Source organism: Phyllobacterium calauticae (assembly GCF_019991125.1).
Lineage (GTDB): Bacteria > Pseudomonadota > Alphaproteobacteria > Rhizobiales > Rhizobiaceae > Phyllobacterium > Phyllobacterium calauticae.
This window is the reverse complement of sequence record NZ_JAGENB010000004.1, coordinates 115343-173013: the sequence shown is the minus strand read 5'-3', so window position 1 is coordinate 173013 and position 57671 is coordinate 115343. Positions and strand designations below refer to the sequence as shown.

Below are 57671 nucleotides of genomic sequence, written 5' to 3'. Positions count from 1 at the left end.
GGGCAGCGCAATCGGCAGGATGACCAGCAGTGAAATCGTCTCGCGCCCGAAGAACCGGGTCTGGCTGACCGCGGCGGCGCAGAGCGTGCCAAGCAGCAATGCGACGGCCGTGGCGATCGAGGCGACGCGGACCGAGAGGCTCAGCGCCTGCCACACATCCGGTCGGTTCCAGGTCACCGCGAACCATTGCAGTGTCAGGCCGGGTGGCGGGAATTGGTAACTCTTTTCTTCCGTGGTGAAGGCATAGAGGAAAATCAGCAGGATCGGCAGATGCAGGAAGAGCAGCCCGCCGGCGGCGGCAATCTTCAGGGCCAGCGGAGCAGAGGCGGAACGATCAGAGCGCATCGAAAGCTCCCATTCTGCGGGCGGCCCAGAGATAGAGCCCCATAATGACGATGGGCACGACGGTGAAAGCGGCAGCAAGCGGGATGTTGCCCGCCGTGCCCTGCTGCGCATAGACGGCCTGGCCGATGAACAGACGCGAAGAACCGATGATCTGCGGAATGATGTAGTCACCCAGCGTCAGCGAAAAGGTGAAGATCGATCCGGCAACGATGCCGGGCAGAGCCAGCGGAAACAGCACATGGCGGAAGGTCTGCTGCGGGGTGCTGCCAAGATCGGAGGAGGCCTCGATCAGATTGACCGGTACGCGTTCCAGCGATGCCTGGATCGGCAGGATCATGAAGGGCATCCAGACATAGACAAACACGATGAAGGTGCCGGTATAGCTGACCGAGAGGGAATTGCCGCCGATCACCGGGAGTGACAGCCACGCATCCAGCAGCCAGAGCAGGTTCAGCTTGGTCAGGAGCCAGGTCAGGATACCTTCCTTTGCAAGGATCAGTTTCCACGCGTAAATCTTGACAAGATAGCTCGACCACAGCGGCAGCATTACCCCGAGATAGAACAGCGCCTTCCATTTTCCCCTGGCATAGCGCGCCGCATAGTAAGCGATCGGAAAGGCGATCAGTGCGGAAAACAGGGTCACGATCGCCGCCATGCACACGGTGCGGATGATGATGTCGAGATTGGTCTCGTTCAGCAACTGCCCGTAGGTGGCAAGCGTGAACTCGTAATTCACCAGGCCCGAATAATCATCGATGGAAAAGAAGCTCTGCAACAGGAGCGCGAGCAACGAACCCAAATAGATGATGCCGAGCCACAGCAGCGGCGGAGCCAGCATCACTGCCAGGAAAACATGCGGATGTTTCCAGAAGAAATCCGATATGCGGCCAGCAAGACCGGACCTTTGCGTTGATATGGCCTGTTCGCCGGTGATGGCGCTCATCACACCGCCTCCATGAGATGAAGATCGGCCGGGGCAAAACTCAATGTGACCTTGCTGCCTTCTTCCGGAACAGGACTTGCCGCCGGGCTGGTCACATGAAGTTTGGTCCCGCTGACATCGACGGTGATACGGTTCGATGCACCAAGGAAGCTGCGCGACAGGACAATGCCGGACAGCGAAAGCTGGCCGTCCTTTTTGCCGGTAAGCTCTATGGCTTCGGGACGCAGGCTGGCGAGTTGCCGGCCCGCGCCAAGCTGGGTGACAAATTCCGGTTGCAGGATATTGGACGAGCCGACGAAATCGGCGACAAACCGCGTCTTCGGTCGCTTGTAGACATCTTCCGGCGTACCAAGTTGCTGGATCCTGCCTTCGTTGAACACGGCGATGCGGTCGGCCATGGACAGGGCTTCGCCTTGATCATGAGTGACAAAGACAAAGGTGATGCCGAGCGATTTCTGCAGGGTCTTCAATTCCTCCTGCATCTGTTCACGCAGCTTGAGGTCAAGCGCACCCAGTGGCTCGTCCAGCAGAAGGACTTTAGGCTTGTTGACGAGGGCGCGCGCAAGCGCAACGCGCTGGCGCTGGCCGCCGGAAAGCTGACCGGGCCGCCGCGTGCCGTACCCAGGCAGCTTGACCATGGCAAGCGCATCTTCCGCAGCCTTGCGCCGTTCTTCCCGCGCCACGCCCTTGACCATCAGGCCGTAGGCGACATTGTCGAGGATACTCAGATGCGGAAACAATGCGTAATCCTGAAACACCGTATTGACGTTGCGCCGGTACGGCGGCACGCCCTCCGCCGTCTCGCCGAAAATCTCGATATGGCCGCCGGTCGGCTGTTCGAACCCCGCCATCAGGCGCAGGCAGGTGGTCTTGCCCGAGCCGGAGGGGCCAAGCATGGCAAAGAATTCGCCTTCGGCAACAGCAAGATCAACCGCATCGACGGCGCGGACCGCTCCGAAATGGCGCGATACGTTTTCAAACAGGACAGCAGCTGTCATGTCTCACTCCATGTTTCAGGCATGCTTGCGGGGCGAACCAGGCACCGCAGCGTGACATCGGGGATCAGCGGCCGCCAATGACACCGATATAATCGGACACCCAGCGGTGATACGGTACGCATTCGCTCTGGCTTTCGCACTTGGCAACCGGCGTCCTCCAGAATTTGATCTTGTCAAAATCATTGTAACCGTTGGTGGCGCAGCCTTCGTCCGTGAGGAGTTCATTGCCTTTGCAGGCTGCACCGACGGATGGATTGGCGCCGAACCACGCGGAAACATCGCCTTGCACCTTTGTGGAAAGGCTGTGTTCCATCCACATATAGGCGCAGTTCGGATGGGTGCTTTCCGCATGCAGCATGGTCGTATCAGCCCAGCCGGTCGTGCCTTCTTCCGGGAAATTCGAAGCAACGGGTTGCTTTTCCGACTTCAGCAAATTGACCTGAAACGGCCACGAACCGGAAGCGACAACGCCTTCATTCTTGAAGTCATCGACCTGGATCATCGCATCGTGCCAGTAACGGCCGGCAAGCTTGCGCTGTCCGCGCAACAGCTCAAGCGCTGCCTTGTACTGGTCTTCGTTCAACTCATAGGGGCTTTTGATGCCAAGTTCCGGCTTGTGGAACATCAGGTAGTTGGCGGCGTCGGCTATATGGATCGGACCGTCATAGGCCTGCACGCGGCCCTTGTTGGACTTGCCGTCCGGCAGGGTCATTTCCTCAAAGACAACGTTCCAGCTCTTTGGCGGCTTACCTTTGAAGACTTCGGTATTGTACATCAGGACGTTCGGACCCCAGACATAGGGTACGCCATAATGCACGCCCTTGACCGTGTACCAAGGAGCATCCTGCAGGCGTTTGTCGATTGTCTTCCAGCTTGGGATAAGATCAGTGTTGATGGGCTGGACGCGTTTGCCGGCCACGAGGCGCAGCGAGGCGTCACCGGAGGCGGTTACGAGATCGAAGCCGCCTTCGTTCATCAGCGCCACCATCTCGTCCGATGTGGCGGCTGTTTTGACGCTGACCTTGCAGCCGGTTTCCTTCTCGAAGCCGGTAACCCAGTCATAGGCCTTGTCGGTGTCGCCGCGCTCGATATAGCCGGCCCAGGCAACGATGGAGAGTTCGCCTTCGCCCTTGCCCAATTGCGTTAAGGCTTCCTGAGCCATGACCTGCGTGCAGAAGGCAAGCGAAAGGGTCAGCGCCGTGCAGGATTTCAGAATCTGCTTCATCTCGAAATCTCCCGATTTTGGTGCCGCCTTTGCGGCGTGTGTTCCCGGGAGAAAAAGTGCCTCTCTTTCGCCACTTTCGCAAATTCATTAATCAGAAGGGCGCTATCGGTTTTTCCGATATCATCGCGTACGGCCGCTGCGCAGCGCTTCGGCGATGCCGACAAAGTCACGCGCCGCCTGCGGCAGGCTGGATCCCTTGCGCCAGACCATGCCTACCTGCACCACCGGGAGCGCGCCGGAAACGTCACGGCTTTCGATGCGGTCGCCTTCCAGCGACCAGGGGCGGTAGACCAGATCGGGCAATAGCGCGATGCCCGCGCCAGTTGCCACGAGGCTGCGGACGGCTTCAACGGACCGGGTACGGAAAGCGACGTGCGGACGGGCGCCCAGTGCTGTCAGCAGCTTGCCGGTGTTTTCCTCGATTTCATCGACCGTCAGCATGATCAGCGGTTCCTTGGCGATGTCATTGATGGAAATGATATCGGCGCTGACCAGGGGATGGCCAAGCGGCAGCCAGAGCCGGTAGGGCGAGGTCTCGATGATTTCCGCCTGCAGGGCCATGCGGTCGCGCAGGTTGGAAATGACCATGACGGCGACATCCAGTTCGCCGCCGATCAGCAGGTGTTCGAGATAAGAGCCATTGTCCTCGATGGCGCTGACCTCCACTCCCGGACAGGCACGGCGATAGCGGGCGAGCAGATCGGACAGGACATAACCGGCGACGAGCGAGGTGACACCCAATTGCAGCTTGCCGGCATCGGTTGGCCTGTCCTCGGAGAAGGAGCGGCGTGCGTCGGAAACGTCGGCCAGTATCTTGGTGGCATGGCGCAGGAACTGATGGCCGTTATAGGTGATGTGCAAGCCGCGCGGGTGGCGTTCGAACAGCTCGACGCCCAGATCGGTTTCAAGTTCCTTGATGGCTTCGGTGATGGATGACTGCGAAATCGACAGGTTCTGCGCGGCGCGGGTGATCGAGCCCTGTTCCGCGACCGCGACGAAATATTGCAACTGCCGGAGTGTGAATGCCATGCACGGATTAATACCGGCAAAGCGGAACATGGCAAGCGGTCTGACGCGGGACGACCCATCCGCGCCAGACCGCCCGTTTCTATCAAACGAGCTTTATGATGTGCGGCAGTCGGGCGCCCGTCATCACATTGCCATCGGCGGCAAAAAGATGGGCCTTGGCCGGATCAAAAAAGGCCTCCAGCGTTTCTCCAACTGCCACCTGTCCATCGAGAACAACCGTAATGGTTTGTCCGTTCGCTGCTGTCGCGTAGACCACGGTTTGACCGCCCAGGCTCTCGACCAGCACAACTTTCAACGGACCGAGCGCGGCACCGGTATTGGGGTCGATGGTGATATGTTCAGGGCGGATACCCAGTGTCATCGGGATGTCCGGCCGCCGGCCCGCTGCTGATCCAGTTGCGTCAGCATCGACCTCGATCTCTGCGGCGGAGATCTGCAGGAAGTTCATTTTCGGCGAGCCGATGAAGCCGGCGACAAACAGGTTGCGCGGATGATTGTACAGATCAAGGGGTGCACCGACCTGTTCGATCCTGCCATCGCGCAAGACAACGATCTTGTCCGCCATGGTCATTGCCTCGACCTGGTCATGCGTGACGTAGATCGTCGTGTTGCCCAATCGCTGCTGGAGTTTGGCGATCTCCACGCGCATCTGAACCCGCAGTTCCGCGTCCAGGTTTGAGAGAGGTTCGTCGAACAGGAAGATTTTCGGTTCGCGCACAATGGCGCGGCCAATGGCAACACGCTGACGCTGCCCGCCGGAGAGCTGCTTCGGCTTGCGGTTCAACAGCGGTTCAATTTGCAGAATCTCAGCGGCCCGCAGAACCCGTTTTGCTATTTCAGCCCGCGGCAGCCGCGCGGTTTCGAGACCAAAAGCAAGGTTCTTGTAGACGCTCATATGGGGGTAAAGCGCGTATGACTGAAAAACCATCGCAATTCCCCGCTCTGACGGCGTGACAGCATTCATGCGCTCGCCGTCAATCAGCAGGTCCCCGTCGCTGATGGCTTCAAGACCTGCAATCATCCGCAGCAATGTCGACTTGCCGCAACCGGACGGACCGACGAAGACGGTGAATTCGCCGGGATCGATCGTCAGGTTGACGCCGTGGATGACCTGAAGATTACCGTAGCTCTTTACAACATTCTGGAGCTCAACTGCGGTTGCCATGCGGGACCTCATCAGTCTGACGGAATGCGGCGGGAACCCAGCTTTCATAGTTCGGGTGGTCGTTCGGAATTGGCAACTCCACATCCTGGTGCGTCAGTGATGAATAGTAGAATGCGGTGACCAGTTCGAGTGCCCTGCGTGAATCGGCGCTTGTCACCGGAAGCGCGCTATCATTTTCAAGCGCATCGAAGAACCGCGCCATTTGTGTCTGGAAGCGCGACGGAACATGCTTCCAGTCTTTGAGCAGGGCGTCGATCTTGTCCTTCGTTGCCTGATCCCGTGGCAGGATAACCCAGGGTTTTGCGCCGGGGTTATAGGCCTCGTGGTCACTTTCGAACGTCACGTGCTCGAAGGTGAGACGGATACGGGTGATTTCATCGGCAGAGCCCAGGGTGGCGGTGAAGCTGGCAAGCGCGCCATTGGTCAGTTCGATCGAGGCGGTGACGCAGTCTTCCACCTCGATCTTGTTGACCCTGGTGGCGACCCGGCCAAACAGACGTTTGATGTCGCCCATCAGATAATTGAACAGATCGTGCTGGTGAATGGCGTGCGTCATCAACACACCGCCGAGTTCCGTTGCCCATTTGCCGCGCCATGGCACCTCGTAGTAGTCCGGTCCGCGCGTCCAGAATGTTTCGACGGAACCGATGAAGGGTTTTCCGGCGATGCCGGCGTCGATAATGGCCTTTGCCTGCTCGATCCCATCACCAAAGCGGTACTGGAACACTGGCATCAGGCGGCCCTTGGACAATTTCTCCTGGGCGATAACCTGATCCACCTCGGATAGCGACCCGACGAGTGGCTTCTCGCAGATGACGTGTTTTCCTGCCTTCAGCGCCTTCATGACCATCGGGAAGTGCAGTTTCGGTGGCGTGCAGATATCGATGATATCCAGATCGTCCATGGTCAGCAGGTCGTCGAAATCAGTGATCCGGCGCTCGACGGAGAATTCATCCGCAAGCGCGTGCATTTTTTCCTCGTCTATGTCGCAGATGGCGAGGAGTCTGAATTTGTCGGCATTGGGGACATAGCCCTCGACAATATGGCTTCTGCCGATACCGCATCCGACGACGGCGACTGTTCTGAGGCGTGTCATTGTTTCCACTCCGTACCGCGCTCGGCCAGTTGCTGAGCGGTCAAGGCAAGTTTCATGGCGTTGAAGCATCGTTCCTGCGGCATGGCCGTTTCGGTCCGGTTGCGCACGTCTTCAAGGAATTGCCGGCCAAAAGGCAGGTCGACGGCCGTACAGTCCACGTGCTGGATACCATCCGCATTGACCAGGAAAAGGTGGTCTGTTCCAGGACGTCCATTGATGTCGATATATTTGCGAAGCTCGATATATCCTTCCGTGCCGAGAATGGTCAGGCGACCGTCGCCCCAGGTGGGAAGTCCCTGCGGCGTGAACCAGTCAACGCGGACATAGCCGGATGTGCGTTCTGTCTTCATGTGGACGTCGCCGATGTCCTGCAGGCCGGGTTGACCTGCATTGGCCCGGTTGGCAACGGTGGCCGAAATGATCTCTCCGTCAATCGCATTGGAAAAGAACAGAAACTGTTCAAACTGGTGGCTGGCGATATCGCAGAGAATTCCACCGTATTGTGCTCTGTCAAAGAACCAGTCAGGCCGGTGGTTGTTGCGGATGGCGTGGGGCCCGAGACCGACGGTGTTGATAACCTCGCCAATCGCTCCTTGAGCGACAAGGCTGCCCGCCTTGACCGTGGCCGGCACCTCAAAATGCTCGGAATACAGGACGCTGTATATTCGCCCGGTGGCCTTCTGGACCGCGCGAATGTCCGACAGCTGTTCAAAGCTTGTCATTCCCGGCTTGTCCGAGAGGACATCCTTGCCGTGCTGCATCGCGGTAATCGATATCGCGGCGCGCTCGGCGGGAATTGCGGCTGTCGTTATGATCTGGATGGATGGATCGTTGAAAATCGTGCGCGGATCGGCAACGCGTATGGCTTCCGGAAATTTGCTGGAAAATGCGGCGGCAAGATCATCTTCCCGTGCATGGAAGGAGACGAGCCGTGCACCTGCTCGTTTCAGGCACTCGACCTGGCCATAGATATGGCTGTGATTGATGCCAATGGCTGCAAAATTCAGATGGGACATGGCTTATCGTTTCATTCCTGTGGTTGCTATGCCTTCGATCAGAAGGCGCTGGAAGAAGAGGAAAAAGGCGAAGATCGGCACAAGGGACAGAACCGACATCGCAAAGAGGCTGCCGTAGTCGGAAACGCCGGTTGAGTCCGTGAAGGTGCGAAGCCCCAGCATCACGGTGTATTGCCGCATATCGCTGAGATAGATCAGGGGGCCGACGAAATCGTCCCAGGTCCAGATGAAGGTGAAGATTGCTGCGGTCGCCAGCACCGGCGTTGAAAGCGGCAGGATAATCTTCCAGTAAATCCGCCAGGGCGAACAGCCATCCATCATGGCGGCCTCGTCCAACTCCTTCGGCAGCCCGCGGAAGAACTGCACCATCAGGAAGATGAAGAATGCATCGGCCGCGAGAAACTTCGGGACAACCAGCGGCAGGATGGTGTTCACCCAGTCGAGGTGCCGGAACAGCACATATTGCGGGATGAGAGTGACCTGATAGGGCAGCATCATCGTCATCAGCATGAGGGCGAACCAGAAGCTGCGCCCCCGGAATTCCAACCGGGCAAAGGCATAAGCCGCCATGGAGCAACTGAGCACGTTGCCCGCCACTGACAAGAGCGCAATAACGAGTGAGTTCTTGAAGAAGGTCTCGAAACCGACCTTCAGTCCGTTCCATCCGCGGACGTAGGCATCAAAATGACAGGATGACGGCCAGATGCTGACCGATGTGAAGATCTCCTGTTCAGGACGGCACGAGGCCGCCAGCATCCACAGAAGCGGATAGAGCATCACCACGCAGGCGATGATCAGGACGATATGCGTTGCGCCCAATGTTAGATATTTTCGCGCGTTCTGTGACGTCTCTGCCGATACAGCCGGTTGCTTTGCGGTATCAGTCATAGTGCACCCAATACTTCGCTGTGAGGAAGGCAAAGGCGGTGAAGATCGCCACGAGCGCAAGAAGAACCCAGGCAAGCGCCGAGGCGTAGCCCATGCGGAAGAAGCCGAATGCCTCCTGATAGAGGTAAAGCGTATAGAACAGGGTCGAGTTGATGGGATTGCCGGTGCCGCCGGAGATAATGAAGGCCGGAGTAAAGTTCTTGAATGCTTCTATGGTCTGAATGATCGCGTTGAAGAAAACCACCGGGGACAGCAGGGGCAGGGTGATCTTTATGAACTGCCGCCAGCGTCCGGCACCATCAAGGCTGGCAGCCTCATACACATCCGCAGGAATTTGCCGCAGGCCGGCGAGAAAAATGATCATCGGTGAGCCAAACTGCCAAACCGACAGGATGATAAGCGTCCAGAGCGAATAGGAGGGATTGGATATCCAGCTTGGCCCGGCGATTCCGAAGAGCGCCAGAAATTTGTTGACCAGCCCGTTCCCCGCAAAAATCTGCCGCCACAGTATGGCGATTGCCACGCTGGCTCCTAGAAGCGACGGCAGGTAGAACAGGGCGCGGTAGATCGGCAAGCCTTTCATGCCGCGGTTGAGCAGCAGGGCTACGGTCAGAGCCGCGATCAGTTTCAAGGGCACGGACAGGACGACAAAGAACAGCGTGACACGCATGGACGTCATGAATTTCGGATCGGTCGTGAACATGCGGATATAATTGCTGGCGCCGACCCATTTGGGATCGGTCAACAGGTCGAAGTTTGTGAATGACAGATAGAAGGACCAGATCATCGGCCCGACCGACAGGCCGAAGAAACCGATGAACCAGGGAGCCAGGAACAGATAACCGTAGCGCTCCCTGGAGCCAAAACCGCGTGAGAGCTCTCCTGTCGCTGCCCGCCGGTTTGCGCGGGCAGCTGGATTAGAGGCGGTGATATCCATGATCAGCCCCTGCTCAGCAGATCATTGGCAAGCGCGACAAATTCAGGTCCGGCATTTTCGGGTGTCTTGGTCCCGAATGCGACTTCCTGGCTGAGGGTTCTGAGGACAGAGAGTTCGATTTCTCCAGCAGCTTTGGGCGGTGACGGAGGAATTGGTCCAAGCAGGTCACCGAGATTGGTGACGAAGTCGAGTGCCATCCGGCTGTTTTCGTTGAGGGTGGACGCAATGGCCTCTCGTGCGGCAGCCGAACAGGGGATACCGCGCTCTGTACCGAGCAGCTTGGCGGCATCGGGGTCGCTGACGAAAAAGCTGATGAACTTGGCCGCTGCCGCCTTTTGCTTGGATGAACCGGCGACGGAGAACAGCATGGCGGGCTTCCGGTAGTGGCCGCCGCCCGTGGTTGCCGCGACGCGCGGATAACCACACAGTGCGAGCTTGTCTTTGACGAGCGCCTGCAGGGCGACAAGCTGGTTGGAATTTGCAGGAAACATCGCAGCCTTGCCGGTCACAAGCATCGAGGTCTCGAGCGAGCCCGTGTCGAGCGCCTGGTCTTCCGCGGTCACGCAAATTCCGGCCTCGCGTAGATCGGTCCACAGTTTGAACCACTGAACGATATCGTTGGCATCGAATGCAAGTTTACCGTCTGCGGTGTAGAGCGCCTTGCCACGCTGCCGCAGCCAATTCTCGAGAACTGGTTCCAGTCCGGATGTATCCGCAATCGCCCTGATACCGCCGCGTATATTGGCTTTCTTGAACGCCGCGCCAATGTCGCGAAGACTGTCATAGGTGAGGGTGTTTGTCGGGACTGCAATGCCTGCTTCCTTGAAAGCATCCGTATTGATCATTGTGGCGCATGAATTGGCACCCAGACTGATGCCATACAATTTTCCGCCGACCGAGCCACCCGCAAGCTGATCCTTGTCGAACTGACCGAGATTGAGTGCGTTGCCGATGAACTCGTCGAGCGGCGCAATCGCTTGACGCGCGGCGTACTCGACGATGTAGCGGTAATCCATCTGCAGCACATCCGGCGCGTTGCCGCCGGCGGTTTGCGTGGCCAGTTTTGGCCAGTAGTCGTTCCATGACAGGAACTCGCTTTGAATGCTGCCCCCCTCTCTCTTTCCGTAAAGGTCGGCGGCTGCGTTGGTGACTTGGGCTCGCGTCTGACTTCCCCAGAAAATAAGACGCAGATTGCTGCCTTCTGCAAAGGCCATCCGGCTTCCCATGGCTCCCATTGCCAGCAGTGCGCTTGTCGCCTTGAGAAAATGACGCCTGTCGATTTGTCCGTTCATAGTGCCTCCCACTGAAACGAGCCGGCATCGGTCTCCTCACCGGATGACGGCATGCAACAGTAACAGTTCAACAGACTATGGAAAAATACGAAATTGACATCGTATTATAGATAAAATCTATATCGTGAAGTAGAGTCATCGCCGCGTTGACGCCGGAAGCAAACGAGCCGGCAGCCATCTGCCAGGCTTTGTAGGAGAGCAAATGTCATGGACAAGGTACTCCAGCAGTTTCTTGCTATTGCGGAAGCCGGTACCATCAGCGGGGCGGCAACCACATTGTTCGTGACCCAGCCCACGCTGACGTTCAACATGAAAAAGCTGGAAGATAGCCTTGGCGTGCCGCTGTTTGTGCGCACATCACGCGGCATTACCCTCACCAGCTACGGCGAGACGTTGTACGAGAACACCCGCGTCATGCGCCGCCTCTACGACAATACGATTGCGTCCATCGAGGAGCAGCGCGCACGCCGCGAACAGGGTCTGAATATCGGCACCGGCTATTCCTGGTGGTCACTTTTTCTCAAGGACCTCATCCTCGATTATCGCCAGAAAAATCCAAATGCGCCGATTTACGTGAGCATCGGCAATCAATTGCGCTGCATGGATCAACTGCTCTCCGGCGATACCTCACTCTTCATCGGCCATGAGGTGAAGGGCATGGCGCGGGATACGGGGACGACCTTCCTCCCGCTGACACAGGTGCATAATGGCTATTTTGTCCGGGCGGATCATCCTTTGCTCGGCAAACCGCGAAAACTGGCCGAATTGGAGGAATATCCGGCTGTGGTGAGCAGCTCTCCGGAAACAAGGCACCTGAGGCTCTTTGGCTATAATGTCAGGGAACGGGCGGACATCGCTTCCAATGCCTACAAGTTTGCGTTCGCCTCCAACTCACTGGCGGCTTGCCTTGATTACATCAAGGAGACCGATGCTGTCTTCCGTCACTCGGCAGTGATGTCACACACGTTCAGGCAACGGGACGTCTATCCCGTCATTATCGAAGACGAGAATGTGCTCGAGCGGTTCAATGTGGGAATTTATGTCCTTCACGAGCGGATGGAGGACATGTTTGTCAGCCGGTTGATCGACGATATAAAAGTTGCAGCCGCTCGGGTAGTACCGGCGGGTTGACGGTACAGTGCCTTCGTCCATCAAAGCGGTGAGCGCAGCCTTGATCGGTGCTGCGCTCCACCACCATGGATTACCGTTCGATCTTGCGGTTCCAGCGGTTGTTCCATTCGGGCCGGTTCTTGTTTATTGCGTCCCAATCCACAACCTTAGCGTTGCTCATGTAAGTCTGAAAGGCAGTCAGCTTTTCTTCGCCCCCAGCCGTTCCTGCTTGGGTTTTGACGTTTGAAGGGACGATGTTCCCCTTGTCCAGCGCCTTGGCTTGCGCCTCGGCAGAGAGAAGATATTGGGCCAGTTTCTGGCTGAGTTCCGGTTCGCTGTTGTTTGCGATCACACATTCGGAGACCGTCAGCACAACTGATCCTTCCTTTGGCTGGGCATATTCAACCGGAATGCCCTTCTCCTTCAGATTGTTGACGGCAGTCGGCGTGAGCGGAAAGATCGCAGCATCGCCGGTCTGGACCATTTCCGAAATTTTTGCCGAACTGGAGATATATTCCAGGACATTCTTGCCAACCGTATCCGCGAATTTCTCGAATCCCGGTTCGACATTGTTCTCATCGCCGCCCTGGATGCGGTTGAACATCAGAAACGCATGGAGACCAAACGTCGAGACGGAAGCCGACTGGAAGACCACCTTGCCCTTGAATTTTGGATCGGCAAGGTCCATCCATGATGTGGGTGCGCTCCAGCCATTCTGGTCAAACATTTGCTTGTTGTAGGCAAGGCCCGTCATGCCCATGTCGATGCCGACAGCCATGTCGTCCTTCATGCGTGCCCCGGGCGTGACGTCGTCTAGAACCGGTGACGGCCGCAGTTTCTGGCAAAGTCCGGTACCGATTGCCCGAACCATGACGCCGTCGTCCAGAAACATGACATGCATCTGCGGGTTATCTTTCGCCGCCGTCGCCTTAGCGAGAATATCGGCGGATGTTCCGGGCACGACGACGATCTTGACGTCATTGGCCTTTTCGAATTCAGGAAAAACGTCCTGGGTGAATGTGCGTTCGTAATTTCCGCCATTCATTCCCACGTAGAGCGTTTTCGTTTCAGCCTGAGCGTGCGAGGCGGTTAATCCTGCGACTGTCAGAGCGATCGTGGATACCAGGCAATTATTCAACTGTTTCATTGTGAGTTCCCTTTTTCTCGTTGTGTTGTGAAGACATGTTTCTGAAGCGTTCGATCGAAAAGGCGTCGATTGGCGTTACTGTTTCGCCTGATGTGACGAGGTCACACAGGACGGCACCAACCGCCGGTGCCACCTGAAAACCGGCGCCACAAAAGCCGAATGCATGGAAAAGGCCCGGTGTCGTGCCGCTTGGGCCAATGACAGGATTGTTGTCGGGAAGTTGGCCTTCCGTACCCGACCAGAAACGGATCACATGCGCGCCGGCAAGGTGCGGGAAAAGTGCGGTGGCCCGTTTCATGACGGATTGCGCAGCCGTGGTGGACGGACGGGAAAAATCAGGATCGGCAAGGGCATAGCCACGCCCGCCGCCCATGATATAGTTTCCGCGTGTCACCTGCCGGCAGTAGAAACCGCCGCCTTCCTCTCCGAGGCTGACGGGCAACCGCGGTGCAAGCGGCTCGGTCACGACCATTGAGGGATATATGCGAGAGAGCGGCGCGGGCTCGGCGAAGTCGGCGGCAATTTTGTTGGCCCATGCCCCGGCACTGTTGATGAGGAAGCGGCAGGTTATTTCGCAGTCCGCGCCCGCCTGAAGGGCAAACCCGTCATTTGCGCGCACCGCCGCATGGACAGCGTTCTGTTCAAGGACAATCGCCCCGGCATCCCGTGCTGCCTTGGCGAAGGCTGGCGATACCAGCCGGGGATTGGCCTGTCCGTCGTCCGGACACAGCGAAGCGCCGGCGATGTTTCCGGACAGCCATGGAAAACGGGCTTTTGCCATCGCGCCAGTGTACAGCTCGAGATCAAGACCAAAGGATTTTACGGTTTCCGCATAGTGTTCGAGCTTTGCGAAGTCCTCCGGCGTGCGTGCGAGTTTCAGATGCCCGCTGCGCTGGTATTCTCCATCGATCCCGATCAACTCCTTCAATCTCGGCCAGATCTGGTGGGCGCGTTGTGAGAGCGGGAGCTGAGCTGCGGAGCGGCCTTGACGCCGCACGCCACCATAGTTGACGCCGCTTGCCTGCGCCCCGCAAAAGCCCTTGTCGATGAGGATGACCGACAAGCCGGCCCTGCGCAGCGCAAGCGCGGCAGAACTGCCGACCAGGCCGCCGCCTATCACGGCAACGTCTGCAGAGAGACGCCGGGTCATGCGCCGCCCTCATGCAGAGACAGCGGTAGTGGCTTGACCGGCGCCTGCGCCCGCAAGCGGCCGATTTCCGTTAGAGTGAGCTTTTGCGTGGATGAAAGAACTTCCGCCAAAGCCGCGCTGCACATGCGGCCCTGACAGCGGCCCATACCCGCGCGGCTGAGCGCTTTCAGCCGGTTGAGCTCACGAAGGTCATTTCCATGCAGCGTGTCGACAACGGAGGAAACGGTGATTTCCTCGCAACGGCAGAGTTTAGTCTCGCCCGGAACCTGTTCAAACCAGTTTTCCGGGAACGGGAATGCTTTTTCGAGAGCATCCCTCAGTTTGGCTTTCCGCCGGCGCGCTCCCGCAAGCACAGACATTCGCCCGGGATCAGCCACCGCTCCGGAATCCTGAATCAGGGCGAGGGCGGCGAGTTCGCCTGAAATCTCCGCGGCATCGGCACCGGCAATGCCGCTGCCATCACCGGCGAGGTAAACGCCCTTGCGGTTCGTGCGGCCAGTCTCATCCGTTACCGGCAACCACGTACGATCCCTGTCATCAAAGCGGAATGAACAGCCCGCAAGGTCTGCCAATTGTGTTTCGGGACGAAGCGCGAAACCGTATGCAACAGCGTCACACGCTATGGAATGTGTCTTTGCTCCGGATTTAAAACTCAGCCCCTCGACATGTTGAGAGCCGTCCACACCCGTTGGACGAACGTTGTAGCGAAGCTTTACGCCGCGGCGAACGAGCCTTGCCGCGTAGGACATCCCGATGAGCACGAGACGCGGATCGAACCGGAATGCGGAGAGAAGATTGAGCTTGGCGGTGAACGGAGCTGTGTCGAGTACAGCGGCCACGCTGGCGCCGGCCTTCAGATATTGCCAGGCAACAAGGTAGAGAAGCGGGCCTGATCCGAGAAAGACGACCTTTCTGCCGATGGTGCAGCCCTGTGCTTTCAGTGCGGTCTGGGCTGCGCCCAACGTATAGACGCCCGGCAAAGTCCAGCCGGGAAAGGGCAGCACGCGGTCGGTGGCGCCAGTCGAAAGGATCAGATTTTGAAAGCTGATCTGCTGATGATCTCCATTGGCCATAAGGTGGAGCTGATTGTCCGCAATATTCCAGACCAGTGTCTGCGGCCGGTAATCGATGGACGGGAGCAGGGCATCGAATTCACGGTGCAGTCTGGTGGCCTTGGCCGCTTCCGAGCCATAGAGATCTGTGGCACTACGACCGTCATCGAGGAAGGGACGGCGATAGATCTGACCACCGGCACGCAAACCTTCATCGATCACGATCGGGCGCAACCCTGCGGCGACAAGCGTTTTTGCGGCGCAGATTCCTGCGGGCCCGGCTCCGACAACCACCGCGGGTGACGTATCATTCATTGCCGGATTCTCTTGTTATGAATGCCATCTGCGCCTCGAGAGGCGTGGTGCACGCCCGCACCCGCATTCCGCAGGCAAGGGTCACGAAGCAATCCTGACACGCTCCGATAAGACAGAACCCTGCACGCGGTTCACTGGTGAACTCGCTCTGGCGCAGGCGGTCTGTTACGGACATGATGGCCACGAGAACCGTGTCGCCGCGCCGTCCGGAATATGCAATGCCATCGATCGTGAATGGGATGGGCGCTTCATCGCGTCTGAAGTGACGCTGAAACTGCGACCGGGAATGATGTGCCGCCATCAGCCTTTTCCAACCAGCAGTTGATCAAGCCCGAACAACCTGTCGAGAATGATCATGGTGATGCCCGTCAGGGCGATCATCAGGGTCGAGACGGCAGCCATCATTGGATCAATCGATTCGCTCGCATACATGTACATGCGCACCGGCAGGGTGATGGTTGATGGTGCAGTCACGAAGATCGACATGGTCAGTTCGTCAAAGCTGTTGATGAAGGCGAGCAGCCATCCGCCACTGATGCCGGGCAGGAGCATCGGAAAGGTAATCCGCCGGAACACGGTCCACTCACCGGCGCCAAGCGTACGCGCCGCCATTTCAGCGCTGAGGTCCATGCCGTTCAGGGCGGCCAATATCAGGCGGAGGGCATAGGGCATGATCACCATCACATGGGCAGCCACGAGCCAGCCGAAAGAACCGGTTGCGCCGATGAACGAAAAGAGCCGCAGGAAGGCCACGCCAATCACCAGATGCGGAATGATGAGCGGCGACAGAAACAGGGCATTGAGTGCGTCCCGGCCTTTGAATGAATATCGGGTGATGGCGAGCGCTGACGGTACTGCGAGTGTCGTGGAGATGGTTGCCGAGAATAAAGCCAGACGTGCACTGTTCCAAAATGAGGCGACGAAGTCGGGATGATGGAAGACCGCCGAAAACCACCGCAGAGACACGCCATCCCATGGCAGGGAAAGCGTGTTCTGGGGCGTGAAGGCGACGAGGCAGACCACAATCAGGGGTGCCAGCACGAAGAGGACAATCAGGCTGTGGAATGCGAGGGCAAAGAGACCGTTCTTCTGCATGGCGTTATCCGAGCCTCCGCTTTGCCTGACGCTCCACCATGCGGTTGTAAGCCAGCATGATCGCAAGATTTGCCAACAGCACGATGATCGCAATCGCCGCTCCGAGCGGCCAGTTCAGCTCGATCAGATATTCATCGTAGACCACCGTTGCAGCCATTTTGAGCCGCCGTCCACCCAGCAAGCCAGGGATGGCGAAGGCACTGGCCGAAAGCCCGAAAACGATCAGGCTGCCGGAGAGAATGCCGAGTGTTGCCTGAGGAAAAACAATGCGGCGCAAGGCGGTAAACCGTGAAGCGCCCAGCGATAGTGCGGCGGCTTCAACCGTCGGATCAAGCTTCTGTAAAGCCGTCCACACGGGAATGACCATGAAGGGCAGCATGATGTGAACGAGAGCGATGACGATGGCCGTTTCCGTATAAAGCAGCTGTACCGGCTCGAGGCGGAGCATGGCCAGGGCGTGGTTGACGAGGCCATCGTGGCCAAGCAGCATGCTCCAGCCAAAGGTCCTGACAACGACGGACACCAAAAGCGGCCCGATGATGACAAGCAGGAAGATCGAGCGCCAAGGCTTGCCCATGCGCGTGAGAATATAGGCCTCCGGTGTTCCCAAGAGGACCGTGATCACCGTGGTGAGCAAGGCAAGACGCAACGTCCGCCAGAATATGGCGAGGTAATAGGGATCCTGGAGAACGGTCAGATAGTTTGCCGTTGTGTACCGGTTCTGAACGCCGCTGCTGTAGTCATAGACATTGAATGACAGAACGGCCGTCAATGCGAGGGGTAAGAGAATAAGCCCGATGAACAGCAGTGTGGCCGGTGCTGCGAGAAAGAATGGTGCCGGCAGGCGCGGCGAGGGTCTGATCGCTGCGCCTGTCATGATTGCAGAATGCCTTCCTGCTCAGCGGCCAGTATCCGGCATTCTTCTATGTTCCATGCGAGCCCCGTGACCTTTCCTTCAGATGGCGGCGGAGCGCCCAGATTGGCCACCGAGACGGATATTTCGCCCGCTGGCGTCGCGACACTGAGAAGCCATTGGTTTCCGAGAAAATAACGGCTCGATACCGATCCACGCAGCATACCGCCGGCGGGATCCGTCAAGCGGATCTTTTCCGGCCTGACCGACAGGCAAAGTTCGCCGCCCGGATAGTTTCCCGTTGCCGGTATTTTCAGATCCGTGTTGTCAACGAGCAGCGATACACCAGCAGTTTCTTTCACCGCGCGGGCGGCCAGAAAATTCGACTTGCCGACGAACGAGGAAATAAAATTGTTCTTCGGGTGTTCGTACAGGCTGTAGGGATGATCGACCTGCGTGATCCTTCCACCTTCCATCACCACGACGCGATCGCTGATGGACAGGGCTTCCGCCTGATCGTGGGTCACCATGATCGTGGTAATGCCGACGACGCGTTGAATGCGGCGCAATTCGAATTGCATTTCTTCGCGCAGCTTGGCGTCGAGATTTGAGAGAGGTTCATCGAGAAGCAATACGGGCGGCTTGATCACGAGCGCCCTGGCAATTGCCACCCGCTGGCGCTGACCACCGGACATTTCGCGCGGATAACGATCGGCGAGGGTGGTCAGCTGGACCAGCGAAAGGATTTCCGCAACTTGTCTGTCACGCTCGGCCTTTGCAATTTTCCGCATTTCCAGCCCGAAGGCGACATTCTGCGCGACGGTCATGTGCGGAAAGAGCGCATAGCTCTGGAAGACCACGCCAAGCCCGCGTCTGGCCGGTTTCTCCCGCGTGATGTCCCGGCCGTCGAGGGTAATTCTGCCGTTTGTCGGCGCCACCAGTCCGGCGATCATCTGAAGGGTTGTTGTCTTGCCGCAACCGGACGGCCCCAGCAGCGAAATGAACTCGCCTTGTTCGATTTCCAGATCGAAATCACGAACGGCAGCAAACTCTCCGTAAAGTTTGGAAACCCGTTCGAGGTGTAAGAATCCCATACCGCAATCCCCTGAATTCATATCCGCCATCGTGGTTGCTTTGTGGCAGTTTCACTATTAGTGACCCAAATCCGAAGGATTCATCAAATGAAATCTTGTATTTTGGAATAAAACTAATAAAAATTCTGAAATACGAAATTACTATGATAATTTGCAGAAAAATGGTTGTGGAAATGAAACAGCAGATCGAAACAAGCACGAGCCTGAACAAGGCTGTAAACCTCATGAGGGCGCTTTCGCACGGGCCAGCAGAAGGCATGCGGCTGAAAGAGCTGGCCCTGACTGTCGGGTTGAATCAACCGTCTGCCCACCGCTTGCTGAAATCACTGGTTGCCGAGAGCCTGGTCGAGCAATTGCCAGGCAGCAAGCTATACCGCCTGTCCCTCGAGTTCTTTTCAATGGCGGCTCAGGCACGCCGCCGCGACGGTATTCTTGAGATCGCAAGGCCGTCGCTCCTTCGGCTCTCGGCAACCCTGAATGACACGGTGTTTCTTCTCGTTCGCAGCAACTTTGACGCTGTCTGCCTCGATCGCGTGGAAGGGCCGTTTCCAATACGGTCCTTCACAGGCGATATCGGCGGGAAGGTGCCCCTTGGAATCGGCCAGGGAAGTATTGCAATCCTGGCTTTTCTGCCGGAACCGGAGCGTGACGCAATCATTCAATTCAATATGCCACGCATTCTGGATCGCTCGCAGATCGATGAAGTTGATCTGCGTATCAAGATAGAGGAAGTGCGGCGTCTGGGGGCGGCGCACATCAATTTTGACATGATAGCAGGCATGGCGGGGCTCGGCGTGCCTATCATTGACAACAGGGGCTGTGCAGTCGCCGCTCTTAGTATCGGCACACTGTCCGATCGTTTGACTGATGCGCGCCGCGCTACGATGACAGAGCTCTTGAAGTCAGAAGCCGCTGCGATCAGTGCGAAACTCAATCCGTTTGATCCGACATTGCGTTATCCAAGCCAGGCGCTCTCGCGTTAGGCGCAGGCGTACAGTTTCGCTGAAAGCGGACCGTTGGCAGTGAAAGCGATGAAGAGAGATGAGATGGGCTTTGGAGCAACCCACGGCATTATTTCCGCGATGTGCTTGGCTCGCGCGCCAGGGCGGGAGACATATCGGCCGTTTTTGCGATTTGAACTTGATCTATTGTTTCAACGACAAGAACAGAACCCGGTCGTAATAAGCTATCATGCTCAATACCGCTTGACACCGCTTGAAAAGCCCGCTGCAAATGCTCGGCGCTCCGCTATCAAATTCGTTACAGCAGGTTAAGACAATTTGACCGAACTATCGGCGCAATAGGTAACAACTGGCTGGTAGGGTGAAACAAGAATATTCAAAGACTGCAACATGACGCGAAATTTCAGGGGAATGCGCGGTGTTGGTTTGGGGGGTCGGGTAACGGTTCGTTGCTTTAGGCTGACAATTTTCTCTAACTGCTGAATGATGAACCATGTCTTTAAACCGACTATCACATATCGATGGCCTGCGGGCCATCGCTGCGCTCTCTGTTTTGGTTCAACATATGTTCGGCGACATGCTGCGCAGCAGTGCTGCTGGACCAGGAGCTTTGTTCAGCTTCGCGGGCCAGTCGATTGACAATATCGACCTTGGACGGTTCGGCGTCGTTTTATTCTTTCTGATCAGTGGTTTCGTTGTCCCGTTCAGCATTCGCGGCGATCGGCCTCTCAAGAGATTTGCGATATCGCGCCTGTTCCGGCTGTATCCGGCGCTATGGGTTGCGATTGCTGCGCTGACGGCGTTGTACTGGAGTGACGGGAACACGCCGAGCCTTGCGACGATCACAGCGAACTTGACGATGGCACCGACCCTGTTCGGGAAAGCCTGGCTTTCCAGTATTTACTGGACATTGTTCATCGAGCTTGTGTTCTATTTCCTGGCTGCTGCATTGTTTGCAACCGGATTCCTCTTTGATTTTCGTGCGATCTTTGCGTTTGGACTTCTCCTTGTGGCGTCGACAGTTCTGCCGATTTTGGCCCGGCTTTATTTCTCTGCAAACATTCCCGTCCAATATATCGGGTTGCATCTGTCATTCTTGTTCTGCGGATTGCTGCTGCGTCTGGCGATCATGGAAAAGGTTAGATATGCCGGGCTTGCTGCGATCGGCCTGCTTTGTGTGCAGTTCGCTTCAATAGCGGCAGTATCAGATTTTTCACTTGGGCGTGACGATGGTTTTGTCATCACCGGATTGCAACCGGTGCTGGGAGCCTATGGGCTCGCGGCGGTTGTTTTCATTGCTGCGGTCTCGAGCGCGCGACCAAATTTCGCGTTCCTCTCATTCATTGGTCAGATCAGCTATTCGATATACCTGTTCCATTGGATCGTCTGTACGCTTGTCTACCGGGTTTTTCCACTGACCGGGCAATGGAGCGATCTGCTTGTTATGAGTCTGTGTGTTCTTCTTGCGATTTTGGTCTCATGGGCCGTATTTGTGGTCGTGGAAAAGCGGATGATCAATTTTGCAAAATGGCTGACAGCCGGCAGCAAGCCACTGCGGCCCGAGATGGTGATTTGACGTGGGGATTGCAGTCAAATTCCAACGGATATTCGGTTCACTCGACTAAATCGTCCGGTCGTGTGGGCGGGGCGGGTCAAGCAAACCCGACCCGACCACTGCCGCGAACAAGGGCGAGGGCGACCACTCTTGGCGCAATGCAGTATGTGAGACTCACCCTGCGTCCCGTGCTGGTCATCGCGTGGCCTGCGTTCAAATCCACCGCGATATCGTTATAGTCCAGCATGTCATGGTCGAGCGGATACACAGCCTTGTAGACGGCCTCCTTGGCCGCGAACAGGACACGGCCGGCAAGGCTCGGCTCCACCGCGTCTGTCACATCGTCCCGGGTTGCAACGAGCGCAAAAATATCATCCGGGAGCGCTGTGGCAGGTTCGACATCGATGCCGATTGAGCCGATCTTGGCTGAAAGAGTTGCAACCGCGGCTACAGCCATTTCCTCGTCATGGGCCAGAGAACCGGTCATCCCAATGGGCCATACCGGCGCACCGGATGACGTGCGCAGGATCGCAACGTCGTTCAAGCCATGTTCCGCCAGCAATCCATGTGCGACCCGCCGCGCCGCGCCACTGGCCCGGCGCCTGGCCGGGTGGCGTGACGGAATGGAATGCGCTTCCCGGGGCAGCAGGCAGGCCTCATCCCCGTCACGGATAGTCCGGCATCCGACCCGGACGCCCTCCGGTGCAATGCCATTCATGGCTTCCAGGAGGGTTAATTCTGCTGACGGATTTGCGGAGATGCGGGGTGGGTATGTCACGGATCAACCGTCTGCGTCGGCAGAACCAGATCGGCAATCATTTCTCCGTCTTCGTCCAATCCTTCTTCCACGAAGCCTGCGGCGCGATAGAGGTGCCGCGCACCTTCGTTTTCCGGTTCATAGCAGATCGAAACGTGCCGCACGTGTCCAAGGCCACTGATTTCGTCCAGCACCTTGCGCAAGGCAGCTTTGCCATAGCCTTTGCCCTGATAGGCGCGATCGATCATAAAACGGTAGATCGTCGCCTCGTCATCATCTGCGGGCGCCTCGTACATGAGGAATCCGACGATGCGGTCTCCGGCCATCACGACGCGCGGCCGTGCATCCGCATCAAGCGCGGCCTCATCCAGGGATTCCGCATTGCTTGCAACAAAATCCAACTGCTCCGGGGCAAGTTCAAGCGACGTCACCAGGGCCCTGACGGCCTCGGTGACGGGTGCGAGCTGGACGTCAACGACCTTCCCGTGGCGGTCTGTCAATATGCGATCTCCGACACAATCTCCTGGGATGCAAGCATCCCAGGAGCGTTTTGCAGTTCAACAATCCACATCGCGAAGGCGAGGGTCAAGCGGTTGTCTTCATACCACTGTTCAGAACAGGCGTGACAAACCGGTGAAGCTTGGCCGGGTTACCCCGCCATATGGAGTTGGGCTCCAGTACTTCGCCTTTCATCACGAATGAATCCGCATCCACCACCGACCCGTTGCCCATCACGACACCGTAATGGATGAAGGCAGCAGGTCCGAGCGTGCAGCCGCGGCCGATGCGGATGAAATCGGACTTGAATGCACCTTCTTCGAGCGAATGGGCCTGAATGACGCTACCTTCATTGAGGGTGGCATCATCGCCGATTTCCACCAGCGAACGTTCGGTCAGATTGCTGCCGCCGTCATAGACCCTCCGGCCCATCTTGACGCCCAGCAGGCGCAGGATCATCGGACGGAATGGCGTGCCGGCGAACAGGCGGATGATGGGCGAATCCGCCAGCTTCCAATGGCGTTCGTGATGCCAGAAAGTAACGTCATAGATCGTCGTCATCTGCGGCTTCAGCTTGCCGAAACCGAGGCTTGCCCGCTCCACCAGAATATAGAATGGAATGGTGATGACCGACGTCAGGAGCACGGCGACGAAGAGCGCGGTCTGCGCCCATTCGGTATAGTAGTTGAGCGCGCGGTCCCAGATCACCAATGTGACAAACAGCATGACCCATTGCGCTGCCAGAAACAGCAGCGCTGTCATCGCATTGTAACGGTTCTTGAACTTGAGGCGACGGCGCCGGTCCTCTTCGCTGATTCCGGCAATAAGTTCCTTGTCGCGGTTGACCATGCGAGGGATTTCAAAGGACGGCGAGCCGAGAAGGCCGACATTCTCACGGACCGGTCCGTCAATGGGGATCATCACTTTCGTGCCAAGCAGGCAGTTGTCGCCCGTCTGTCCGTCCGGCGGATAGTAGATGTTGTTGCCCAAATAGTTGCGTTCGCCAATCTTCGTATGCTCAAGCCGGAAGGAGGAGGCGGACTTGTGCATGTTGATCATGAACAGCCCATCCGACACCATGGTTTGGCTGCCGATTTCGCAAAGGAGCGGATTTTCGTGCTGCTGGTTGCTGCCAAAATTGGAACCGGTCTGCACCACCTTGTTGAGGTTCCAGCCGATGGCGCGCATGTAATGGACGATTGCCGAGCTGTCGCCGAACATGAGATTGAGAACGCGCGAATTACTGGTGAATTCGACCACAGTCTGCAACCAGTACCGGAACCCGTAAAGCGTGTAGGTGCGGCCAGATTTCAAAATCAGACTGAGCAAGCGAGGCACGATTGTTGCTGCCAAAAAGGCCACGACAATATATCCGAATAACGTGACGGTGGTGCCGATCGCCACAATGCCGATGGTTTCCTGGTAGTCGTCGCTGACATTCTGCCAATAGCTGTGGAACAGCAGCGGGATGGGGGTGACGAGGGTAAACAAGCCCACCAGTTGAACGGCTTCAAAGAGGAAGCGTCGAATATTGGACGGATTGACGTTGCGAACCTTGCAATAGTCAGCGGTCGTCGGCACTGCCGGCGATCCGTGCCAGCGGATACCGTCGGGGATGCTCTGCCCGCGCTGAAGCGAGGACGAATGGCCGAGCTGGGAGCGGTCGCCCATCTTGGTGTCGATGTCGAGCGTGCAGCCCACACCGACAAATGCATCATGACCGATGGTCAGCGATCCCGTCTGGATATAGCCGGCTTGGGCTCGATAGCCAAGGATCATCGATTCCTTGCGCAGAATCGCATTGTCGCCAATGGATATGAGGTCCGTACACACTGGAACGGTGCGGCACTCAATGACTGCGTTTCGTCCGAGCTTGGCTCCGAGGAGCCGTAGATACAGATTATAGAGCGGGCTGCCGCGGAACAGCACAACGGGGGCTGTGCGGATCAACGTCTGCAGAACCCAGAAACGATAGTAGCGCCAGCCCCAGATGGGGAAGACTTCCGGCTTCCAGCGCCCCACAAGCACCCATTTTGCAACAATGGCAACGCCTGACATTCCAAAGAAGATGCCACCCGAAAGCAGGACACAACGCAGATAGAGTTGCAGCGGCTCGTCGAGCTTGTCGTAGGTCCAGTTGAGTCCGCGGTCCAGTGCCCACAGTCCAAAATAGCTATAGAGACCGTAGAAAAGCAGCTGCGCCGCTCCGCAGGTCCAATAGGCAATGTTCGACGCCCGGTGCGTAAGAACGCGCTCGTTGACGGCGGTCGCCATCTCCTCGGGTATGCGCAGATGCTGCGCAAGGCGGGCGACGGTGGGATAGAGATAGATATCCCGCATGGATGTCGTCGCCCACTCTTTCCGGGTGCGGACGCGCGCGCAGAAACGGGCCATCAGCAGAGAATTGGCGCCGAGATCGTCGAAGAAGTTGTCCTCCACGGACACCTCGTCGAACTTCAGCACTTCGGCCAGAACGTCGGCCAAAAAGCGTTCGTCATCATTGCTGGGCGGGGTGATGGTTCGTTCGGCCGACAAACGCACGCTTGTCGGCTTGGGAAGCTGGCGCAAGTCCACCTTGTTCGAGACGGTCATCGGGATGGCGGCCAGCTCTTCCAGATAGGATGGCACCATGTAGTCGGGCAGGCGCCGTTTGAGCTCTCCGGCAATGTCGGCGCGGGAGATCGGCAGCATGCCGCTCTTGGGAGCATAATAGGCAACGAGTTCGACACGGCCGGGTTCAATTTCCCAGGTCGTGACGGCGGCCTGTGCGATTGCGGGCTGCTCCAGCAGCACGGTTTCGATTTCTCCGAGTTCGATGCGGTAGCCGCGGATTTTGACCTGGGTGTCGATGCGCCCGTGATACTCAATCTCGCCATCGTCATTGATCCGGCCAAGATCACCCGTCCGGTAGATGCGCTTTGAAGGATTGTTCGGCAGGTCGAGAAAATCGGGAATGAATTTCTGTTCTGTCAGGTCCGGCCGGTTGAGATAGCCCACCGCAAGACCGATGCCGGCAATGCCGATTTCGCCAAGCTCGCCTGGCTCGGTCAGTGCCGACACGGAAGGATCGATCACGACAATGGAATAAGTGGGCAGCGGCGCGCCGATGGTCACGGGCCTGTCGGGTGTGAGCAGGCCCATCGTGGCGGTAACGGTGGCTTCGGTGGGGCCATAGGTGTTGAGGATTTGCCGTCCTGGTTTTGACCAGCGCACCACAAGGTTGTGCGAGCATGCTTCGCCACCCACCAGCAGCGCCCGCAGACTTGGCACATCGCTTTCGATGGAGGAAAGCAGGGTCGGGCTGCAGGCCATGCATGTTACATCATTCGCCCGGAGAAAATCAGCAAGTTCCTCGCCAACCAGTGTCAGCGGTCCCGGCGCGGGCACCACCGTTGCACCGGCGGCGAAAGGCACCCAGATCTCTTCCGCAGAGAAGTCGAAGGCGATGGTCATGCCCTGATAGACGCGGTCGCCCGGCCGGTAGCCGTAGGATGCGGCGGCGACCCGGACGAAGTTGCAGATGCTCTGATGCGTGATGGCCACGCCCTTGGGCCTGCCGGTGGTACCCGAGGTGTAGAGGATATAGCAGATGTCCTCGGCCGCGGAGGCTGCAGGATTCAACGGCAAAGGCTTGTCGGGCTTGGCGGTGATTTCGGCTGCAGCCCCGTCGATCAGCACATGGGGAACAGGCAACTGCTCGACCCGGGAAGAATAGGCCGCAATGGTGATGATCAATCCGACATTAGCATCTTCGATGATGAGCTTCATCCGCTCTTCGGGAAAGGCGGTGGCGAGCGGAACAAACGCCGCACCGGCCTTCATCACGGCCAGCAATGCAACGTAGGTCTCGGCGGAACGGTCGAGCAGGAGTCCGACCCGGTCGCCGGGCTGTACGCCCCGATCCGCCAGGAGACGGGCGAACTGATTGGCGCGCCTGTTCAGCTCGCGATAGGTCCAGACGCGTCCTACGGAGATAACCGCCGGTGACGCATCATAGGTTTGTGCAAGCTCCTCGAAGAAGCGGTCGAGCCGTTCACCCGGGCGCCCTTCTTGCGCAAAGTCAGCACCCGTCAAAATCTGCGGGCGTGCAATCGTTCCGGAGTCGGAGGCGTTTTTTACAATCGCATCAATACTTCCGAAGCCAGTCCTTGCTACAGGCTGGTTACTTGAATTTTCCGCCGCGCCCCTGTCGCGTCCGGCACCGTCAACACCATGGTCCATTTCCAAACTCTCTCGTCGTAGGTCGAGCATCGCCGGGCTTATGCCCGCAGAAAACACCGTGCTGCCTCTTCAGCGAGCACTGTCTATCGGCTGATTGTGCGCGGTAGCTGCAATTGACCTTTCAGTCATGGACGGCGGAATAGCCTAAGCTTCCATAAAAGAAAAGCCCGCAACTCTAACTTGCTTTTGCTTTGAACCCCCGTCCTCTGCCCATCACAGGTGTGACGATATCATATAACGCCAAGATCAAGAACTTTATTGATAATATAACTGACAGATAAATCTTTTGAAAAATCGTGAACAGGAAGTAATTTCCCCTTGTCTCCGTGGAAAGAAGTGCCGACCGCAAGCAGGAACCGACCAACCGGAGAAAAGTGCGTTGCAAGGGACCGCTCCTTATTCCATTTTCAGTATAGGCAGCCCATTTTTCGACAGATTGCAAGTCCGACTATTGCTGGCAGAAGAACGAAGACAGCAGAAGAGATCATTCAGATGAAGAATATTATTCGGGTTCGAGCTTTTTCGGGCGTCTTCGCGGTGACGTTAAGTGCGACCGGGCAGGCATAAGATTTTACGCTGAGTGATATTGCCGCCACAAATGACGCATGGGCAATGTAGCCGAGGCTCTGCATCGATCCCGTGTCGGTAAAGTCATCGTCAAGGAAATGAAAGCTCAGCTTTATACCTGTTGGAAAATGATGTCTTGTCGCCACACTTAGTGCATCCGCAGCAATTCCCGCCTATTCTCAGCCGTGAATCAAACAAGGGTTGAATGATGCGTCTGAGCGATTGCCACAATTTCCACGATTTCAGGACTTTGGCCAAACGGCGGCTGCCGGGGCCAATCTTCGACTATATCGACGGGGCAGCGGATGATGAAGTCACCTATCGCCGGAATACGGAAAGTTTCGACCATTGCGATCTCATTCCCAATGTGCTGCGGGGGGTAAAGAGTGTCGATACATCCGTTGTTGTCATGGGACAAAAGCTTGCCGTGCCCTTCTACTGCTCCCCGACAGCCCTGCAGCGGTTGTTTCACCATCAAGGAGAGCATGCGGTTGCAGCCGCGGCAGCAAGGCACGGAACGATGTTCGGTGTTTCATCGCTTGGTACAGTCAGCCTTGAGAAACTGCGCAAGTCCTATAGCGGCCCGCAGGTCTATCAGTTCTACTTTCACAAGGACCGCGGCCTGAACCGGGCGATGATGCAGAGGGCCAAGGACGCTGGCGTCGAGGTGATGATGCTGACCGTCGACAGCATTACCGGGGGTAACCGCGAGCGTGATTTGCGCACCGGCTTTTCCATTCCGTTCAGGCTCAATCTTGCCGGCATGCTGCAGTTCGCCATCAAGCCGCAATGGGCACTGAACTATCTCACGCATGAACGCTTCAGCCTGCCGCAACTGGAAGAACACGTGGACATGGGCAGCGGCGCCATGTCGATCAGCCGGTATTTCACCGAGATGCTGGATCCCTCGATGACCTGGGATGATGTTGCCGAGATGGTGCAGCACTGGTCAGGGCAGTTCTGCCTGAAGGGCATCATGTCGGTGGCGGATGCCAGGCGCGCAGTCGATATCGGCTGCACGGGTATTATTCTCTCCAATCACGGCGGCAGGCAACTCGACGGATCGCGCGCCGCATTCGACCAACTGGCTGAGATCGTTGATGCCGTGGGCGACAAAATCGATGTGATCATGGACGGCGGAATCCAGCGCGGGACGCATGTGCTCAAAGCCTTGTCCATGGGCGCCAAGGCGGTCGGGATCGGACGTTATTACCTTTATCCCCTTGCCGCGGCCGGTCAGGCTGGCGTCGACCGCGCGCTGGATCAGCTCAAGATCGAGATAGAGCGGGGAATGAAGCTCATGGGCTGCACCTCCGTCGATCAACTGACCCGGGAGAATCTCAAGCTGCGATAAATCGGGAAATCTTGACTGGAAGGAGCTGCCTCATTGCAGCGCGCCGCCTTTGGTGCGGCCCCAGCGCCTGCGGGCGGCATCACTGGCGCGATAGATGAATGATGCCGGTGCCGGCAGGGTACGGCGCATGAACGCGACCTTCTTCAGATAGCGGTCTATCTTCCAGGTTGCCCACGTTCCGCCGGTAAAGTAGGCAACATCTCCCGCACGCAAGGTACGGGTGAGCCCTTCGGCGTCCGTGACGTGCACTTCACCTTCGAGAATGCAGACGGTTTCGTCCCAACCGAAATACCAGCGGAAGGTTCCGGCCGTGCAATCCCATATCGCGGTGTAGGCCGCCCGGTCGCGGCTTGCGGATTGTTCGCGGGCGCGCGCCTGCGGGTTACCGTCCAATATCCAGTCGGGATTGATGGGAGCGGGGTTCAACTGCATTTCGAAGGCGTTGTCCGATACGAGACCGGAACTGCGCGGCCCTGTGAAAACGTTCGGTATCGTCCGTGTCATGGCAAGTACGGCACTTGCCAGCATAAGTCTCCACGCCATTGTTTCCCCCTTCAGAATGGAACACCTTGAATAGCGGCCATTCGTCAGAATTAGGTTAAACCCGGGACGCAAATTGCATGTAATTGGCGCCACGCTTGCGTGGGCTTAACCGGCCCGCGCCGTCACCCAGTTGTGCCATTCCTCCTCACTGCCATGGAACACGTTGAGGTCAATTCGGCCGCTGACGCCATGGGAAAGGCCCGAACCGGAATACTGCCAGAACAGCCAGCGCCGGCCGGGATAAACCTTGGAGGGATGAGCGGCGACCGCGCGCAACCAGAAGGGATAGTCGGCAAGCTCGCCCCTCAGATTGTCCCGATAGAAATCTGGGGCGGTGTAGATGATCGGCCGCTGGCCATAATGTTTCTCCAGCTTGTCCATGAAGACCTGCATCTTTTCCAGCACCTGCGCGCGGGAAGGGCGCCGCTTGCAGCTCGATTCGCCATTCCATTCCACATCTATTGCAGGTGGAAGCGCACCGGGTTCCCGGGGAACATTGCGGATGAACCAGTCAGCCTGCTCGCCCGCCGTGCGGCACCAGTAGAAGAAGTGATAGGCGCCCCGCTTCAGGCCGGCTTCCTTGGCGTTGCGCCAATTGGTCTTGAACATCGGGTCGATATGATCGCCGCCGTCGGTAGCTTTGATATACGCGAAATTGGCGCCTTGCATACGCAGATTCGCCCAATCCACGTCACCCTGCCAGCGCGACACGTCAACCCCGTGCACGGCGAGTTTCTTCGGCGATGCCGGCCCAAAATTAATGGGTTTGGCATCGCGGAAACGGCGGCTGTAGATCTGCATTCGGGCCTGCGGTGCAGCCTTGACCATCGGATCCGCGGGGGCAGGCTGGGGGACCGGCCTTTCTGTTGGGGCGGCCATGACAGGGGATGGTGCCGGTGGCAGGATCGCTGCCGATTCCGGGACCGGTCCGGCCCATGCCAGAATTTCCTGCTGGGGTACCGGCGAGGGGGGAACGGTTGCCATGGCGATACGCGTCACCGAACGGCTTGGCCGGACCACCGAACTGGTCATTTCCTGCGAAGGCCGTTGTGCCAGCACATCGTCCACGCCCGAACTGGATTGGCAGTTCGTCAGCACGAGGCACGAAAACATGATTGTCAGCACACACGAAACACGCATAGGCACCCGTACTCGAAATAATTGTCGATGGCGCGAACGAGGCCAATCGGTTTCACTGCTGCAATTGCTAACAGGAAATTACCAAGAAAGACTGAATCCCGATTTTAACCATAAGGTGCCGTCAACCATGCCGCCCAGGTCTTAGCGTGGAAGACCTGGGAGCTGGAAAACTTTGTCGTGTGTGCCGACAAAGACATCACCGTTGCTGGTGACCCAGCCGCGGAACATACCATCGGTATTATACGGCGCGACGATGGAGCCGTCGGCACCTACGGCAACCAGCCCGGCACCTGCATTGTGCCGTTTGAGGTCTTCGTGGATGACCTTGTCCGAAGCTGTCTTGAGGTCTTCTCCGAGATAGGCCATCCGGCTTGCGATCTCGTGACCGACGACATGGCGGATGAATACTTCACCCTTGCCGGTACCGGATACGGCACAGATGCCATCCCGCGCATAGGTTCCTGCACCGATGATCGGGGAATCGCCGATACGGCCATCGGGCTTGTTGTTGTAGCCGCCCGTTGAGGTCGCTGCTGCGAGATGACCGGCGGCATCAAGCGCAACCGCGCCGACCGTGCCGTGTTTCTCAGCCTCCTTCGCCAGCGCGGACGTGCCCCGGGCCTCATGGGCTTTCATGGCGGCAAGAGCGATGAGGCGACGTTCGGTCGTGAAATAGGCCTGCGGTTCCGTGGCCAGTCCAGCCGCTTCAGCGAAGCGATCGGCCGCCGTTCCATTCAAGAGAACCGCATCTCCCTTTTCCATGACTGCGCGTGCTGCCCTTATGGGATTGCGGATAGCCCTGCTGGCGCAGACCGCACCGGCAGCCAGACTGGTGCCGTCCATGATGGATGCATCCAGTTCATGGATACCGTGTTCGTTAAGCGCGGCGCCATACCCTGCATTGAAATGAGGGCTGTCCTCCATTACCACCACCGCAGCTTCCACCGCATCGAGCGAGGAGCCGCCGGAACTCAGAATTGCCCAACCGGCTTTCAGTGCCGATGCCAGATCGGTGCGGGCGCCGGCCCACTCAGCCTCGCTCAGATCAAGTTTGGCCATCACGCCGCAACCGCCGTGAATGGCCAGAGCTATGTTCGTCATGTCTGTCTTTCCTGCGTGTGAAACAGCAAAAGGGCCGGATCAGTATCCGGCCCTTTCACGTCGATGCTTATTGCTGCGCCGGACGGATATTCATCGCCAGCGTGTCTTCGTCCGCCCGGGGTGTCAGGATGACTTTGGCCTTCTTCACGGCCCAGGCGCTGAGCTGGGTCGCGAGAGGCAGGTCGGGGCGGTCCGTTGCGACGAGATTGTTGGCCTTTTCCAGAAGGACGCGGCGCTTGTCCGTGTCCATCTCGGCTCCGGCGTCTTCAATCAGCTTGTCCATCTGCGGATTGGCATAACCGCGGACATTGAATGCGCCCAGCGATTTTGCAGTGTCGTGGGCGTGCATCAGCGACGAGAGCATGTAATTTGCTTCGCCCGTCAACGTGCCCCAACTGGCCATATAGAGTGAATACTCGCCCCGGGTCTTTGCCGGATTGAACACAGTTGCAGGCACGCCATTAACATCGGCTGTGATGCCGATTGCAGCCAGCATCTGCGCGACTGTCGGTCCAAGCTCGTTTGGCATGCGATCATTGGCATAGCTGAGCGTGATCTTGAAGCCGTTGGGGTAACCAGCATCCTTCAGCAATTCCTTGGCGCGCTTCAGATCGAAGGCCGGTGCCTGGAGCGACTTGTCATAGCCGAAGATATTCGATGTGACCAACTGGGTCGGCACGACAGCCATCCCTTCCAGGGCGAATTCGACGATGGTTTGGCGGTCGAGTGCGAGATCGATGGCTTCGCGCACACGCGGGTCGAGCAGGGGATTCTTGTCGAGCTTCGCGCCGCTCTTGTCGAAGACCTGCGGGCTTTTCTCGCGGAAATCGAACTCGAGATAGCTGATATAGATGCTCTCGTTCTTGACCACGGCAAGCGATGCATCCCGTTCAAGCACCGGCACATCCGCGGCGGGCACTTTCGAAATCACATCGACCTGTCCTGCCTTCAACTGTGCAACGCGCGCGGCATCGTTGGGGATTTCCTTGCGAATGACACGATCCCAGGGCTGTGCTCCGCCCCAATAGCCGTCGAAGCGCTGGAGAACCAGATCCTGTGTCGGAGCCCAGGAAACGAACTTGTAAGGGCCGGTACCGATGGTTGCCTTGCCCGAATTGAAGCCTTCGGCCGCTGTTTCCTGCGTTGAGTAATTGGCGGCTGCTGTGTGCGAGGTGATGAACAGACGTACAAAATCATTCGGCAGAGTGGGCGCGGGGCCTTCTGTCTTGACACGCACGGTGAATGGATCGACCACCTCCACCGATTTGACCCGGCGCACAAAGATTGTCGCGGGGTTGGGGCCGGTGACATGAGGAATGCGTTCGATGGAGAATTTCACATCTTCCGCCGTGAAATCTGATCCATCGTGAAACTTGACGCCCTGACGCAGCTTGAATTCCCAGGTCGTCTGGTCGATGGCTGTCCAGCTGAGCGCAAGCGATGGCTCCAGCTCGAGATTGCTGCCCGAGCGGATGAGTGTATCGAAAATATGCTTGGTTGCTTCCGCGTTGGCTGCGGTGGCGGTGAAATGCGGATCCATCGAAGCCGGCCCGGCCTTGATCGCCATGACAAGGTCTGCGGCGATGGCTTGGCCTGTGCCCAGCAGGAGTGCGGTTCCCAATAAGAGGGCTCTCAGTCTTCTTTGCATTGTTGTTCCCTATTCCAGAGGTTGCTTCTTATTCTTCGAATGCGGTTGCGTCGGAAGAAATCGTGTCGGGCCAGCCGCGCGAAGCGATGACCATTTTGGCGAGGATGTCGGACAGCATCATGCGTTCGGCGGGGCTGAGTGCCTCCAGCATCATGCGTTCCCGGTCGATCATGGGCGCCATCTTGGCTTCGACAATCGCCCGGCCTTCCTGCGTCAGGCACAGGACGACGCGGCGAAGATCTCCCAGATCCTCCTCGCGCCGGACCAGCTTGAGGCGGTCGAGCTTCTTGGTTGCGCGGCTCAACGTGTTCTTTGGAAAACCGGAACCGGCCACCACTTCCGAAAGCGTGGTGCGGTCCCGCAGAAACAACGAATAGAGCACGACGAATTCGGGGCGCAGCAGGTCATGATCCGCATTGATCGTGCCGTATACGGGGTTGTTGTAGTGCAGTGCCAGATAGTTGATGCGGAAGGAAAGCCAACAGGGGTTCGACCATAGCTTTGCATAAAGAATATCGCTTTCCGCAATACTCTCGTTCGGCGCTGTCGTGCGTCCGGCACGGCCCTCCAGCAGCGCGATATCGATCAGGTTCTGCATGCGCGCTCCTCGCCATTAAGTTCCATTAGGGACAAAATATCTTGCTATTGCTGTATGTCAAACGTAATTTTTGTACCATTTGGAACTTGTATGCGCATGATCCTTGTGTTTATGCTTGGGGACGAAATCAGCAGAGGTAAGAGGCATGCGCATAAGTGCGATGAACTGGAGTCAGGTTGAGGAACGCGTCCGCAGGGATGACCGGTGCATCCTGCCCATTGGCAGCGTGGAGCAACACGCGCGGCTGAGTCTCGCGACCGACATGATCCTGGCGGAAAAAGTATCGGTCGATGCAGCCGAGCCGCTCGGCGTTCCGGTTTTCCCGGTCTTGCCCTATGGGCTTGCTTCAAGTTTTGCCGATTTTCCGGGAACCGTATCGCTGAGCCTGCGCACCTATGTCGGTGTGATCGAGGACGTCCTTGATAGCCTCTATCACGGCGGTTTCCGCCGTATCCTCATTGTCAACGGACATGGGGGCAACACGCCGGCGGCAACGGTTGTTTCTGAATGGCTCAATCGCAATCGTGATGCCAGTGTGAAAATGCACGATTGGTGGCGTGCACCCAAGACCATGGGCAAGGTTCTCGAAATCGACAATCGCGCGTCGCACGCCTCCTGGATGGAAAATTTCCCCTGGACGCGCCTTCCGGGTGTCGCCCAGCCAGACCATGCACAGGAACGCGTTGATTTTGGCGCGTTAGCCCGCGTCGGCGCCGGCGGCAAGCGGGCACAGCTTTCTCAGGGCGAGGGCAACTACCACGGACCGTTCGAGCGGCCCGATGCGGACATGCTCGCGATCTGGGATGTTGCCGTCGGGGAAACACGGGAAGAGCTGGAAAACGGCTGGCATTGATTGTTGTCACCGGCGGATGCAGGAAAGCCCGCCGGTGACAGCCAATTCAAACAAGCACGAATGTGCAGGGGAAGGTTGAGCGAATGGTTGCGTTCATTGTCAGGCGATTATGGCAGGCGGCACTGGTCATGCTTGTCATGTCATTGCTGGTTTTTCTGGGTGTCTTCGTCATCGGAAACCCGGTCGACGTGCTGATTTCTCCGGATGCAACCCAGGACATCCGCAATCGCGTCATTGCGCAGTATGGCCTCGATCTGCCCATCTGGCAGCAGTATCTGCACTTCGCAAGCAACCTTCTGCATGGCGATCTGGGTCGTTCATTCGTCTACAACATGCCGGTTTCCCAGCTGATTGCCTCGCGCTTCCCCGCGACAATGGAGCTCGCGGTTATCGCTGTTCTCCTGGCAAGCCTCATCGGCATACCGCTTGGAATATATGCGGGGTACAAACCGGAAAGCTGGACCGCGAAGGTGATCATGGCCCTGTCCATTCTCGGCTTCTCGGTTCCCACCTTCTGGATCGGGCTCATGCTCATCATGGTCTTTGCCGTGCAACTGGGCATCATGCCGGCAGGCGGCCGGGGCGAGACGATTTCTGTTTTCGGCGTTCCCCTCAGTTTTCTGACGTTCGATGGCATGCGCCACCTCATCCTGCCGGCCGTCAACCTGTCCCTGTTCAAGATGTCGATGATGATACGGCTGGCGGCCTCTGGCACGCGGGAAGTGATGCTGACCGATACGATCAAGTTTGCCCGGGCGGCAGGCATCCATGAGTGGACGATCCTGCGCCGGCACGTGCTGCGGTTGATTTCCATTCCGCTCGTGACCGTATTCGGACTGGAATTGGGCTCGACCATTGCGTTCGCCGTCGTGACCGAGACGATCTATTCGTGGCCGGGTCTCGGAAAGCTGATCATTGACAGCATCACGTCGCTGGACCGGCCGGTGATGGTGGCCTATCTCATGTTGGTTTCGCTCATGTTCATTACGATCAACCTGATTGTCGATCTGGCCTATGCCGTCCTCGATCCGCGCATGCGCCATGGGGGCGGCAAATGACCCTATCCGTCGAAAAAGCCCGTACCTCATCCGATTTCTGGGCAGAGTTTGCACGCCATCCCGTTGCTGTCATCGCTGCCGTCATACTGCTCGTTGTCATTGTGCTGGCTGTTTTCGCGCCGCTGATTGCGCCGCAGGACCCCTACGATCTTTCAAGCCTTGTGATGCGTGATGCACGCAGGGCACCGGGATATATCGGCACCGCCGGATATACCCACATTCTGGGAACCGACAGCCAGGGCCGTGATCTCTTTTCCGCCATCCTCTACGGCCTGCGCATTTCGCTGGAGATGGGCCTTCTCGCGGGCGCGATAGCCTTTTCGATCGGCGCGCTGGTCGGCTGTACCGCCGCCTACGTGGGCGGGCGTTTTGAAGCCCTCGTGATGCGGCTGGTGGATCTGCAGCTTTCGTTCCCAGCGATCCTGCTCGCTTTCGTGGTGGCGGCGCTCCTCGGGCAGGGCAAGGGGCAGTTGATTGTCGCACTTGTCTTTTCGCAATACGCCTATTTCGTGCGCACTGCCCATGGCGCGGCAGCCGTTGAACGGAACAAGGACTATGTCGAGGCGGCTCTGTCCGTACCCATGAGCGGCTGGTTTGTGGTGACACGGCATATCCTGCCCAATGCGCTGCCGCCGCTTATCGTCGTGGCGACCGTTCAAGTGGCGAGCGCCATTTCGCTAGAAGCAACCCTGTCATTTCTCGGGGTGGGCCTGCCGCCCACCGAACCATCGCTTGGCATGCTGATTTCCGGCGGCTTCCAGTATCTTCTCTCCGGCCGATACTGGATTTCCATCTATCCGGGCGTGGCTCTCATCATTCTCATCATGGCGATCAATCTTGTCGGTGATCAGGTGCGGAGTCAGCTCAATCCGAGGTTGAAACGATGACCGCTCCCCTTCTCGAAGTGACCGATCTTTGCACCTATTTCGAAGCGCGGACGGGAACCGTGAAATCAGTCGACGGCATCTCGCTCCATCTGGAAAAGGGCGAGATTCTGGGACTGGTGGGCGAGTCAGGCTCGGGCAAGTCCATTACCGGCTTTTCCCTGATCGGTCTCATCGACAAGCCAGGGCGCATTGTCAGCGGTTCGATCAAACTTGATGGCCGCGAACTTGTTGGCCTCAGCGAGCCGGAATTGCGCAAGATCCGTGGCCGGGACATTGCCATGGTCTTCCAGGACCCGATGATGACGCTCAATCCGGTCCTGACCGTATTGGATCAGATGACTCTGGCGCTGCAGGCGCATGAACGGATTTCAGACGCCGATGCCCGCCTGCGTGCTGTCGAGGCGCTGCGAAAGGTTCGCATTGTCGATCCTGAACAGAAGGTGGATTTTTATCCGCACCAGTTCTCCGGTGGCATGCGCCAGCGCGTTGCCATAGCCATTGCGCTGCTGCACCGGCCCAAAATTGTCATTGCCGACGAACCGACCACCGCACTTGATGTGTCGGTCCAGGCGGAAATTCTCGTTGAAGTAAAGTCGCTGGTTGCCGAGCTTGGCATTTCCATGATTTGGATCAGCCATGACCTGGCAACTGTGGCTTCCATCTCGAAGCGCATCGCCGTGATGAAGGCGGGCAAGATCGTGGAAACGGGCCTTGCCTCCGAGGTCCTGCGCACGCCAAGCCATCCCTATACGCAATCTCTGCTCGATGCATTGCCATCGCGGTCAAAGCCCGGTCAGCGGCTGGGTGCTGGCGCCAATGACATTGACGGCGAAAGCGCTGCGCGTCCCATTGCCGCCGCGATGGCCGATCCGTCCTTCGTCGCGATGGATGGGCTCGTCAAAGTGTTTGAACAGAAGCGTGGTTTCTGGGCGCGGCTGGGCGAGCGGTCCGGCCTGCTCAAATCAAAGAAGCCAGTGCTTGCCGTTGAAAACGTTGATCTGACCATCGCAAAGGGAGAGGCGCTTGGATTGGTCGGGGAATCCGGTTCGGGCAAATCGACGCTCGGCCGTATTGTTTGCGGCATCTATCAGCCGACCGAAGGCAGGATAACGCTGAACAACAGCCCGGTGATGTCCGCCGGCCCGCAGCCGAGAAAGCTGACCACCAATGTCCAGATGATCTTTCAGGATCCCTTTGCATCACTTGACCCGCGCCGCACGATTGGACAGTCCATCGCGGAAGGACCGATAGCGCATGGTCTGACCAGCAAGGCCGAAGCCCGTTCATATGTGGCGGAGTGGCTGAAGGCTGTTTCGCTCGATCCGGCATTTGCGGATCGCTATCCGCATCAGTTCTCAGGCGGTCAGCGCCAGCGTATCGCCATCGCCCGCGCCTTGGCCATGCGCCCCGACGTCATTGTCTGCGACGAACCGGTGGCATCGCTCGACGTTTCCATTCAGGCGCAGATTCTCAACCTTCTTTTGCAATTGCGCAAGGAATTGGGCCTGACGCTGCTGTTCATCAGTCATGACCTTTCCGTCGTGCGTCATCTCTGCGACCGGGTTGCCGTGATGTATCGCGGCAAGATCATCGAAGTGGGGACGGCTGAGGAAATATTCGACGCGCCGCAGGAGGCCTATACGCGAGCGCTCCTCAACGCCATACCAAAGCTCGCCTGAGGCGCTCACGCATTGATTTGTCACCCCGGGCCGAGGGTGGCAACGCGACTTTCCCATAAAACTGCGAAGAGAAAAGCGCGCAACGCAGGCAGCAGATGATCCGCTATTTGACTTTTGTCAGATCACGTGAATATTGTCTAATCAGCGATATTTTGTGAGGAACTTCAATGCCTGTCCGGTCCGCCGATCAGATAATCCATAAGGCCGCCTGGCTCTATTATACCCATGGTTTGCGGCAAGACGAAGTAGCCAAGCATCTCGATATTTCCCGCGCGTCCGTGGCGATGTATCTGCGCCGTGCGCGCGAAATCGGCATTGTCACCATCTCAACATCGACGGAATTGTTTTCCGATGACGTTCTTGCGCGCGAAACCGAGGATGCCCTTGGCCTTGAAACCGTATGGATCATTCCCGAAGACAGGCAGGCTTTCAATCCATCTGTTGAAATGCCCGTTGTTGCAGCGGCTGCGTTCATTGAGTTGATCAACAAGGGTGATCGTGTCGGCGTGGCTTGGGGGCGGACTGTCTATCATATCGCCGACGTCATGCCTTACGCAGATCTGCAGGGCGTGGCGGTCGTGCAGCTCTGCGGTAATCTCGGGGCGCCGTATTCCTATCGCCCGGACCAATGCACGACTGAAATTGCCCGCCGGTTGAACGCGGAAGGCATCAACCTTTACGCACCGCTCGTGCTCAGCTCTGAACGTCTGGCGGAGGAGTTGCGCCGGGAGCCGGTTATCCGGGAGCAGTTATTGGCAATCACCGACTGTCAGCTGGCGCTTTATTCTGTGGGTGGCATCGAAGATGACAGCCATCTGGTGAAATGCGGCGCAATCACCGCGGCTGAAATGCATGCACTCGGGCAGGCCGGCGCTGCGGGTGTGATTGCCGGGCAACTGATCGACGTGGACGGGCAGTGGCTGGACTGCGCCCATAACCGGCGCTGTATTTCTGCGGATCTCGATTCCATCCGGAAAATTCCCAAAAGGATGCTGGTGGTTCAGGAGGACAGCAAGTACGAACCGCTTGTGGCAGCAATCAAGGGCGGGTTTGCGTCCCATCTCATGGTCACAGCATCCATGGCGAAACGCCTGCTCAAACGCGCCAAGGGCGCCGGGCTCAAACAAGCATAGCAACAGTTGGAAACATTGGCGGATCGCCTGGCCCGTTGCCAGGCAGAGAGGCCATTTGCCGGACGGGAGGAGTTCGCATGAAAAATTTGTGGAATGACAAAGAGGCGGAAGACATGGTGGCGGCCTATGCCGCCAAGGGTATTAACCGAGATCTCGCATTGAGAACTTATACCACGCGGCTTCTCGGAAGCGTGCCGCAGCTGGTGTTGCACGGCGGCGGAAACACCTCCGTCAAAACCACGGTCAAGGATCTGATTGGTGACGAGTGGGATGTGCTCTGCGTGAAGGGGAGCGGCTGGGACATGGGTATCATCGAGCCCGCCGGCCTGCCGGCCGTCAAGATCGCACCCCTGCTCAAGGCCCGCAAGCTGAGCAAATTGTCGGATGAGGATATGGTCACCCTGCAACGGGCAAACCTGATTGATCCGGCTTCGCCAAACCCGTCTGTGGAAGCGCTGCTGCATGCCTTCATCCCGCATAAATTTGTTGATCACACCCACTCGACCGCAATTCTGGCTATCGCTGACCAGGCGGAGAGCCGGGCCCTCAGTGAGGAAATCTTTGGCAGCAAAATGGGCTTCGTGCCCTACGTGATGCCCGGTTTTGATCTGGCAAAGCGGGCCGGCGAGGTTTTTGATGCGGATCCCACCGTTGACGGTCTCATTCTCGACAAGCACGGCATTTTCACGTTTGGCGCGACGGCTCGGGAAGCCTACGACCGCATGATTCATTATGTCTCGCTCGCCGAGACCTATGTCCGCGACAAGGGGCGGAACCCGTTTACACCAGCGGCGTTGCCGGAAACGCTCGCCAAACCCGGTGATATCGCTGCTATCGTGCGCGGCGCCGTCGCCGTCGATCGGGGCGAAGGCAAGTTTGATCGCATGGTCAGCGAATTCCGCTCGTCGCCGGCGATCCTCGAGTTTGTCAATGCGACTGCCGTCCACGAGATGGCGCAGCGCGGCGTGTCGACCCCTGACTTGTCCATACGGATCAAGACTGGTCCGATGGTGCTCCCAGCGCCTGATGGCAGTGATATCGATGCGTTCAAGGTGGCGGTGGAACGCGCCGTGGCGGCTTATGTTGCGGATTATACCGACTATTTCACAACGAATGATCAGCGCAGCAGCGGAAAGCGGATCATGCTCGATCCGATGCCCCGGCTGACGCTGGTGCCAGGCCTCGGCATGTTCGGACACGGCCGTACGCTCAAGGATGCCAGAATTGCCGCGGATGTCGGTGAGATGTGGATCGAAGCAGCGCGGGATGCGGAGTCCATCGGGCGGTTCGAACCGGTGAGCCGGCCCGATCTGTTTGATCTGGAATACTGGTCGCTGGAGCAGGCCAAGCTTGCCAGCGCGAAGGCAAAGCCGCTCACAGGCCAGGTGGCCTTGGTGACGGGTGGGGCGGGCGCCATCGGGGCCGCAACGGCCAGGCTGTTCGCCCAGCAGGGCGCTCACGTTGCCGTGCTGGATCTCGACGCGGCAAAGGCGGAGGCTGTCGCCCAGTCCGCCGGCAATGATTCCATCGGCCTGGCCTGCGATGTGACCGATCCCGTGTCCGTCCGTGCGGCGTTCGAGGCTATCGTTGCCGCCTATGGCGGCGTCGATATCGTTGTTTCCAATGCGGGAGCCGCATGGGAAAGCCCGATTGCAACCCTTGACGACGATTTGCTGCGCAAGAGTTTCGAACTCAACTTTTTTGCACACCAGACCGTGGCGCAATGTGCCGTACGCATCATGAAACAACAGCGGACCGGCGGCGCTCTTCTGTTCAATGCCAGCAAACAGGCGGTCAATCCGGGTGCCAAATTTGGTGCCTATGGCCTGCCCAAGGCCGCGACCCTCTTCTTGTCGCGCCAGTATGCCCTGGAACATGGTGCGGACGGCATACGCTCCAACGCGGTCAACGCGGACCGCATCCGGTCCGGCCTGTTGAACGACGAGATGATTGCGAACCGTTCGGCATCCCGCGGGCTTTCGACCAGCGAATATATGGCGGGCAATTTGCTCGGGCGGGAAGTCACGGCCGATGATGTGGCTCAGGCGTTTTTGCACCATGCACTGGCGGAGCGGACAACAGCCGACGTGACGACCGTTGATGGCGGGAACATCGCGGCGGCTCTGCGCTGATCGGGGCGTGCTGGTACACAACAAAAAGGCGGCCTTTCGGGCCGCCTTTTTCGTTTGTCATTTTCCCTTGGGAAGCGGCATCCATGCGGGCACCGCGACATCCGCATGGGCGAATTGCGGCAGTTTGGCCGCCAGTTCTTCCATGTTCTTGATATCGGCGCTGTTGAGCTGGCTTTGTGTGATCAGTGTCGGGGGCACAATGACGTTGTGACCGGGATCCTGACCGGCAAGCAGCATGGCCAGCGCGCGCACCGAAACCTGGCCGACAACGGCCGGATTGGTCGCAGCGGTCGCTGTCCAGGCACTGGCCGGCTCACGCATTGCCGCGATGTCTGATGTCGAAATATCCGCCGAATAGATTTTGACACTGGAGGAAAGTCCGGCCTCGTCAACGGCAATTTTTACGCCCTTGGCGAACTCGTCATAGGGCGCAAACATCACGGTAATGTCCGGATTGGCGGAGATGACCGAGCGCGCCTGATTGGCTACCGAATTGGCGATCGGATTGTCCATCGTTCCGAACATAGCGGCTTCATGAATGCCGGAATATTTCTTCTTGAATTCCTTCCAGGTCTCGTCGCGACGGTCGAGAGGCGCGATCCCTGCGACATAGACATAACCGGCTTTCCAGCTTTCGCCATTGTCCTTGACGGCCTGCTCCAGTGCCAGCCGGGCAAGGTCGCGATCGGACTGTTCGATTTGCGGTATCTTGTCGTTGCCGACATTCACGTCGAACGCAACGACCTTGATCCCAGCGTCCACAGCGCGTTGCGCAGCATCCTTCATGGACTCCGTCAAGCCGTGCTGGATGATGATCCCATTGACACCGAGGGCAATCGCCTGATCGACCATGTCAGACTGCAAGGCAGCATCCTGCCGGCTGTCCAGCACGCGAAGATCGACGCCAAGCGCCTTTGCCTGGGCCTCGACGCCGGAAAGATAGGACTGGAAGAAGTCACCCGTCGAAAGGTATCGCACCAGGGCAATCTTGACCTTGCCGGGATTATCAAACGGAGCGGGCATGCCATCGGCAAATGCAGCACCGCCCAACATGGTCGCACCAAGCAAGCCGAACCCGAGCTTGGCAAAAATTCTCCGCGTCACCTTCATTTCATTTCCTCCATTTTTGATTTTCTTATACTTGTCCCAATTGCCTCGGGGCATCCGCCCGCTCAGCGTTTGCCTCTTTTGGAGAGTGCAAATGTAAACACCAGTGCGACCACCAGCACCGCGCCCTTGACGAAATCCTGCGTGTAGTAGGGGGCGTTCATCATGGTCAGCCCCTGCAGCAGCACGCCGACAAACAGCGCACCGATACCGGTGCCGAAAGCATTTGGTTTTGCAGCGCCCAGCACGGCAAAGCCGATCAATGCCGCGGCGACGGAATCCAGCAGCAGATTATTGCCCGAGGCGATGTCGCCCCGGCCAAGACGCGCAGCGAGCAATATGCCGCCAACGGAAGCAAAAACGCCCGATATGATATAGGCGCTGATCTTGTATGCTTTAACCGGAGCGCCGGCGAGTTCGGCCGCGCGCTCATTCGAGCCAACGGCATACATCATGCGTCCGAAGCGGGTGTATTCGAGGAAAAACCAGATCAGCACGGCCAGAACGATCAGCACGACGACCGATACCGGCAGGAGGTTTGGCAGGATGAAATCGAAGCGGTGACGGCCCAAGGCGAGGAAAACCGGGCTGAACGTTCCATTGGCGACGCTGCCGTCCGGCAATGTCATTCCCGTGGCGATGGAGCGTCCTTCGGTCGGAATGCGCTGAAGCCCGACCAGCAGGAACATCATGCCCAGGGTAGCGAGGAGATCGGGGACGCGCATGTAGACAATCAATATTCCATTGATGAGCCCGACGATGATGCCGATGGCAAGACAGACGAGCGTCGCGGTCAGGGCGTCTCCGCCCATCACCACCATGACGTAGGACGATGCCATCATGGCGGTGGTCGCCACGGATCCGATTGAAAGGTCGAAACCGCCAACGACCAGCGTTGCCGTAACGCCAAGTGCCAATATGCCGGTGATAGAGACGGACTGGAGAATGAACACCGCACTTTGCGGCGAGGCAAACCCGTTGGTCACGATACAGAAATAGATGATCAGACCGGCAAGCAGAGACAGAAAGCCGTATTTGATTGCCAGATCGCGGACAGGCAGCGCGTTGTTTTTCGTCCCGTGCTTTGAAGCGGGGGCAATAGCGGAGGTCGGTGGTGTATTGGTATTCATTCAAATGACCATTCTGTGCTGGCCGGCGATTTCAGCCAGCAGCTTATCGATGTTGACATCGGCGTTGCGATGCTCGCCGACGAGTGTGTGTTCCGACATGACGACAATCCGGTCCGCAATTTCGAAGGCTTCGTCGATCTCGGTCAGGAAGACCAGGGTCGCACGCCCATCGGCGGAGGCGCGAAGTTTCGAGCCGATATCCCGTCTTGCGGCGATATCGACGCCCTGAAACGGTTCATCGAGAATGAGCATGCGTGATGCCTCGCTCAACCAGCGGGCAACCATGACTTTCTGCTGGTTGCCACCGGACAAGGTGTCCATTTCGTCCCGCTCGGTGCGGCAGACGACGCTGAGCGATGCGATCTGCTCGCGCGCCCTGTTCCTTTCCCGCCGCCGGTTGGAAACCGAAAAGAAGCTGCTGCGTTTGAGAAAAGGCAGGCTGATATTCTCGTATATGTTGAAATCCGGCACGATACCGCTGTCGGCGCGGTCCTTGGCGACAAGGAAAACACCCTGATTGATGGCTTGTCTGGTTGTGCGGGGCGCATAGGGCCGGCCGTCCAGACGCATACTGCCCGATATCGGCCTTCGGACGCCGAAAAGCGTCTCGGCAAGGGCCGTTTTGCCGACGCCGACGAGGCCGGTGACGGCCACGATCTCGCCGTCGCCTAGCGTGAGTGAGAATGGCCGGCTTCCCGGAGCGATACACAGGTTTTCGATCTGCAGAACCGGTGCGCTGGCATCTCTGGTGACGACGTTGCCAAGGCTGATCTTTTGACCGAGCATGGCGTTGACTGCACCGCCGTAGTCCAGTTCGGGGCCATCAAAAACACCGCTGATCCGGCCGTCGCGCAACGTCACAATAATGTCAGCCAGCCGGCGTATATCGGACATGCGGTGGGATATGTACAGGATCGCCACACCGCGGGCGCGCAAACGATCGATCACCTGAAACAGCCGTTCTGCTTCCACGCTCGACAGGGACGATGTCGGCTCATCGAGAATGAGCACCTTCGGCTCATGCGCCATGGCCCGGGCAATGGCGACCATCTGCCGCTCCGCCAGCGGCAGATCGGCAACAATCGCACCGAGATCGATATGCAGCCCCATGCGCTCGGCGACGACTGCCGCCTCCCGCCGTACGCGACGCGGGTTGAAAATTGCCCGCGCCCCACGCCCGTTCAATCGATCCAGTGTCAGGTTCGTTGCAACGTCCAGATCGGCTACGACGCCATCATTGATATTCTGGTGAACCGTTACAACGCCTGCACGAATGGCTTCCGCGGGCGATGCCGGCGAAAACTCCCGACCATCGAGGCTGATTGCTCCCGACGTTCGCGCATATACACCGCTGATAATCCGGACAAGCGTGGATTTGCCTGCGCCGTTGGCACCCATCAGGATTGTGACAGTTCCTGCACGCAATTCCAGATCGATCCCACCCAGTACCTGGATTGAACCAAACGATTTGCGCAATTTTTCAATATGGAAGACGGTTTCCTCGACCATCTGCTCCTCCCCTTGCGAGCATGCTAGGACGCCACATCATCAAATGTCAAGGCCATTGACATTTGCCAGTTTGCTGCCTTAACAAATGGAGGACAAGGGCACAAAAAGCTGAGAAACGGTTCTTGTCAGCAGGGAGGAATATCGAAATGCCTGTGTTTGAGGCCCTGAATGTGGAAACACTGCCGCTTCGTCTCGGTCAAAATACCATGCTGCTGCAACGACTCGGTGAAGACTGGAGGAGTTGGAAGGTCCGCGAAGTCGGCGACGGCAATTTAAACCTGGTCTTCATTGTCGAAGGCAGCGCGGGCAGTGCAATTGTCAAACAGGCACTGCCCTATGTGCGGCTGGTCGGCGAGAGCTGGCCATTGCCGTTGAAACGTTCATTCTTCGAGTACCATGCATTGACACGACAGGCGGCCCGTGATCCGGGCAGGGTGCCTGAAGTTTTCCATTTCGACGGTGAGCAGGCCATCATCGTTATGGAATTCCTGTCACCCCATGTCATTTTGCGGCGAGGGCTGATTGAAGGCAATCAGTATCCCAATGCGGCCCGTGATCTCGGTCTGTTTCTCGCCCGTACCCTGTTCCGTGGCTCAGATTTTTCAATGAAAGCGGCGACGCGCAAGGCTGATGTCGCGCTCTTTGCCGACAACGTCGAACTCTGCGACATTACCGAGAGCCTGGTTTTTTCGGATCCCTATTTCAACGCCCCATTGAATCGGCATACCGCGCCGCAACTGGACGGGCTTGTCGCTGCACTGCGCGCCGACCGTGACCTCAAGGTGGAAGCGCAGCGGCTCAAGCATCTGTTCGCCACGAAGGCCGAGACCCTGCTGCACGGTGACCTGCACACCGGGTCGGTGATGGTCACACCCGGCGAGACGCGGGTCATCGACCCGGAATTTGCGTTCTACGGGCCCATCGCCTTTGATGTCGGCATGCTGCTCGCCAATTTCTGGATGAATTATCTGGCACAGCGCGGTCACGAGCAGGATGACAACCGTCGCGATATGCGCCGTTCCCTGCTTGAGGCCGTCGTGACGATTTGGGAAACGTTCCGTTCCGAGTTCTCCCACCTCTGGCGTACCGAACGCAACGGTATCTTGTATCAACGCACCTTGTTCGAGGATCAGGATGACAGCCTCGGTGCCGAACAGGCGCTCAACGAAGTGCTGCATGACATCTGGCAGGACATGCTGGGGTTCGCCGGAATTGAAATGCACCGGCGCATTCTCGGCCTTGCCCACAACGCCGATTTTGAACTGATCGAGGATCCGGAGCTGAGAGCGCGATGCGAATCCAAGGCGCTTAAGTTTGGCCGTCATCTGGCCTGCAACCGGCGCCACATCCATAGTTTGGCTGAAATCAACGGTTTGGTTGAACGGCTTGAAAAGGAGATTACCCTGTGAAAGTCGCAGACCGTCACTATCACACCATCTGGCTCAACAATGATGGTCGCTCGGTCGATATTATCGATCAGCGCTGGCTACCCCATGAATTCAAGGTGGTGACACTGAAAACGGTCGATGATGTCGCCATTGCCATCCGCGATATGTGGGTGCGCGGCGCACCTTTAATCGGGGTGACGGCTGCCTATGGCGTTGCAATCGCCATGGCGAATGATCCCTCCGATACCGCGCTGCACGATGTGTGGGACAAGCTGCATGAAACCCGGCCAACGGCAATCAATCTCCGCTGGGCGCTCGATACGATGCGCCAATATCTGCTGCCGCTACCGGAAAAGGACCGCGTGGCGGCCGCCTATCGCCGGGCGGCTGACATTGCCGAGGAAGACGTACAGCTCAATCGTCAGATCGGCCTGCACGGTCTCGAAATCATTCGCGATATTGCCGCAAGGAAAAAGCCGGGCGAGCCGGTCAATATTCTCACCCATTGCAATGCAGGCTGGCTCGCAACCGTTGACTACGGCACAGCAACCGCTCCTATCTATGTTGCGGCGGAGGAGGGGATCAACGTTCATGTCTATGTTGATGAGACACGTCCGCGCAACCAGGGCGCGCAACTGACGGCATGGGAGTTGAACGGACACGGTGTGCCGCATACGCTGATCGTCGACAATGCAGGCGGACATTTGATGCAGCATGGTCAAGTGGACATGGTTATTGTCGGCACTGACCGGACGACGGCCAACGGCGATGTGTGCAACAAGATCGGCACCTATCTGAAAGCCCTGGCGGCCAAGGACAACAACGTTCCCTTCTATGTGGCTTTGCCTTCCCCGACAATCGATTGGACTGTCCATGACGGGATCAGCGAGATTCCGATTGAAGAACGTGCCGGTGCGGAAGTGTCTCATGTGCAGGGACTGGCGGCCGACGGTAAAATCGCCTCCGTACAGATTTCCCCGACGGGCAGCCCCACCGCCAATCCGGCTTTCGATGTGACCCCCGCGCGTCTCATAACCGGGCTGATTACCGAACGTGGCGTTGCCCAAGCCTCGGCGGAAGGTTTAAGCGCCTTGTTTCCGCAAAGTAAGCGGTGATAAATCCGTCGAGGTACTATGAGCAGCGGGAAGATGCCTGAATGACCACATCAGCACAAGATTCCATCGATCTTCGCCGGGAAATGGTGACGACGTGCCGGTTGATGAACTCGAGCGGCGTCAACCAGGGAACGTCGGGAAATCTCTCCGTGCGCACGGACCGCGGATTTCTTGTGACACCGTCGTCCCTGCCTTATGAGACCATGCAGCCGGACGATCTCGTCGAGATGCACTTCGATGGCAGTTATGTGGGGCGGCCGCCATCGTCCGAATGGCGCTTTCACCGCGATATCCTGCAGAAGCGTTCCGATATCAATGTGGTCCTGCATTGCCACTCGGTCTATGCGACAACGCTTGCGTGCCACAACAAGACAATCCCGAGCTTCCACTACATGACCGGGATTGCCGGGGGAACGACGATCCGTTGCGCACCCTACGCCACTTTTGGAACGCAGGCACTGTCCGACAATGCGATTGTCGCACTGGAGAACAGGCTGGCATGCCTGCTCAGCCAGCATGGTCAGATATCCCTGGGGGTGACGCTTGAATCCGCCCTTTGGCTTGCAATCGAAGTTGAAACCCTGTCGCGCATCTATGTCCAGGCACTCACTTTGGGCGAACCGCCGATCCTGTCAGACGAGGAAATGGAACGTGTCATCACCCAGATGCGCCAGATAAAGTACAGCATGAGCCAGCAAGGCTGAGCCTCTTTCCAGGGGCTTACTGGCTGTTTGTCATGTCGAGTGCACTGGTCAGGTCGCCCAATGGCGGCTGATTGTAGGAGGCAACCGCATCATCACGGACCGTGATCCCATGCAATGTCGGCAATTCGAAACGCTTGGTCAGGAAGCGTAGAATCGAGGTTGTGTCCATTGGCGTGTGATCAACGAAACCGCGGCGGGCGAACGGCGAGACAATGATGGCCGGGATACGGCTGCCAGGTCCCCAACGATCGCCTTTCGGCGGTGCGGCGTGGTCCCATATACCGCCATTTTCATCGTAGGTGACAACGACCAGCATATGCGGCCATTGCGGGCTTTTTTCCAGATGCCCGATAAGGTCGGCAATATGCGCATCGCCTGCCTCGATATCCGCATAGCCGGAATGCTCGTTCAGATCACCCTGCGGTTTGTAGAAGGCAACTTGCGGCAGTGTGCCAGTATCGATTGCCTTGATGAATTGCGATCCGGCCAAGCCGCCATCGAGCAGATGCTCGGTGCGTGCCGCTGTTCCCGGCGCAAAATTCGCATAATAGTTGAACGGCTGATGATGGTACTGAAAATTGGGAACCGGCGTTTTGTTGCCGTGGTCCAGCACATCCTGCCACGCACCGCCATACCAGGCCCAACTGATATGCTTCAGGCTGAGCATATCGCCGATCGTCGGTTCGGTCTGCGGCGGGAGGGTTGTCGGGTTTGCGGGGTCTGCGGTCGCTGCATCGGCGTTCTTTGCGGGCGTGTTGCCGCTCGGCTGATAGGGCGGCTGCATGGTGTTGACGGCGTAGAAGTCCGGAGTGAGATTGCCATCGCCGGCAAATTTTGGGATGCCATCGATTGCCGATTTGGGTGAATTGGCAGCGAGCGTCAACGAGACGCCATCCGGTTCCACCACGGCGACAGAAGGCTTGGCCGGGCTGGTGTCGGCATGGGCGTAATAGGGCGCGCACGCGCATATCAGCCATTGGTGATTGAAGAACGAGCCGCCAAAGCCGCCCATGAAAAATTCATCGGCAAGTGTGTATTTTTGCGCGACCTTCCACATCGCCGTCTTTGAACCGTTCCAAAGCCCCATGACCATTGCGCCGGAATCGGCATAGGCGACGAACTTATCGTTCTTGCCGCCATTGATCTGCATCTGGTTTTGATAGAACCGGTGCCACAAATCGTGGGTGATTGTGCCGAGGGGGAGATTGAACCCCTGGGGATCGTCGACCCGATAGGGATGATTGGCAAGGTGCTCGGTCTCCGCCTGCGTGACCGGTGGAGTAACGCCCTTTGCGGTTAATCCGCCCCAAACAGGCGGTAATTCGCGTAGCGGAGTGTTGTCGCGGTCAAGCTGTGTGAGCGCTGCGTCCGAAACCCCCTGCAGGCCGTCTGCTCCGGGGAAACTGCCATAAAGATTATCAAAACTGCGGTTTTCTGCGTAGATCACCACCACGGTGTCGATCAGGTTCAGAGTGTTGGAATGACCGTCATTGTATCCGGCCGCCGACGCCGGAGAGAGCCCACCCATGGCGGCACTGATCACCGAAGCGGTCGCAATCATATTTATCCGCATGCTGGCAGTCTCCTTGTCGGCTATATGTTGATAACTTTTCAAGTTTACTCCACCATACCCACAAGCCGTCCAAACGTGCCCGGGGATCTGACGGAGGAAGCTAATCATAAAGCCTCTTGGATACACAAGCACAAAGCACCGGGCGGTGATCCTTTGCATCGTCGCGACGATCGGCGCTGCGGCGGCGGCGCACAGTGCGGTCACGGAAAGTTCAGGTAGAGCCGCGCCGGAACCATCGCGCGCGCAGGTGCGCGAGCAGATGAAAGCACTTGGCGCGCTCGGTCAGGCCTTGTTTTTCGATCCTGCCTTGTCAGGCTCCGGCAAGCTCTCCTGTGCGTCCTGCCATGATCCCGCCCACGGCTTTGCCGCCGCCAATAGCCTTGCGGTTCAGTTTGGGGGCGGCGATCTGCGGCAGCCTGGGGTGAGGGCGGTGCCATCGCTCAAATATTTGCAAGCTGTGCCGCCGTTCACCGAACATTTTTTTGAATCGGAAGATGATGCGGACGAAAGCATCGACAATGGCCCGACGGGCGGGCTGACTTGGGATGGCCGGGTTGATCGCGGCCAGCAACAGGCGAGGATCCCGCTGCTTTCCGATTTCGAAATGGGCAACAAGAACGATGAGGACATTGCTCGGCGGCTGATCGCGGCAGATTACCGCGCCAGGATTGCAGCAGTCGCCGGTCTGCAAGGCACGGCGGACTCGTCTGTTCTGGTCAATACCGCCCTCAAGGCACTGGAGGTGTTCGAACAGGACTACCGCACCTTTTACCCCTATACGAGCAAGTACGATGCAGTACTCGCCGGAAAAGCCGTGCTGACCGCACAGGAAGCGCGAGGCCTGGATCTGTTCAATGCGCCCGCGAAGGGCAATTGCGCGTCATGTCATGTGAGTCAGCGCGGCAATGACGGAACGCCGCCGCAATTTACCGATTACGGTCTGATTGCCCTGGGTGCGCCGCGCAATCCCGAGATTCCCGCAAACAAGGATTCTCATTATTTTGATCTGGGCCTTTGTGGCCCGCTCCGGACGGATTTCTTGAACCGCACGGACTATTGCGGTCTTTTCCGCACGCCTACACTGCGCAATGTGGCGCTTCGCAAGACATTCTTTCACAACGGCGTCTTCCACTCTCTGCAGCAAGCCGTTGAATTCTATGTCGAGCGCGAAACCAAGCCAGAGCGTTGGTATTCACGCAAGTCTGATGGCAGCGTTGACAAATATGACGATCTGCCGATGGACGCCAAAGCCAATGTGAACATGGATCCGCCCTTTGACCGGCATGCCGGGGAAGCGCCGGCTCTCACGACTGACGAGATCCAGGACGTCATCAGTTTTCTCAATACGCTGACCGATGGTTACACCCCGCCCGAACAATAGCGCTGCCGAGCCGTCAAAGACTTCGTTGTTCAAACAGCAAAGCTCTAGGATTGTCCGGGCAGGTCAAGCAACCTTGCCACCTCTACGGCTCCATTGCCGGATGCGGACAGCACACCGCTGTCTTTAACATCGACAACGGATCCGTTGGCAAAGCTCAAAGACCAGCCGTCATTGCTGGCATTTCGGCGGCGATCGGTGAGTTCGATGCCAGACGCGGAGATCAGTGCAATGGCTTCATCGGCATCCATGATCGTCGCTCCATCTTAGCGGTTTCCTCGTCGTAGTTGAGTCTTCGCGCGCAGTTGAGTCAAGCGGAAACCGTCGCCATGGTAACGTGCAATAGGGGCGCATCCTTTATCTTTCGAAGACGAGCGATTGATGCGCGCCAACCCCGGCTTTGACACCAGCCGCTGCGGCCATCGTTGCATTGGCCATGGGACTGGCTGCATCGCCGGCCGCATAAACGCCCTTGACCGTTGTCTGCATCCAGTCGTCCACACGAATGAATGCCCCAAGCGGACCATCGTCGAAAGCACAGCCAAGCTGTTCCGCCAGCGGGCTGGCCATGCTGGTTTTCGGCGCGGTGAAAATAGCGTCGACAGGTACAACCCTGCCATCACTGAGTCTGACCGCTTCAAGCCGGGGTGCATTGCCCAGAAGCTCGACAACCGGTGTCCGTTCGATCGATACATTCCTCGCCGCCAGACTGGATAGGTGCTCCGCATCCGGCTCAAACGTATTTTGAGTGAAGTATGTGGCCGGTCCCCAATCCGATATCAGCAGTGCCTGATGTGCCGACAGGGGTGTATTGGCCAGAACGCCCAGTGCCTGGCCGCCAACTTCATAGCCGTGGCAATAGGGGCAGTGAAGAACCGATAGGCCCCATCGCTCCGGCAGGCCAGGGATTGCAGGCAGATCATCTTTCACGCCGGTAGCCAGAATGAGACGCATGGCCCGTTTTTCGGTGCCGTCGGCCAACGCAACGGCAAAATGGTCGCCGGCTTTGCGGGCCGATACAGCCACGCTATCGATAAACTCCACTGTCGGGTAGAGGGAAAGCTGCCGCCGCGCATCGCCAATGATATCGTGGGGCCGCCTGCCGTCCTGGCCCAGAAAACCATGGGATGCTTCGGCGAAGCGGTTGCGGGGCAGGCCGGCGTCAATCAGGAGCACGCGCCGGCGAGCACGGGCAATCTGGATGGCGGCGGAAAGACCGGCAAAACTGCCGCCGATAACAATGGCATCATAGGTCATGGAAGCTCCTTCATTGCGGGGGGGGCAAGATATTTCCAATGCCGGATCGCATCGGAATTTGAGTTAAATAACAACATAAGTTACGTGAAAATTTCCGTCAATAGTCATGTAACTTATTCTATTACGTATCGTTGGCATGTGCTATGCATGCAGAAGGAGAATAGCCAGTATGAGACATGACAGCCGCCTATCGAGAATGCTCCATGTCCTGATCCATATGGATCGGCACGACGGCTCGATCACGTCCGACAACATTGCAAAGATGCTGAACACCAATCCGGTGGTGGTGCGGCGAACCATGGCGGGCTTGAGAAATGCCGGTTATGTCCGTTCCGACAAGGGGCATGGTGGGGGCTGGATACTGGCGCGCCCGCTCGATGAAATATCGCTGCTTGACGTGCATCAGGCATTGGGGCGACCGGAAATGTTTGCAATCGGCATAGCTATTGACCATCCGGATTGTCTCGTGGAGCAATCGGTCAACGCAGCCTTGACTGACGCTTTCGACGCGGCGGAACAAATGCTTCTGTCGCGTTTTGCCGAGGTGAAGCTTTCCGATATCGCGCGTGATTTTGATCTTCGATTCCGGAATTTGACCGAAAGGCCGGCACAAACGGTTTGATTGATCAGGCGGCTGCTTTTCCTGTTTGATGGAGGCAATGGTTTGCCCAATATTGGTTTGGCCTGATGCAGACTGCATGAGGAAGCTGGACTTGTGGCGATAAGCCATTTGTGCCAGAAGGCTATGAGTTCAGCGTCACCTTGGAAAGTTATAGCCCGTTATGGAATTGGCATATCGCGAATTGAATGGAGAGGTCACTCCAGAGAACGCCGGTGTCCAGTTGACGCGGTACCCCATCGTCGTTGATCTGGATAAGACACTTATCCTGACTGACACGCTGCACGAACAAGTGGTTGCAGCTCTTTTCACCCAACCCGCGACGCTTATTCGCGCTGCTCCCAGCATGCTGCGGGGCCGCGCTGCCTTGAAGGCCGCTTTGGCGTCAAAGGTTGACCTGGCATCAACGGTCCTGCCGCTTCGCGAGGACCTTGTGAAGTGGTTGCGTGAGCAAGCTGCTGCCGGCCGGGAGATTCATCTCTGTTCTGCGGCAAATCAGGCAGTGGTTGACAATATTTCGCGGCGTATCGGTATTTTTGCGAGCGCCATCGGCTCCGATACCGCAAATCTGAAGGGACGTGTGAAGGCAGAACATCTGGCGCGTACTTTTCCTGATGGCTTTGTCTATGTCGGCGACAGCAGGGCAGACTTGGCGGTGTGGAAATTGGCCGCGGGAATAGTTCTGGCAGGCGTTTCCGCCGGCGTCGCAAAGGCAGCGCGTGATCTGGGCAAGCCGATTGAAGCGGAATTCAGCAACCATCCTCTGACTTTGAAGGATAGTCTCAAAGCCCTGCGGGTGCATCACTGGTCGAAGAACGCTCTGATTTTCGTTCCGCTCATTCTGGCGCATGCCTGGGGCGATTTCAACGTTCTTCGCGATACGGTTCTGGGTCTTTTCTGTCTGTTGATTGTCACATCCTCGACTTATCTTCTGAATGATTTGGCCGATCTCAGTGCTGATCGGCAGCATTGGTCGAAGCGCAATCGCGCGCTGGCCAGCGGACGGCTTCCGATCGCCACGGGCCTGGCGATGGCCTGCATCGGTCTCGTCGTGGCGTTTGTCGGTTCTCTTCTGCTAACGCCTTATTTTACCCTCGCATTGGCAAGCTATCTCGTGCTGACGCTTGCGTACTCCTTTGGCCTCAAGCGCGTGCCTATTCTTGATACGCTGGTCATCGGCATTTTGTTTACAACGCGTCTCATCATGGGGATCACGCTGCTTCGGCTGCCTGCGTCTGCCTGGCTTTTGACCTTTTCAGTGTTCTTCTTCTTCTCTCTGGCGGTTGCCAAGCGTCATACGGAAATTATTCGTGCCGCTTCCACAGGGTCTCACAGCCTCGCCAGCCGGGGCTATATGCTCGAGGACGCACCACTAACCCTCGCGTTTGGCATAGCGTCCGCCGTAGCGTCCCTGTTGGTCATGGTCCTGTTCATCGTTGAGGAGATGCTTCCGGGGTCGGTTTATTCTCATCCGAATCTGCTCGGTGGAATTCCCGTTTTTCTCGCGATCTGGGTCGGCCGCATTTGGCTGCTGGCGCATCGGGGGCGCATGAATGACGATCCCGTCAGTTTCGCTTTGCGTGACAAGCCCAGTGTCGTGCTCGGCTTTTTAGTCGCGGTGCTCTTCGTGGCTGCTCTATGAGATCATTTGTCTCGAAAGACGATATCCGCTCGTGGGGTGGAATCCTGCAGGGGCAGCATTTTGTCAGCCGGCCGAATTGGCGGGATCAGTTGCCGCGCAGTATTGCAGAAGCACGTGATGCCGACCACAGTCTTCTCGCCATAGGCCTTGGCCGCTCTTACGGTGACAGCGGACTGAATCCCGGCGGGGCGCTTGTCGACATGACTGCGCTTGGCCGGATTATTTCGTTTGATCCGGCAACAGGATTGTTGCGTGCAGAAGCCGGAATCTCTTTTGCCGATATACTCGATCTGTTCGTTCGTCGCGGATTTTTTTTGCCGGTCACCCCGGGAACGCGTTTTGTAACCCTGGGCGGGGCCATTGCAAATGATGTTCATGGCAAGAACCACCATCTTGCTGGAACGATCGGCAGATGGGTGCGCCGCATCGGGCTGCTTCGGTCGGATGGCACCGAGATCGAGCTGAGAGATGATGATCAAACCGGATTGTTCGCTGCGACGATCGGGGGGCTTGGGCTGACGGGACTGATCACATGGGCTGAAATTGAGCTGATGCGCATTCCCAGTGCACTCATGGACGTTGAGACGCTTCCCTTTGCCAATGTGGATGAATTCTTTGCCGTGGCTGCCGAGAGCGAAGGCAGTGCCGACTACACGGTGGCGTGGGTGGACTGTCTGGCAAAGGGAAACGCTCTCGGAAGAGGCTTGTTCACGCGTGCACGGCATGCACCCAGGGGAACAAAGCTGGCAAGGGTCGAAAAGCCGAAGTTAACGGTGCCCTTCTCCATGCCGTCGTTTGTCCTGAACAACCTGTCGATCGGGCTGTTCAACAGCCTGTACTTTTACAAGGGCCGCCGTGCAGCCGGCAAGGCGACCACCCCTTATCTACCGTATTTCTACCCGCTCGACAGCATCGGGCATTGGAACCGGATATACGGTCGCCGGGGGATGTACCAATACCAGTCGGTTGTGCCGCCCGTCACGGCAAGAGATGCAACCACGGAAATGCTCAAGGCCATCTCGAAGGCGGGTGAAGGCTCGTTCCTTGCGGTGCTCAAGACGTTCGGTGAGAAGGTATCGCCCGGCCTTTTGTCCTTTCCACAGGCTGGTACAACGCTTGCCCTTGATTTCCCCAACCGTGGCCAGTTGACCCTTGATTTATTGAGCCGTCTCGATGACATCGTGCGCGAAGCCGGCGGACGGCTATACCCTGCGAAGGACGGGCGCATTTCCGCGGCGATGTTTCGCGCCGGTTATCCCGCTTGGGAAACGTTTGCACAGCATGTCGATCCAGCATTCTCGTCCGCCTTTTGGCGCCGGATAAGCGAGTAAAGAAGAGGAATAATTTCGTGCGTGTCATCATATTGGGAGCAACGTCGGCGATTGCCGAAGCGACGGCTCGCCTCTACGCAAGCGAAGGTGCCGACCTGTTGCTGGTCGGGCGGCAACAAGCCAAGCTCGACGCTATCGCTGCTGACTTGAAGGTAAGGGGCGCCGTCCGCGCCGAGACTGCCGTTTATGATCTGGCAGCGCCAGAGAATGTGCGCTCTGCGCTTGCGCAATTCTGTGCAACGCTCGGCGGAGTGGACCATGTGCTTATTGCCTATGGCGTGCTGGGCGAGCAGGATGAGGCGGAGCAGTTGACGGACGTTGCCGAGGAGATATTGCAGGTCAATTTCAACTCGGTTGCCGCATGGTGCCTCGCTGTCGCCGATGTATTCGAAGGGCAGGCGAGGGGTTCGCTTGTCGTTCTGGGATCCGTGGCTGGCGATCGGGGGCGACGTGCCAATTATGTCTATGGCGCAGCCAAGGCCGGGCTTGCCACACTGGTTGAAGGCATCTCCCATCGCTTTGCCAGCAACGGTCCGCGCGCTGCCATCGTCAAACCAGGGCCAACCATCACGCCCATGACGGAGGGCATGAACCGCAAAGGCGCCTTGTGGGCAACGCCCGAACAGATTGCGCGAGTGGCACGGCGCGCCGCGGATCGCACTGGCCCAGTTTTCTACGCCCCCGGCCGCTGGCGTTTGATCATGCTGATCATCCGCAATCTGCCGACGGTGATTTTCAATCGGATGAGCATATGACACGACGGATTATCATAACTGGCGCTGCAGGACTTGTTGGTCAAAACCTGATCGCCAGGCTGAAAACGAACCCGGATATCAAGATCGTGGGGATCGACAAGCACCCGACAAACACCGCTTTGCTGCGGCGGATGCATCCGGAAATCGAGACAATCGAAGCCGATCTCGCCAAGCCGGGCCCATGGATGGATGCACTGGCCGGCGCCGATGCCCTGGTGCTGAATCAAGCGCAGATTGGTGGTCTCCAGGAACAGGAATTCACCGACAACAATGTCACGGCCACTGAAAATATTGTCGCGGCCATGCGAAAGCACAGCGTACCCTATTTCGTGCAGATTTCTTCTTCGGTCGTGCACTCGCAGGCCGATGATTTCTATACGCGCTCCAAAACCACCCAAGAGAAATTCATCGATACCGTCGGCGACATTCCGCATCTGATATTGCGCCCGACGCTGATGTTTGGCTGGTTCGATCGCAAACATCTGGGCTGGTTGCGCAGGTTTATGGACCGGACCGCCATCTTTCCCATTCCCGGCGATGGCAAGTTTATCCGTCAACCGCTTTATGTCGGCGATTTCGCCGCAATCATCGCGTCCGGTTTGACCAGCCGCGCAACAGGAACCTATGATATATCGGGGCTGGAGCAGATTCACTATGGCGATCTCATCCAGCTGATACATGACACGGTCAAGCCGAAAGCCAGGATCGTTCATCTGCCCTATCACCT

The 57671-nt window shown here is 57.8% G+C and carries 51 protein-coding genes (2 of these 51 running past the window's edge); 19 read left to right on the top strand and 32 right to left on the bottom strand.

Annotated features, from left to right (window positions below; translation table 11 throughout):
• The 11 genes from J1W56_RS16190 to J1W56_RS16140 all read right to left on the bottom strand — a co-directional run.
• Positions 1–345 carry the 5' portion of an ABC transporter permease gene (locus J1W56_RS16190; RefSeq protein ID WP_223614299.1) on the bottom strand. It extends 471 nt beyond the left edge of the window, so the window shows 345 of its 816 coding nt (coding positions 1–345); it begins with the start codon at positions 343–345; its stop codon lies off the left edge, out of view.
• Positions 335–1288 carry an ABC transporter permease gene (locus J1W56_RS16185; protein ID WP_223614298.1) on the bottom strand — a complete coding sequence of 318 codons (954 nt, stop codon included), beginning with the start codon at positions 1286–1288 and terminating at the stop codon, positions 335–337. Before J1W56_RS16185 ends, J1W56_RS16190 begins: the two co-directional genes overlap by 11 nt.
• The gene (locus tag J1W56_RS16180; protein ID WP_223614297.1) at positions 1288–2286 is read right to left on the bottom strand and encodes an ABC transporter ATP-binding protein; all 999 of its coding nucleotides are present in this window, start codon (positions 2284–2286) and stop codon (positions 1288–1290) included. Before J1W56_RS16180 ends, J1W56_RS16185 begins: the two co-directional genes overlap by 1 nt.
• 64 nt (positions 2287–2350) lie before the next feature.
• The gene (locus J1W56_RS16175; protein ID WP_223614296.1) at positions 2351–3511 is read right to left on the bottom strand and encodes an ABC transporter substrate-binding protein; all 1161 of its coding nucleotides are present in this window, start codon (positions 3509–3511) and stop codon (positions 2351–2353) included.
• A gap of 120 nt (positions 3512–3631) precedes the next feature.
• A complete protein-coding gene (locus tag J1W56_RS16170; protein ID WP_223614295.1) occupies positions 3632–4540 on the bottom strand; it encodes a LysR family transcriptional regulator in 909 nt (302 codons plus the stop codon).
• An 82-nt stretch (positions 4541–4622) separates the two neighbouring features.
• Positions 4623–5705, bottom strand: coding sequence for an ABC transporter ATP-binding protein (locus tag J1W56_RS16165; RefSeq protein WP_223614294.1), 1083 nt, complete (start codon positions 5703–5705; stop codon positions 4623–4625).
• Positions 5689–6801, bottom strand: coding sequence for a Gfo/Idh/MocA family protein (locus J1W56_RS16160; protein WP_223614293.1), 1113 nt, complete (start codon positions 6799–6801; stop codon positions 5689–5691). The genes J1W56_RS16165 and J1W56_RS16160 overlap by 17 nt, the downstream gene beginning before the upstream one ends.
• Positions 6798–7817, bottom strand: a complete 1020-nt coding sequence (locus J1W56_RS16155) for a Gfo/Idh/MocA family protein (RefSeq protein ID WP_223614292.1) — start codon at positions 7815–7817, stop codon at positions 6798–6800. Before J1W56_RS16155 ends, J1W56_RS16160 begins: the two co-directional genes overlap by 4 nt.
• Before the next feature lie 3 nt (positions 7818–7820).
• Complete coding sequence (locus J1W56_RS16150) at positions 7821–8594, bottom strand: carbohydrate ABC transporter permease (RefSeq protein ID WP_374042633.1); 774 nt, start codon at positions 8592–8594, stop codon at positions 7821–7823.
• A gap of 103 nt (positions 8595–8697) precedes the next feature.
• A complete protein-coding gene (locus J1W56_RS16145) occupies positions 8698–9642 on the bottom strand; it encodes a carbohydrate ABC transporter permease (protein ID WP_223614290.1) in 945 nt (314 codons plus the stop codon).
• A 2-nt stretch (positions 9643–9644) separates the two neighbouring features.
• Positions 9645–10934, bottom strand: a complete 1290-nt coding sequence (locus J1W56_RS16140; protein ID WP_223614289.1) for an ABC transporter substrate-binding protein — start codon at positions 10932–10934, stop codon at positions 9645–9647.
• A 207-nt stretch (positions 10935–11141) separates the two neighbouring features.
• On the opposite strand from J1W56_RS16140, the gene J1W56_RS16135 reads away from it, so the two are divergent.
• Positions 11142–12065, top strand: coding sequence for a LysR family transcriptional regulator (locus tag J1W56_RS16135; RefSeq protein WP_223614288.1), 924 nt, complete (start codon positions 11142–11144; stop codon positions 12063–12065).
• 70 nt (positions 12066–12135) lie between these two features.
• On the opposite strand, the gene J1W56_RS16130 is transcribed toward J1W56_RS16135, so the two are convergent.
• From J1W56_RS16130 to J1W56_RS16100, 7 genes are read right to left on the bottom strand one after another with little or no spacing between them, the layout of a single operon-like run.
• Positions 12136–13191: a polyamine ABC transporter substrate-binding protein gene (locus tag J1W56_RS16130; protein ID WP_223614287.1), complete on the bottom strand. Its 1056-nt coding sequence runs from the start codon at positions 13189–13191 to the stop codon at positions 12136–12138.
• Positions 13175–14341 carry an NAD(P)/FAD-dependent oxidoreductase gene (locus tag J1W56_RS16125; RefSeq protein WP_223614286.1) on the bottom strand — a complete coding sequence of 389 codons (1167 nt, stop codon included), beginning with the start codon at positions 14339–14341 and terminating at the stop codon, positions 13175–13177. The genes J1W56_RS16130 and J1W56_RS16125 overlap by 17 nt, the downstream gene beginning before the upstream one ends.
• Positions 14338–15708: an FAD/NAD(P)-dependent oxidoreductase gene (locus J1W56_RS16120; protein ID WP_223614285.1), complete on the bottom strand. Its 1371-nt coding sequence runs from the start codon at positions 15706–15708 to the stop codon at positions 14338–14340. Before J1W56_RS16120 ends, J1W56_RS16125 begins: the two co-directional genes overlap by 4 nt.
• On the bottom strand, positions 15701–16009 hold the full coding sequence (locus tag J1W56_RS16115) for a (2Fe-2S)-binding protein (RefSeq protein ID WP_223614284.1): 309 nt from the start codon (positions 16007–16009) through the stop codon (positions 15701–15703). The genes J1W56_RS16120 and J1W56_RS16115 overlap by 8 nt, the downstream gene beginning before the upstream one ends.
• Complete coding sequence (locus tag J1W56_RS16110; protein WP_223614283.1) at positions 16009–16803, bottom strand: ABC transporter permease; 795 nt, start codon at positions 16801–16803, stop codon at positions 16009–16011. The genes J1W56_RS16115 and J1W56_RS16110 overlap by 1 nt, the downstream gene beginning before the upstream one ends.
• A 4-nt stretch (positions 16804–16807) precedes the next feature.
• Positions 16808–17680: an ABC transporter permease gene (locus tag J1W56_RS16105; RefSeq protein WP_223614282.1), complete on the bottom strand. Its 873-nt coding sequence runs from the start codon at positions 17678–17680 to the stop codon at positions 16808–16810.
• Complete coding sequence (locus tag J1W56_RS16100; RefSeq protein WP_223614281.1) at positions 17677–18750, bottom strand: ABC transporter ATP-binding protein; 1074 nt, start codon at positions 18748–18750, stop codon at positions 17677–17679. The genes J1W56_RS16105 and J1W56_RS16100 overlap by 4 nt, the downstream gene beginning before the upstream one ends.
• Before the next feature lie 173 nt (positions 18751–18923).
• On the opposite strand from J1W56_RS16100, the gene J1W56_RS16095 reads away from it, so the two are divergent.
• Complete coding sequence (locus J1W56_RS16095; protein WP_223614280.1) at positions 18924–19733, top strand: IclR family transcriptional regulator; 810 nt, start codon at positions 18924–18926, stop codon at positions 19731–19733.
• 472 nt (positions 19734–20205) lie between these two features.
• Positions 20206–21288, top strand: coding sequence for an acyltransferase family protein (locus tag J1W56_RS16090; RefSeq protein ID WP_223614279.1), 1083 nt, complete (start codon positions 20206–20208; stop codon positions 21286–21288).
• A 76-nt stretch (positions 21289–21364) separates the two neighbouring features.
• On the opposite strand, the gene J1W56_RS16085 is transcribed toward J1W56_RS16090, so the two are convergent.
• The 3 genes from J1W56_RS16085 to J1W56_RS16075 form a co-directional block, all read right to left on the bottom strand.
• Positions 21365–21985, bottom strand: a complete 621-nt coding sequence (locus J1W56_RS16085; protein WP_223614278.1) for a 4'-phosphopantetheinyl transferase superfamily protein — start codon at positions 21983–21985, stop codon at positions 21365–21367.
• A 56-nt stretch (positions 21986–22041) separates the two neighbouring features.
• Entirely contained in the window at positions 22042–22524 is a 483-nt protein-coding gene (locus tag J1W56_RS16080; protein ID WP_223614277.1) for a GNAT family N-acetyltransferase, read from the bottom strand.
• Between the two features lie 85 nt (positions 22525–22609).
• Positions 22610–26743: a Pls/PosA family non-ribosomal peptide synthetase gene (locus J1W56_RS16075; RefSeq protein WP_223614276.1), complete on the bottom strand. Its 4134-nt coding sequence runs from the start codon at positions 26741–26743 to the stop codon at positions 22610–22612.
• Positions 26744–27518: 775 nt separating this feature from the next.
• On the opposite strand from J1W56_RS16075, the gene J1W56_RS16070 reads away from it, so the two are divergent.
• On the top strand, positions 27519–28664 hold the full coding sequence (locus J1W56_RS16070) for an alpha-hydroxy acid oxidase (RefSeq protein WP_223614581.1): 1146 nt from the start codon (positions 27519–27521) through the stop codon (positions 28662–28664).
• 30 nt (positions 28665–28694) lie between these two features.
• On the opposite strand, the gene J1W56_RS16065 is transcribed toward J1W56_RS16070, so the two are convergent.
• From J1W56_RS16065 to J1W56_RS16045, 5 genes are all read right to left on the bottom strand, one after another.
• On the bottom strand, positions 28695–29207 hold the full coding sequence (locus J1W56_RS16065; RefSeq protein WP_223614275.1) for a cupin domain-containing protein: 513 nt from the start codon (positions 29205–29207) through the stop codon (positions 28695–28697).
• 105 nt (positions 29208–29312) lie between these two features.
• Entirely contained in the window at positions 29313–30347 is a 1035-nt protein-coding gene (locus J1W56_RS16060) for a glycoside hydrolase family 25 protein (RefSeq protein WP_223614274.1), read from the bottom strand.
• Positions 30348–30488: 141 nt separating this feature from the next.
• The gene (locus J1W56_RS16055) at positions 30489–31448 is read right to left on the bottom strand and encodes an isoaspartyl peptidase/L-asparaginase family protein (protein ID WP_223614273.1); all 960 of its coding nucleotides are present in this window, start codon (positions 31446–31448) and stop codon (positions 30489–30491) included.
• A gap of 67 nt (positions 31449–31515) precedes the next feature.
• Entirely contained in the window at positions 31516–33096 is a 1581-nt protein-coding gene (locus J1W56_RS16050; RefSeq protein ID WP_223614272.1) for an ABC transporter substrate-binding protein, read from the bottom strand.
• A gap of 28 nt (positions 33097–33124) precedes the next feature.
• Positions 33125–33694 (bottom strand): MarR family winged helix-turn-helix transcriptional regulator, encoded by a 570-nt coding sequence (locus tag J1W56_RS16045; protein WP_223614271.1) that lies wholly within the window; start codon positions 33692–33694, stop codon positions 33125–33127.
• 145 nt (positions 33695–33839) lie between these two features.
• Here J1W56_RS16045 and J1W56_RS16040 point away from each other — a divergent pair, with 145 nt between their 5' ends.
• The 6 genes from J1W56_RS16040 to J1W56_RS16015 all read left to right on the top strand — a co-directional run bounded on the left by J1W56_RS16040 (position 33840) and on the right by J1W56_RS16015 (position 41436).
• The gene (locus J1W56_RS16040; RefSeq protein WP_223614270.1) at positions 33840–34547 is read left to right on the top strand and encodes a creatininase family protein; all 708 of its coding nucleotides are present in this window, start codon (positions 33840–33842) and stop codon (positions 34545–34547) included.
• Positions 34548–34630: 83 nt separating this feature from the next.
• Positions 34631–35605, top strand: a complete 975-nt coding sequence (locus tag J1W56_RS16035) for an ABC transporter permease (RefSeq protein WP_223614269.1) — start codon at positions 34631–34633, stop codon at positions 35603–35605.
• On the top strand, positions 35602–36492 hold the full coding sequence (locus J1W56_RS16030) for an ABC transporter permease (RefSeq protein ID WP_223614268.1): 891 nt from the start codon (positions 35602–35604) through the stop codon (positions 36490–36492). Before J1W56_RS16035 ends, J1W56_RS16030 begins: the two co-directional genes overlap by 4 nt.
• Positions 36489–38171, top strand: a complete 1683-nt coding sequence (locus tag J1W56_RS16025) for a dipeptide ABC transporter ATP-binding protein (RefSeq protein ID WP_223614267.1) — start codon at positions 36489–36491, stop codon at positions 38169–38171. The genes J1W56_RS16030 and J1W56_RS16025 overlap by 4 nt, the downstream gene beginning before the upstream one ends.
• A gap of 167 nt (positions 38172–38338) precedes the next feature.
• Positions 38339–39304, top strand: coding sequence for a sugar-binding transcriptional regulator (locus tag J1W56_RS16020; protein WP_223614266.1), 966 nt, complete (start codon positions 38339–38341; stop codon positions 39302–39304).
• 77 nt (positions 39305–39381) lie between these two features.
• Positions 39382–41436 carry a bifunctional aldolase/short-chain dehydrogenase gene (locus tag J1W56_RS16015; protein ID WP_223614265.1) on the top strand — a complete coding sequence of 685 codons (2055 nt, stop codon included), beginning with the start codon at positions 39382–39384 and terminating at the stop codon, positions 41434–41436.
• A 57-nt stretch (positions 41437–41493) separates the two neighbouring features.
• Here the strand turns inward: J1W56_RS16015 and J1W56_RS16010 are convergent, their stop codons facing one another.
• The 3 genes from J1W56_RS16010 to J1W56_RS16000 form a co-directional block, all read right to left on the bottom strand.
• Positions 41494–42546, bottom strand: coding sequence for a substrate-binding domain-containing protein (locus J1W56_RS16010; RefSeq protein WP_223614264.1), 1053 nt, complete (start codon positions 42544–42546; stop codon positions 41494–41496).
• A 62-nt stretch (positions 42547–42608) separates the two neighbouring features.
• A complete protein-coding gene (locus J1W56_RS16005) occupies positions 42609–43604 on the bottom strand; it encodes an ABC transporter permease (protein ID WP_165401922.1) in 996 nt (331 codons plus the stop codon).
• 69 nt (positions 43605–43673) lie between these two features.
• Positions 43674–45182, bottom strand: coding sequence for a sugar ABC transporter ATP-binding protein (locus J1W56_RS16000; RefSeq protein WP_223614263.1), 1509 nt, complete (start codon positions 45180–45182; stop codon positions 43674–43676).
• 146 nt (positions 45183–45328) lie between these two features.
• Here J1W56_RS16000 and mtnK point away from each other — a divergent pair, with 146 nt between their 5' ends.
• The 3 genes from mtnK to J1W56_RS15985 are packed head-to-tail and all read left to right on the top strand — an operon-like array spanning position 45329 to position 48389.
• Complete coding sequence (gene mtnK / locus J1W56_RS15995) at positions 45329–46591, top strand: S-methyl-5-thioribose kinase (RefSeq protein ID WP_223614262.1); 1263 nt, start codon at positions 45329–45331, stop codon at positions 46589–46591.
• Positions 46588–47685: an S-methyl-5-thioribose-1-phosphate isomerase gene (mtnA, locus tag J1W56_RS15990; protein WP_223614261.1), complete on the top strand. Its 1098-nt coding sequence runs from the start codon at positions 46588–46590 to the stop codon at positions 47683–47685. The genes mtnK and mtnA overlap by 4 nt, the downstream gene beginning before the upstream one ends.
• A gap of 41 nt (positions 47686–47726) precedes the next feature.
• A complete protein-coding gene (locus J1W56_RS15985; RefSeq protein WP_223614260.1) occupies positions 47727–48389 on the top strand; it encodes a class II aldolase/adducin family protein in 663 nt (220 codons plus the stop codon).
• A 16-nt stretch (positions 48390–48405) separates the two neighbouring features.
• Here the strand turns inward: J1W56_RS15985 and J1W56_RS15980 are convergent, their stop codons facing one another.
• Positions 48406–49962, bottom strand: a complete 1557-nt coding sequence (locus J1W56_RS15980; RefSeq protein WP_223614259.1) for an acid phosphatase — start codon at positions 49960–49962, stop codon at positions 48406–48408.
• Between the two features lie 145 nt (positions 49963–50107).
• On the opposite strand from J1W56_RS15980, the gene J1W56_RS15975 reads away from it, so the two are divergent.
• On the top strand, positions 50108–51343 hold the full coding sequence (locus J1W56_RS15975; RefSeq protein WP_223614258.1) for a cytochrome-c peroxidase: 1236 nt from the start codon (positions 50108–50110) through the stop codon (positions 51341–51343).
• 44 nt (positions 51344–51387) lie between these two features.
• Here J1W56_RS15975 and J1W56_RS15970 read toward each other — a convergent pair whose 3' ends face one another.
• Positions 51388–51591: a hypothetical protein gene (locus J1W56_RS15970; RefSeq protein ID WP_223614257.1), complete on the bottom strand. Its 204-nt coding sequence runs from the start codon at positions 51589–51591 to the stop codon at positions 51388–51390.
• A gap of 106 nt (positions 51592–51697) precedes the next feature.
• Positions 51698–52597, bottom strand: coding sequence for an NAD(P)/FAD-dependent oxidoreductase (locus J1W56_RS15965; protein ID WP_223614256.1), 900 nt, complete (start codon positions 52595–52597; stop codon positions 51698–51700).
• A gap of 169 nt (positions 52598–52766) precedes the next feature.
• Between J1W56_RS15965 and J1W56_RS15960 the strand changes: the two genes are divergently transcribed.
• The 5 genes from J1W56_RS15960 to J1W56_RS15940 all read left to right on the top strand — a co-directional run.
• On the top strand, positions 52767–53219 hold the full coding sequence (locus J1W56_RS15960; RefSeq protein ID WP_223614255.1) for an Rrf2 family transcriptional regulator: 453 nt from the start codon (positions 52767–52769) through the stop codon (positions 53217–53219).
• A 160-nt stretch (positions 53220–53379) separates the two neighbouring features.
• Positions 53380–54858: a UbiA family prenyltransferase gene (locus J1W56_RS15955; RefSeq protein ID WP_223614254.1), complete on the top strand. Its 1479-nt coding sequence runs from the start codon at positions 53380–53382 to the stop codon at positions 54856–54858.
• Positions 54855–56189, top strand: coding sequence for an FAD-binding oxidoreductase (locus J1W56_RS15950; protein WP_223614253.1), 1335 nt, complete (start codon positions 54855–54857; stop codon positions 56187–56189). The genes J1W56_RS15955 and J1W56_RS15950 overlap by 4 nt, the downstream gene beginning before the upstream one ends.
• Positions 56190–56206: 17 nt before the next feature.
• Positions 56207–56944: an SDR family NAD(P)-dependent oxidoreductase gene (locus J1W56_RS15945; protein ID WP_223614252.1), complete on the top strand. Its 738-nt coding sequence runs from the start codon at positions 56207–56209 to the stop codon at positions 56942–56944.
• Positions 56941–57671, top strand: the 5' portion of a protein-coding gene (locus J1W56_RS15940) for an NAD-dependent epimerase/dehydratase family protein (RefSeq protein ID WP_223614251.1). It continues 205 nt past the right edge of the window; only the first 731 of its 936 coding nucleotides appear in the window; the start codon lies at positions 56941–56943; its stop codon lies beyond the right edge, outside the window. Before J1W56_RS15945 ends, J1W56_RS15940 begins: the two co-directional genes overlap by 4 nt.

Excerpts from the sequence above, each read along its gene's own strand:
- J1W56_RS16185 (WP_223614298.1), bottom strand. The coding sequence starts at position 1,288 with ATGAGCGCCATCACCGGCGAACAGGCCATATCAACGCAAAGGTCCGGT.
- J1W56_RS16180 (WP_223614297.1), bottom strand. The coding sequence starts at position 2,286 with ATGACAGCTGCTGTCCTGTTTGAAAACGTATCGCGCCATTTCGGAGCG.
- J1W56_RS16175 (WP_223614296.1), bottom strand. The coding sequence starts at position 3,511 with ATGAAGCAGATTCTGAAATCCTGCACGGCGCTGACCCTTTCGCTTGCC.
- J1W56_RS16170 (WP_223614295.1), bottom strand. The coding sequence starts at position 4,540 with ATGGCATTCACACTCCGGCAGTTGCAATATTTCGTCGCGGTCGCGGAA.
- J1W56_RS16165 (WP_223614294.1), bottom strand. The coding sequence starts at position 5,705 with ATGGCAACCGCAGTTGAGCTCCAGAATGTTGTAAAGAGCTACGGTAAT.
- J1W56_RS16160 (WP_223614293.1), bottom strand. The coding sequence starts at position 6,801 with ATGACACGCCTCAGAACAGTCGCCGTCGTCGGATGCGGTATCGGCAGA.
- J1W56_RS16155 (WP_223614292.1), bottom strand. The coding sequence starts at position 7,817 with ATGTCCCATCTGAATTTTGCAGCCATTGGCATCAATCACAGCCATATC.
- J1W56_RS16150 (WP_374042633.1), bottom strand. The coding sequence starts at position 8,594 with ATGCTCTATCCGCTTCTGTGGATGCTGGCGGCCTCGTGCCGTCCTGAA.
- J1W56_RS16145 (WP_223614290.1), bottom strand. The coding sequence starts at position 9,642 with ATGGATATCACCGCCTCTAATCCAGCTGCCCGCGCAAACCGGCGGGCA.
- J1W56_RS16140 (WP_223614289.1), bottom strand. The coding sequence starts at position 10,934 with ATGAACGGACAAATCGACAGGCGTCATTTTCTCAAGGCGACAAGCGCA.
- J1W56_RS16135 (WP_223614288.1), top strand. The coding sequence starts at position 11,142 with ATGGACAAGGTACTCCAGCAGTTTCTTGCTATTGCGGAAGCCGGTACC.
- J1W56_RS16130 (WP_223614287.1), bottom strand. The coding sequence starts at position 13,191 with ATGAAACAGTTGAATAATTGCCTGGTATCCACGATCGCTCTGACAGTC.
- J1W56_RS16125 (WP_223614286.1), bottom strand. The coding sequence starts at position 14,341 with ATGACCCGGCGTCTCTCTGCAGACGTTGCCGTGATAGGCGGCGGCCTG.
- J1W56_RS16120 (WP_223614285.1), bottom strand. The coding sequence starts at position 15,708 with ATGAATGATACGTCACCCGCGGTGGTTGTCGGAGCCGGGCCCGCAGGA.
- J1W56_RS16115 (WP_223614284.1), bottom strand. The coding sequence starts at position 16,009 with ATGGCGGCACATCATTCCCGGTCGCAGTTTCAGCGTCACTTCAGACGC.
- J1W56_RS16110 (WP_223614283.1), bottom strand. The coding sequence starts at position 16,803 with ATGCAGAAGAACGGTCTCTTTGCCCTCGCATTCCACAGCCTGATTGTC.
- J1W56_RS16105 (WP_223614282.1), bottom strand. The coding sequence starts at position 17,680 with ATGACAGGCGCAGCGATCAGACCCTCGCCGCGCCTGCCGGCACCATTC.
- J1W56_RS16100 (WP_223614281.1), bottom strand. The coding sequence starts at position 18,750 with ATGGGATTCTTACACCTCGAACGGGTTTCCAAACTTTACGGAGAGTTT.
- J1W56_RS16095 (WP_223614280.1), top strand. The coding sequence starts at position 18,924 with ATGAAACAGCAGATCGAAACAAGCACGAGCCTGAACAAGGCTGTAAAC.
- J1W56_RS16090 (WP_223614279.1), top strand. The coding sequence starts at position 20,206 with ATGTCTTTAAACCGACTATCACATATCGATGGCCTGCGGGCCATCGCT.
- J1W56_RS16085 (WP_223614278.1), bottom strand. The coding sequence starts at position 21,985 with ATGAATGGCATTGCACCGGAGGGCGTCCGGGTCGGATGCCGGACTATC.
- J1W56_RS16075 (WP_223614276.1), bottom strand. The coding sequence starts at position 26,743 with ATGGACCATGGTGTTGACGGTGCCGGACGCGACAGGGGCGCGGCGGAA.
- J1W56_RS16070 (WP_223614581.1), top strand. The coding sequence starts at position 27,519 with ATGCGTCTGAGCGATTGCCACAATTTCCACGATTTCAGGACTTTGGCC.
- J1W56_RS16065 (WP_223614275.1), bottom strand. The coding sequence starts at position 29,207 with ATGGCGTGGAGACTTATGCTGGCAAGTGCCGTACTTGCCATGACACGG.
- J1W56_RS16060 (WP_223614274.1), bottom strand. The coding sequence starts at position 30,347 with ATGCGTGTTTCGTGTGTGCTGACAATCATGTTTTCGTGCCTCGTGCTG.
- J1W56_RS16055 (WP_223614273.1), bottom strand. The coding sequence starts at position 31,448 with ATGACGAACATAGCTCTGGCCATTCACGGCGGTTGCGGCGTGATGGCC.
- J1W56_RS16050 (WP_223614272.1), bottom strand. The coding sequence starts at position 33,096 with ATGCAAAGAAGACTGAGAGCCCTCTTATTGGGAACCGCACTCCTGCTG.
- J1W56_RS16045 (WP_223614271.1), bottom strand. The coding sequence starts at position 33,694 with ATGCAGAACCTGATCGATATCGCGCTGCTGGAGGGCCGTGCCGGACGC.
- J1W56_RS16040 (WP_223614270.1), top strand. The coding sequence starts at position 33,840 with ATGCGCATAAGTGCGATGAACTGGAGTCAGGTTGAGGAACGCGTCCGC.
- J1W56_RS16035 (WP_223614269.1), top strand. The coding sequence starts at position 34,631 with ATGGTTGCGTTCATTGTCAGGCGATTATGGCAGGCGGCACTGGTCATG.
- J1W56_RS16030 (WP_223614268.1), top strand. The coding sequence starts at position 35,602 with ATGACCCTATCCGTCGAAAAAGCCCGTACCTCATCCGATTTCTGGGCA.
- J1W56_RS16025 (WP_223614267.1), top strand. The coding sequence starts at position 36,489 with ATGACCGCTCCCCTTCTCGAAGTGACCGATCTTTGCACCTATTTCGAA.
- J1W56_RS16020 (WP_223614266.1), top strand. The coding sequence starts at position 38,339 with ATGCCTGTCCGGTCCGCCGATCAGATAATCCATAAGGCCGCCTGGCTC.
- J1W56_RS16015 (WP_223614265.1), top strand. The coding sequence starts at position 39,382 with ATGAAAAATTTGTGGAATGACAAAGAGGCGGAAGACATGGTGGCGGCC.
- J1W56_RS16010 (WP_223614264.1), bottom strand. The coding sequence starts at position 42,546 with ATGAAGGTGACGCGGAGAATTTTTGCCAAGCTCGGGTTCGGCTTGCTT.
- J1W56_RS16000 (WP_223614263.1), bottom strand. The coding sequence starts at position 45,182 with ATGGTCGAGGAAACCGTCTTCCATATTGAAAAATTGCGCAAATCGTTT.
- mtnK (WP_223614262.1), top strand. The coding sequence starts at position 45,329 with ATGCCTGTGTTTGAGGCCCTGAATGTGGAAACACTGCCGCTTCGTCTC.
- J1W56_RS15985 (WP_223614260.1), top strand. The coding sequence starts at position 47,727 with ATGACCACATCAGCACAAGATTCCATCGATCTTCGCCGGGAAATGGTG.
- J1W56_RS15980 (WP_223614259.1), bottom strand. The coding sequence starts at position 49,962 with ATGCGGATAAATATGATTGCGACCGCTTCGGTGATCAGTGCCGCCATG.
- J1W56_RS15970 (WP_223614257.1), bottom strand. The coding sequence starts at position 51,591 with ATGGATGCCGATGAAGCCATTGCACTGATCTCCGCGTCTGGCATCGAA.
- J1W56_RS15965 (WP_223614256.1), bottom strand. The coding sequence starts at position 52,597 with ATGACCTATGATGCCATTGTTATCGGCGGCAGTTTTGCCGGTCTTTCC.
- J1W56_RS15960 (WP_223614255.1), top strand. The coding sequence starts at position 52,767 with ATGAGACATGACAGCCGCCTATCGAGAATGCTCCATGTCCTGATCCAT.
- J1W56_RS15955 (WP_223614254.1), top strand. The coding sequence starts at position 53,380 with ATGGAATTGGCATATCGCGAATTGAATGGAGAGGTCACTCCAGAGAAC.
- J1W56_RS15950 (WP_223614253.1), top strand. The coding sequence starts at position 54,855 with ATGAGATCATTTGTCTCGAAAGACGATATCCGCTCGTGGGGTGGAATC.